We start from the raw sequence: 56,216 nt of genomic DNA on the forward strand, positions 1-56,216 counted from the left end.
GCGAGGTCGGCATCCGGCACACCGATTCCGGCGGCTCGGGCCATCGCGGGCATCACCTGGTGGTGCACCAGGATGCCGAGCGGGACCCCGATCAGCCCGGCCGCCAGCCCGCTGGCACAGACCGAGGTGAGCACCATGCAGACGGTCTGCCGGGGTGACATCCCGAGTGCCTTGAGCACCCCGAGGTCGTGCACCCGTTCCCTGGTGTCCAGCAGCACGGTGTTCAGCACTCCGAGCCCCGCCACCACGGAGAGCAGCAGTGTGAGCGTGCCCGCCAGGGTGTTCATCGCCAGCACCACGATGTTGAGGTGCTCCCCGCCGGGGTCGGCGCCCAGGCCCAGGGGCTTCACGACCTGGTCCAGCCCGTCGGCGTAGGCCTGTGCGTCGGTGCCCGGGGTGAGGTCGATGTGGAAGGTGAGCGCCTCGGCGTGGATCGCGCCGCCGAGCGGCACCAGTGTGGACCGGTCCGTGAACACCAGGTCGTTGGTGGCCAGGACCTCACCGGTGATCTTCGCCGGGGTGCTGCGTCCGTGGTCGGTGAGGGTGACGGTGTCACCGACCTTCGCCTGGTTGGCCCGCAGGTAGGCGGCGGCCACCACGACCTCGCCGGGGCCCTGGAACCAACGGCCGGAGATCAGTTGGAAGTCGCTCCAGGAAGCGTCTCCGCTGAGCGCGACCACCTCGGAGCGCCCGGTGTTGCCGGCCAGGGCGGCCGGGCTCGGGGCGCTGCTGTACCAGGCTCGGGTGCCCGGGCGGGAGTCGATGGCCTTGGCCACGGCCGCCTCGTCCACGTGGTCGGCCAGCGGCGCGGAGCCCTCGATCGGGGCCTGGACCACCACCTTGCCCGCGCGGCCGGCCATCAGGCCGTCCTGGAGGGAGCCCAGCGAGAGCGTCAGGCCCACGCAGAGGGTGACCCCGACCGTGCCGAGCACCACGGCGGCACCCGTGGTCGCCGAACGGCCCGGCCGGTTGAGCGGGGAGGCCAGTCCGAGGCTGAGGGCCCGTGGCACCGGAAGTCGGCCGATCAGGTCCTGCGCCCGGGACAGCGGGCCGGCCGCCCCGGCCCCGTCGGCCGCGCCGCGGACGGCCGCCCGCTTGGCGCCCGGCGCCGTCCGGCCGACCGCGAGCGCCTCCACCGTCCACAGCCGCCCGGCCCGCAGCGCCGGCACCAGCGCGGTGCCCGCCACGGCCCCCAGGGCCACCACCGCGACCACGACGTCCGCCCAGACCGGGATGCCGAGCAGTCCGCCGCGCAGGGCCTTGTGGGCCAGCCCGAGGACCGGGACGGACAGCAGGTTGCCGAGGAGCACCCCGAGCGCCGTGCCGACTCCGGCGGGGATCAGCGCTTGGCCGACGTAGGCGCGCACCACCTGGGCCGGGGTGAAGCCCAGGGACTTGAGGATGCCGATCCGCCGGGTGGCGGCGCTGACGGCGCCGCTGACCACGACGCCGATGATCAGCACCGACATGGCCAGCCCGAGCGCCCCGAAGGCCGTGACGAACGGGACGAACGTCGAGGCCGTCCGGTTCGCCTCCTCCTGAACGGGCCGGTAGGAGGTGGCCTTGGCGAGCGCCCCGGCCGGGACGGCGCCGGCGAGCGCGGCGCGGTCGACCTCCACCTCGGCGTCGCTGTCGGCGTGGGCGAAGCGGTAGAGGTACTGGGCGGCGGGCGTGGTGCCGGGCGCCGTCAGCCCGGGCACCTGCTCGGGGACGACCCAGCCGTCCGCACTCCAGGAGACCGAGGCCGCCAGGCCGACGACCTTGAGCGTCGGGTGCCCCGGAAGGCCTGGGAACTCCATGGTGTCGCCGACCGCCAGCGGGGAGTGTCCGTCCAGGAACACGACCTCCCCGGGGCCTGCGACCCAGCGGCCCTCGGTGATCCGCAGATCGTCCAGCGCGCCCTTCTCGCCGCGGCCGACCAGCGTCGTCGGCGGCAGGGGGCTCCCGGCCGGCGGGATCCTGGTGCCTGGACCGGAACGCGGCTGGACGGTGACCGCCTGGTAGGGGCCGGCCGAGGCCGTCACACCCGGCAGGCGGGCCGCCGCGGCGAGCTGGGCCGGGCTCGCCTTGGCCTGGTCGTACAGCACGTTGAGGTGGGCGCCGTGCTGGTCGGCGAAGGAGCGCTGATACGGGCCCCGGGCGGCGACCAGCAGCCCGAGCGCGAGGATGCACGCCGTCACCGACATCATCGTGGTGAGCACCATGACCAGGGTCTGCACCCGCCGACGGCCGACCCCGGCGCGCACCACCTTGCCGAGCGCGCTCATCGGCCACCGCCCGGTACTGGCAGGGCGGCCGTGTCCCTGACCAGCCGGCCGTCGAGCAGTTCGATCGTCCGGTCGGCGCAGTCCTCGGCGAGCGCGGTGTCATGGCTGACCAGCAGGATCGTCTGGCCGTCCGCGTTGAGAGCGCGCAGCAGGTCGCGGACGTCGGCGGCCGAGGCCGTGTCCAGCGCCCCGGTGGGCTCGTCGGCCAGCAGCAGCGGCGGGCGGTTCATCAGCGCCCGGGCCACCGCGACCCGTTGGCGCTCGCCGCCGGAGAGCCGGCCGGGGAAGGCCTTGGCGTGCCGGGCCACCCCCAGCCGCTCCAGCAGCTCCCCGGCCCGGGCCCGGGCCTGCTCCCGCCGCATCCCGGCCAGCTGGGCCGGGAGCATCACGTTGTCCTCCGCGTTCAGGTCGTCCAGCAGGTTGAAGAACTGGAACACCATGCCGATCCGCGCCCGCCGGTACTCGGCCAGCGCGGCCTCGCCGAGCCGGTGCACGGCCACGCCGTCCACCTCCACCTCGCCCCCGCTCGGGCGGTCGAGGCCGGCGATCAGGTTCAGCAGGGTGGACTTGCCGCTACCCGATCGGCCGAGCACGGCCAGCGCCTCGCCGGCCCTGACCTCCAGGTCGAGCCCGGCCAGGGCGGGGCGGGCGGCGTCGGATCGGTCGTACGTCTTGCTGACGCCGCGGATCCGGATGATCGGCGCGTTCACGGGCCCTCCACGGTTCGAGATCCGGCACCGGGAATCCCGGGCCGGCTGACGGAACATCACGCTACGAATCGGCGGCGGGGTGCCGACAGCCGTCTGGACGGCCTCCTCGGGGTGTATCCAGATACACCCCGAACTGGGTGTTCAGGCCTAGAGCGCCGGAGGCTCCGGCCGGGCAGACTGACCCAGCGAAAGATCGGAACCGGGGCCCACGGGGGGCTCCGGAGCCGTGGCCTCGAGGCCTCCGGACGGGGGTCTCGGAAGGAAGAGGGGGCGCGTCATGAACGCGGGAGTGCTGAACGGGGCGGCCCTGCGGGTCGGCCGGGCCTGCGCGGACGGGGTGCGTGCCTGGTACGCGGTGACGCTGGCCGTGACGGGCCTCCTCGCGCTGCTGGCGGGGCCGGTCCTGCTGGCCACCGCACTGTTCGGTCCGGACGAGCCCCGGGACTTCCACCCGGGCGGGCCGCTGATCCTGGCGGTGCCGATGGCACCGGTCGCCCTCTGGGCGCTGTGCTGGGCCACCGGGGGCGGCGGCCGGGCGCTCGGCGCCGCGCTGTTCGCCCCGGGGGCGATAGCGCTGATGGCGGCGCACCTCTACGGCGGTGCCGCCCCCGGCGGCCGGGCCGGCTCGCTCTGGATGGCGCCCTCGCTGGTGGTGCTCGGGCTGTTCGGCGCCCGCTGGATCGCGACGGAGAGCAGGCGGACGGTCGGGAAGTGGAGCGGGCGGCCGATCCCGGTGCCGTACCGCGGTCCGGCCGGGGCCGGGCCCTGGCAGCGGCTGCGGGCCGGCGGCTGGCTCACCGACCCGGCGACGTGGCGGGACTTCGCCTGGGTGCTGCTCACCGGCACCACCGTGCTGCTCGTCGCCGTGATCGTCCTGCTGGCGCCGATCGCCCTGGAGGTCTTCGGCCGGAACGAACGGTTCTTCGCCCTGGGCGTCGTCTACTCGATGGGCCTGACCATCTCCCCGCTGGCCGCCCTGTGGGCCGCCCCACCGGTCCTGAGGATCCACGAGAAGGCCGCCCGGGCCCTGCTCGGGCCGTCCCGGCGGGTCGAGCTCGCCCGCCAGGTCAGCCATCTCGCACGGACCAGGGCGGACACCATCGACGCCGGAGCTGCCGAGCTGCGCCGGATCGAGCGGGACCTGCACGACGGGGCGCAGGCCCGGCTCGTGGCGCTGGGCATGCTGCTGACGGTGGCCGAGCAGCTGAAGCACGACCCGGACGCCCTCGGGCCGCTGCTGGCCGAGGCCCGGCTGTCCTCGGTGAAGGCGCTGGGCGAGCTGCGGGACCTGGTCCGCGGCATCCATCCCCCGGTGCTCGCCGACCGCGGCCTGGCCGACGCGGTGCAGGCGACGGCGCTGGACCTGCCGCTGCCGGTCAGCTTCACCGGGAGCCTGTCCGGCCGGGCGCCGGCCCCGGTGGAGTCGGCCGCCTACTTCGCGGTGACGGAGCTGCTGGCCAACGTGGTCAAGCACGCCGGGGCCTCGCACGTGTGGATCGAGATAGGGCACAGTGACGGGCTGCTGCGGATATCGGTCACCGACGACGGGCGCGGCGGCGCCGAGCCGTCCCGGGGAACCGGCCTCAGCGGAACCGAACGCCGCCTGGCCGCCTTCGACGGGGTGCTCGCGATCAGCAGCCCGTCCGGCGGACCGACCATCGTGAACCTGGAGATCCCGTGCGCGTTGTCATCGCCGAAGACCTCTTCCTCCTCCGGGACGGCCTGACCCGGCTGCTGGAGGCCAACGGCATGAAGGTCACCGCGGCGGTGGAGGACGGCGAGCAACTGCTCGCCGCGGTGGCCGCGGACCAGCCCGACATCGCCGTGGTGGACGTCCGGCTGCCACCGGGCTTCACGGACGAGGGGCTGCGGGCCGCGCTGGCGGCCCGCCGGGCTCACCCGGGCCTGCCCGTGCTGGTGCTGTCGCAGTTCGTGGAGCAGCTGTACGCCCGCGAGTTGCTGGCCGGCAGCACCGGCGGGATCGGCTACCTGCTCAAGGACCGGGTGATGGACGGCACCCAGTTCATCGACGCCGTACGACGGGTCGCCCAGGGCGGCACCGCGATGGATCCGGAGGTGATCACCAGGCTGCTCACCCACAACTCCTCGGCCGGCCCGGTCTCCACCCTCTCCCCGCGCGAGCGGCAGGTGCTGGCGCTGATGGCGGAGGGGCGGTCCAACGCGGCGATCGCCCAGCAGCTGGTGATCACCGAGCGAGCCGTCGCCAAGCACACCGCGTCGATCTTCGTCCGGCTCGACCTCCAGCCCTCCGACGACGACAACCGCCGGGTCCTCGCCGTCCTGGCCTACCTCAACAACTCCTGAAGGGAGCCGCCAAGGGATCGTCCATCCGAAGGGGTCCGCTACCCGAAGGAGCCTGCCACCTGAAGGGGTCCGCCAATCGAAGGGAGTCACAATCGGCCGCACTCCGGCTCCGTCGCCCCCCCCGCCCCACAACTTGATAGATCACCGACAAGTGGCGAGTGGCCCTCCGCTGCAGGGGGCTCGCCCACCGCAGAACGGGTCAATTACGCTGGTGAGGTGCTCATCCTTGTTCGCCGCCGCCACGTGGACCTGCTCCGCGTGACGACCATGTCCTGTCGACGCTCCGGCTGAACCTCGCGCCACCCACCCTCACCGGCGGCCCCTGCCCGGCCGCCGCCACCTCCCGGCCCCCGGAGCACCCGCCGCACCAGGCGCAGCTCCGGCCGTCCCCGGTCGACCACCGGGACCAGCCGGGACGAGACCCAGCGGATGTCACACATGACGCAGCAGTACACGCCCATATCCGAGACCGCTACCGGCTCCACTCCGGCGGACGCCCCTGCAGACGCCCCGGCGAACTCTCCGGCGGACGCCCTCCCGGTGATCGACCTCTCGCTCGCCGACGGCAGCCCGGACGACCGCCGCCGCCTGCACGACGAGCTCCGCACTGCGGCCACCGGCGTCGGCTTCTTCCAGCTCGTCGGTCACGGCGTCACCCCGGAGGAGACGACCGCGCTCACCCGGGCCATGCGCGCCTTCTTCGCGCTCCCCGAGGCCGACCGGCTCGCCGTGAGCAACCTCAACTCCCCCCACTACCGGGGCTACACCCGCACCGGCGACGAGCGCACCGGCGGCAGCCAGGACTGGCGCGACCAGCTGGACATCGGCGCCGAGCTGCCCCCGCACGTCCCCAGCGACGGCGAGCCCCCGTACTGGTGGCTGGAGGGGCCCAACCAGTGGCCCGAGGCGCTCCCCGAGCTGCGCACTGCCGCACTCGGCTGGATCGAGCACCTCGGGGAGGTCGCCCGCCGTCTGCTGCACGAACTCCTCACCGCGATCGGCGCCCGCCCCGACTTCTACGACGGGGCCTTCGCGGGCCACCCCCACCTGCGTCTCAAGCTGGTCCGCTACCCCGGCACCGCCCCGGACGGCGCCGGCCAGGGCGTCGGATCCCACAAGGACTACGGCTTCATCACCCTGCTGCTACAGGACACCGTCGGCGGCCTCCAGGTCGAGCGCGCGGACGGCACCTTCCTCGACGTCCCGCCCCTCGACGGTGCCTTCGTCGTCAACCTCGGCGAGCTGCTGGAGGTGGCCACGGACGGTTACCTCAAGGCCACCAGCCACCGCGTGGTGAGCCCACCCGGAGCCCGCGAGCGCTTCTCCGTGCCGTTCTTCTACAACCCCCGCCTCGATGCCCACATCGAGCCGCTGGACTTCCCGCACGCCCACCACGCCCCCGGTGCCACCGAGGACCCGGACAACCCGCTCTTCGCCGACTTCGGCCTCAACGAGTGGAAGGGGTACACCCGGGCCCACCCCGAGGTCACCCGCCGCCACCACGCCGCCCTCGCCTGACCCCGCCCGGCGCCTCCACCCGACGCCCCGCCCGACGCCCTCCGCCCTCCGCCCTCCGCCGGAAGCCGGCCCCGGCGGAGGGCAGGGGCGTCGGCGTATCCGCACCCGTACGCCTCCCCCGGCCGCACGCCCACGCGCACGCGCACACCTACGCCCACGCCCACGCCCACACCTACGCCCACCATGCACCGCCGCCCGCCCACCGCCCACCGCCCCTCGCCCATCGGTGGACCGGCCGGGACGGCACTGTCACACTGCTGCTGTCACAGCAGGAGTGTGCCAGCGCGGGAGGCGGCAGATGGGGGAGCACGGCGGGGCGGGGGCCGGACCGCGGCTGACGGTGGACGAGCTGGCGGCCCGGGCCGGGGTGACGGTGCGGACGGTGCGGTTCTACGGAACGAAGGGCCTGCTGCCGCCACCGGAGTTGGGGCCGCGGCGGGTGGGACTGTACGGGGCGGCGCACCTGGACCGGCTGGAGCTGATCGAGGAGTTGCAGCGGCAGGGGCTGACGCTGGCCGCGATCGAGCGGTACCTGGCGCGGCTGCCGGAGGACAGCACGCCGCTGGACCTGGCGATCCACCGTGCGCTGGTGGCGTCCTGGACGCCGGAGACCCCGGAGGAGGCCACCAGGGCTCAGCTGGAGCGGCGGGCCGGGCGGGGGCTGACGGAGGAGCAGGTCGAACGGCTCGCCGCGATGGGGGCGCTGGAGCGGACGGCGGATCCGGAGGTGTTCCGGGTGGATCCCGGGCTGCTGCCGCTGGGCGTGCGGATCCTGGACGTGCCCATCCCGTTGGAGACGCTGCTGGCCGCCCGGGCGGTGGTGTTGGAGCACAGTCGGGCGACGGCACGGGAGTTGCACCGGCTGTTCCGCGAGACGGTGTGGAAGCCGTACCGGGAGAGCGAGCCCGCGCCGGAGGAGCTGGCCCGGATGCGGGCACTGACGGACCACATCCAGCCGATGGTGGCGCAGGCCCTGGTCACAGCCTTCCAGCGGTCCCTGCGGGACGAACTGGACGAGGAGTTGAGCCAGGAGCCGGGCCGCCCGGAGCGGTAGCGGAAGCCCGGTGAGGTCGCGGATCGCGGACCCCGGACCCCGGACCCCGGACCCCGGACCCCGGACCGCACATCACAGACCGCACACCGGTGGCCGCAGGCCGCAGGCGCCGCGCGTCGCACGGCGCCTGCGGCCTCACCAACCCCGACCGGGAGCGCGGCTCAGTCCGTGAAGGTCCGGCCCTCGGCCGCGACCCGCTCCAGCAGCGCCGGCGGCGCGAACCGCTCGCCGTACGCGGCGGCGAGTTCGCGGGCGCGGGCCGCGAAGCCGGCCGGTCCGCCCTCGTACCCGTTGATGTACTGGAACACGCCACCCGTCCAGGCCGGGAACCCGATGCCGAGGATCGAGCCGACGTTGGCATCGGCGACGGAGGTCAGCACGCCCTCCTCCAGGCAGCGCACCGAGTCCAGCGCCTCGCTGAACAGCATCCGCTCCTTGAGGTCCTCGAACGGAACCTCAGCGGCAGAACCGACCTCAGAACCAACGGCGGAACCGTCGGAAGAACCGTCGGAAGAACGGCCGAAGTGCTCCAGCAGCCCCGGCCAGAGCCGCCCGCGCTTGCCGTCCTCGCCGTACTCGTAGAAGCCCGCGCCGCCGCTGCGTCCCGGGCGGCCGAACTCGTCGACCATCCGGTCGACCACGGCGTCCGCCGGGTGCGGCGTCCAGGTGCCGCCGGCGGCCTCCACCGAACGCCGGTGCTCGTCGCGGATCTTGCGCGGCAGGGTGAGGGTGAGCTCATCCATCAGGGAGAGCACCTTGGCGGGGTAGCCGGCCTGGGCGGCGGCCTGCTCGATGCTGGCCGGGTGGACGCCCTCACCGACCATGGCGACGCCCTCGTTGAGGAACTGGCCGATCACCCGCGAGGTGAAGAAGCCGCGGGAGTCGTTGACCACGATCGGGGTCTTGTCGATCTGCCGGACCAGGTCGAAGGCACGGGCCAGCGCCTCGTCGCCGGTCTGCGGCCCGCGGATGATCTCGACCAGCCGCATCTTGTCGACCGGCGAGAAGAAGTGCAGGCCGATGAAGTCGCCCTGGCGCTCGACGCCTTCGGCGAGCAGGCCGATCGGCAAGGTGGAGGTGTTGGAGCAGAGCAGCGCGTCGGGGCCGACGACGCCCTCGATCTCCTGGAACACCTTGTGCTTGAGCTCGGTGTTCTCGAAGACGGCCTCGATGACCGCGTCGCAGCCGGCCAGGTCGGCGGCCTCGGCGGTGGGGGTGATCCGGGCCAGCAGTTCGTCGCGCTTGGCCTCGGTGGAGCGCCCGCGGCCGACGGCCTTGTTCAACAGTCCCTCGGAGTAGGCCTTTCCGCGCTCGGCGGCCTCCAGGCTCACGTCCTTGAGCACGACCTCGATGCCGGCCTTGGCGCAGGCGTAGGCGATGCCCGCGCCCATCATCCCGGCGCCGAGCACCGCGACCTTGCGGACCGGTCGCTTCTCGACGCCCTTCGGCCGCCCGGCGCCGGAGTTGACCGCCTGCATGTCGAAGAACAGCGCCTGGATCATGTTCGTGCTGGTCTGCCCGCAGGCCAGCTCGGTGAAGTAGCGGGCCTCGATGACCATCGCGGTGTCGACGTCCACCTGGGCGCTCTCCACGGCGGCGGCGAGGACGTTGCGCGGGGCCGGGTAGGGAGCGCCGTTGAGCTGCTTGCGCAGGTTGGCCGGGAAGGCGGGCAGGTTGGCGGCGAAGGCCGGGGTGGCCGGGGTGCCGCCGGGGATCTTGTAGCCCTTGACGTCCCAGGGCTGGACGGCGTTCGGGTTGGCCTCGATCCAGGCCTTCGCGCGGGCGGCCAACTCCTCGGGGGTGTCGACCAGTTCGTGCACCAGTCCGTGCGACAGCGCCTGCGCCGGACGGTACTGGCGGCCCTGGACGAGGAACTTCAGCAGGGCGTCGGCGATGCCGAACAGCCGGACCGTACGGACCACACCGCCGCCGCCCGGCAGCAGGCCGAGGGTGACCTCGGGCAGGCCGATCCGGCTGGCGGGGGTGTCGAGCGCGATCCGGTGGTGGCAGGCGAGCGCGATCTCCAGGCCGCCGCCGAGCGCGCTGCCGTTGACGGCGGCGACGACCGGCTTGCCGAGGGTCTCCAGCCTGCGCAGCGAACGCTTGATCCGCATGGACTTCTCGAAGACGGCCTCGGCGTCCTCGGGGCGGGCGGCGGAGAGCATCCGCAGGTCTCCCCCGGCGAAGAAGGTCTTCTTGCCGGAGGTGATCACCACGCCGCGCAGCGCGTCCGGGGAGGCCTCCTGGGAGGCCAGGGCCGCCAGCCGCTCGACGACGGCCTCGAAGTCGGCGACGAAGGCCTCGTTCATGGTGTTGACGGACTGGGTGGGGTCGTCGAGGACGAGGGTGACCACGCCGTCCTGGTCCTGCTCCCAGCGGATGGTGGTGGTGTCGCTCATGGGTTCACGGTCTCCAGATCTGCGGGGAGGGAGTCAGATGCGCTCGACGATGGTGGCGATGCCCATGCCGCCGCCCACGCAGAGGGTGATCAGGCCGTAGCGCAGGTCGCGCCGCTCCAGTTCGTCGATCACGGTGCCGAGCAGCATCGCCCCGGTGGCGCCGAGCGGGTGGCCGAGCGCGATCGCGCCGCCGTTGACGTTCACCTGGTCGTGGCGGAAGCCGAGTTCGCGGATGAAGCGGAGCGCGACGGCGGCGAAGGCCTCGTTGATCTCGACCAGGTCGATGTCGGCGGCGGTGAGACCGGCCTTGGCGAGGGCCTTGTGGGTGGCCGGGGCGGGGCCGGTGAGCATGATGGTCGGCTCGGAGCCGGAGACGGCGGCGGAGACGATCCGGGCGCGCGGGCGCAGCCCGTACCGCTCGCCGACCTCGCGGTTGCCGATCGCCACCAGCGCGGCTCCGTCCACGATGCCGGAGGAGTTGCCCGCGTGGTGGACGTGGTCGATGGCCTCGACCCAGTGGTACTTCTGGAGGGCGACGGCGTCGAAGCCGCCGGCCTCACCGATGGCGGCGAACGAGGGCTTGAGGCCGGCCAGGGTCTCGACCGTGGTGCCGGGGCGGATGAACTCGTCGCGCTCCAGCACGACCAGGCCGTTGCGGTCGCGCACCGGGACGACCGAGCGGTCGAACAGGCCGTCCGCCTGGGCCTTGGCGGCGCGGGCCTGGGACTCCGCGGCGAAGGCGTCCACGTCGGTGCGGGAGAAGCCCTCGATGGTGGCGATGAGGTCGGCGCCGATGCCCTGCGGGGCGAAGTTGGTCTCGTACGCGGTCATCGGGTCGGCGAACCAGGCGCCGCCGTCGGAGGCCATCTTCACCCGGGACATCGACTCCACGCCGCCGGCCAGGACGAGGTCCTCCCAGCCGGAACGGACCTTGGCGGCAGCCAGGTTGACGGCTTCCAGGCCGGAGGCGCAGAAGCGGTTCTCCTGAACGCCGGCGACGGTGTCGGGCAGGCCGGCCGCGATGGCGGCGATCCGGGCGATGTCGGAGCCCTGGTCGCCGACCGGGCTGACCACGCCGAGCACGATGTCGTCGATCGCGGCCGGGTCCAACCCGGGGTAGCGGTTGCGCAGTTCGTGGATCAGTCCGACGACGAGGTCGATCGGCTTGGTGCCGTGCAGCGAGCCGGAGGCCTTGCCCCGGCCGCGCGGGGTGCGGATCGCGTCGTAGACGTACGCTTCGGTGGTCACGGTGGGAACGCCTTTCAGCGGGTTCTTCGGAGCAGTGGGTCTGTGGTCTGCGGTGCGGTGAGCTTGAGGGGCAACGTGCTTTGCGGGTACGGGCTTGCGGGTAACGGGCTTGCGGGGCAACGGGCCGGCGGGGCAACCCGATCGACGGAGGGTCTCAGCCGAGGATGGAACGCCCGACGATCTCCTTCATGATCTCGGTGGTGCCGCCGTAGATGGTCTGGATGCGGCCGTCGGTGAACGCCCGGGCGACCGGGAACTCGCTCATGTAGCCGTAGCCGCCGTGCAGTTGGAGGCAGCGGTCGGCGGTGCGCTTCTGCAGCTCGGTGGCCCACCACTTGGCCATCGAGGCGTCCGCCGGAGTGAGCGCGTAGCGGTTGTGCTCGGTGATGCAGCGGTCCACGAAGGCACGGGTGACGGCGCACTCGGTGGCCAGTTCGGCGATCTCGAACCGGACGTGCTGGAGCTTGGCGAGCGGACGGCCGAAGGCCTCGCGCTGCTTGACGTAGTCGGTGGTGATCTCGACCAGGTACTCGGCGCCGGCGATCGCCGCAGCGGCGATGGTGAGCCGCTCCTGGGCGAGGTTCTGCATCAGGTGGACGAAGCCGCCGTTCAGCTCACCGATCAGGTTCTCCTTCGGCACCCGGACGTCCTCGAAGTACAACTCGGCGGTGTCCTGGGCCTTCTGGCCGATCTTGTCGAGGTTGCGGCCGCGCTCGAAGCCGGGCGTGCCGCGCTCGACGGCCAGCAGGCTCAGTCCGTGCGCGCCGCCCTCGGGGGTGGTGCGGGCGACCACGATCACCAGGTCGGCGAGGATGCCGTTGGAGATGAAGGTCTTGGCGCCGTTGAGCAGGTAGTGGTCGCCCCGGTCGACGGCCTGGGTGCGGATGCCCTGGAGGTCGGAGCCGGTGCCGGGCTCGGTCATCGCGATCGCGGTGATCAGCTCGCCCGAGCAGAAGCCGGGCAGCCAGCGGCGCTTCTGCTCCTCGGTGGCGAGCGAGGTGAGGTACGGGCCGATGATGTCGTTGTGCAGGCCGATGGCCAGACCCGAGGCACCGGCCCGGGCGAACTCCTCGGCCAGCACCGCGGCGTAGCGGAAGTCCGGGGCGCCGCCACCGCCGTACTCCTCGGGCACGGCGAGGCCGAGCAGGCCCTGGCGGCCGGCCGCGAGCCAGGCGGAGCGGTCGACGATGCCGGCCTTCTCCCAGCGGTCGTAGTGCGGCAGCACCTCCTTGGCCAGGAAGGCCCGCACGGTGGCCCGGAAGTCGTCGTGCTGCTCGGTGAAGATCTCGCGCTGCAACGCTACTCTCCTTGCTCTGCCGAAGCGTTGGGGGATGGGGTACTGACGTCGAGAGAGGGGACGCCCCAGTCCCGGGCCACCTCGGCGGTGTCCGCACCCGGCCGGGCCGGCGGGCGGCGCAGGGCACCCGGGGTGGCGGAGAAGCGCGGGGCGGGGGCCGGCTGGGTGACGCCGTCCACCTCGACGTACGTCCCGCGCGCCGACAGGTGGGCGTCCACGGAGGCCTGACGCATCGTCAGTACCGGTTCCACGCAGGCGTCGGAGCCCGCGAAGACGGCCTCCCACTCGGCCCTGGTCCGGGTGGCGAAGCGCGCGGCGATCAGGGCCCGCAGTTCGGGCCAGCGGGCGAGCTCGAACTGGCCGGGCGCGTCCGGTCCCAGCTCCAGCAGCCGGGCGAACTCCGCGTAGAAGCGCGGCTCCAGCGCGCCGACAGCCAGGTGGCCGCCGTCCGCCGCCCGGTAGACCGCGTAGAACGGCGCGCCGCCGTCCAGCAGGTTGACGCCCCGGCGGTCCTGCCAGTGGCCGGCCGCGAGCAGGCCCCACAGCATGCTGCCGAGGTGCGCCGCGCCGTCCACGATCGCCGCGTCGACCACCTGGCCGGTGCCGGTGGCCCGGGCGTGGTGCAGTCCGGCGAGCAGGCCGACGACCAGGTACAGCGAGCCGCCGGCGTAGTCGCCCAGCAGGTTGGCCGGGATGCCGGGGGGCTCCTCGGCCCCGCCCGGCGCCGCCACCATCCCGAGCACCCCGGCGACCGCCGCGTACCCGAGGTCGTGCCCGGCGGCCGCCGCCCGGGGGCCGTGCTGCCCCCAGCCGGTCATCCGGCCGTACACCAGCGCCGGGTTGCGCGCCAGGCACGCCTCGGGCCCGACCCCGAGCCGTTCCGCGACGCCCGGCCGGTAGCCCTCGATCAGCAGGTCCGCCCGCTCGACCAGGTCCAGCACCCGCGCAGGGCCCTCGGGGGACTTCAGGTCGATCAGCACCGAGCGCTTGTTGCGGTTGCTGAGGTCGTACGCCGGGTCCGTGCCGAGCGGCGAGGGCTCCGGCCGGTCCACCCGCACCACGTCCGCCCCGAGGTCCCCCAACAGCATGGCCGCGAACGGCCCCGGCCCGATCCCGGCGAGCTCCACCACCCGCACACCCGCCAACGGCCCCCCGGCCCCCGGCGTCCTGCTCGCGTCACCCACTGGCTGCTGAACCCTTCCGACGGGTTTGACAGTAAAGCTGTAACACTCGGGATGATAGGCAAGCGACCCGCCGGTAACAAGACCTCCGCCCTCGCGCCGGGCCGCCAATTCCCCCTTGGCACAGCCCCACTGAGCGCGACCACTCTCCGCGCGTCCGGCGCCACGGAGGGTGGGTCGGTGTACTGACAGCGGGTCCCTGTACGGTCTTCACTGCCGCAGGGGAGCGGCTGCTTCATCGAATGGGGAGGATTCGCACATGGGTAGCCCGTACTTCACCACGGGACCGGTCGCACCGGCCAAGGACCCGATGCCGAGCTCAGGGCCCGCATACACCGCGAAGTCGCCGTACGCCCCTCCGGCCCCGGTCGGCGACGGCAACCCCGCGCTCATCCCACCCGCCCTGGGCACCACCCGGCTGGACACCCCGCACGAGCTCAACGCCTCGGCCGGGATAGCCCGGCAGATCGCCACCGACCTCGACAACGCCAACGGCAAGGCGGGCCCCGGCGCGCACAGCCTCACCGAGTACGCGAGCACCGCGTCGACCAGGATCCGCGGCTTCTCCTTCGGCGGCGCCCTCACCAGCAGCACCGAGCGCTGGCTGCAGCAGTGCAAGACCCTGCACGACAAGCTCGGCAACGCCGCCGGAAACCTCGACAAGACCCAGCGGTTCTACGGCGCCAACGAGGCCGGAATCGCCGCCGACATGCGTTCGAACAACTGACAGGTACCGGGGGGAACGGACAGATGGTGTCCTTCAAGGAACTGCACGAGGCCGACTTCTCCGGGGTGAACGAAGCCGCCGAAGCCTGGGCCGGCGTGGCCAAGGCCCTCACCGCCCTGGACGGCCGAGTCGCCAAGGACCTCACCAGCACCGCACAGCGGGCCGGCTGGAAGGGCGACGCCGCCGACGCAGCGACCACGGCCATGCAGGGCATCGACGGCGACTTCAAGCAGGCCTCGGCCGTCGCCACCGCCCTCGCCGCGATCATGAAAGCCGCCGCCGAGGACTTCGCGGCCGCCCGCCGCGACCTCGACGCGGCGCTGCACGACGCGCAGGGCGACACCACCCTCAGCGTCACCGCCGACGGGACGGTCAACTGGACCGTCCCGAAGGAGGAGAGGAACGACCCCGAGGCCGAGCGCACGATCCGGGCCAACGCCCAGGCACTGTCGGACCGGCTCGGCAAGGCCGTCGCGAAGGCCACCGCCGCCGACCAGCGGGCCACCGTGGCCCTCCAGGGCGACATAGGAACCAGCACCACCGCCTTCAACGCCGCCCCGTACGGCGCCGGCCCGGTCGCCGACGCCAACCGGGCGAAGGACCTGATGTCCAAGGCCGGCAGCCTCTCCGACGACCAGCTCAAGCAGCTACAGGCGCTCATGGCCGCCAACGCGGACAAGAAGGACTTCTCCACCACCCTGCTCAACGGCCTCAACTACGGCGGCAAGACAGGTCCGGACGCCCTGCTGGAGTACAGCAAGGTCTACGACGGCCTCGCGCACGGCAACCACAACGCCAAGGGCTACCAGGAGGTCTACGGCAGCCTGTCCGTCGCACTGGCCACCGCCACCCGCGACGGCGGAATGGGCAAGGCCTGGGAGGACGGCCTGCTGGCCGCCGCCCGTCGCCCCGGGGCATCTGCGGCGGGTTACAACGACAACTATCCGGCGCTGACAGCACTGCTCAATGCGAGGGGCAGCTTCGACAAGGGCTTCCTGACCAAGGTCGGCACCGACCTGGTCGACTACGAGCGCGGCAGCAAACTCAAGGGCGAAGACCTGTGGGGCCCGGACTGGAGCAACATCTCCGGCCACCAGGGCGATCCGATGCGAGACCTCATGCAGACCATGAGCCGCCACCCCGAGGCGTCGAAGGAGTTCCTCGACCCCGCGGCCAACAAGAACCTTGCCTACCTGCTGAAGGACCGCCAGTGGCCCAACCAGGGCTACGAACACAACCAGCTGGACGCGCTCGCGCAGGACACCTCCCGCGGTGCGTTCGGCGATGCCCTGGAGGCCGCCACCACCGGCCGCGATCCGCACGGCAACCAGCCGCCGGTCCGCCCGCACGATGCGGCGATGGCGCGCATCATGTCCGACACGATCAGCCACTTCGGCGGCGACTCCGCCGGCCATGTGACCGAACTCCCCGTCGGACTGCGCCGGCCGTTCGGCAACATGATCGCCGACTACGCGGCCGACACGTACGAGATCATCGGCAAGGAGGTCAACGGGCACTCCGAGACCAGCGGGCTGGCCATCGACCGGGACCGCCTCATCCGGGTCATCCGAGGTGTGTCCGACGACCCGGAGGCGTTCAAGGCCATCCACTACGCCGAGAGCCAGGAGATCGCCCGGCGACTCGACGCCTACCCCGCCGAGGCGTTCAGGCCGGACGGCACTGGGCACCCCGGCCCCGGCATCGAAGGCTACGTACGGGAGGCCGGCCAGGTCCTGGGGGCGCTCAGCGGCGCACAGTCGGACGTCATGACCCGTCACCACGACGACGTCGTGTTCCAGAACAACTGGCAGGCGAAGATGAACTACCACCTCATCGGCACGCCCCTGACTCCCGTACCGGTCGTGGGCGACTTCGTCCAGCGCATGGTGGACGTCGGTACCTCGGAGTGGGCGAACGGGCTCAACAGCGAGCAGGACCAGCAGACGCAGGCGGACCTGTCCAAGATGTTCAACTCCGGCGAGAACCAGCTGAAGACGATGATCGTCGAGAAGGCCGGACTGGCCGGTCTCACCCAGGCGGAGATCAACTCGACCGCCGGTGTGCCCCAGAAGCTGCTGCACGACGTGTCCGAAAGCTACGGGACAGGCGTCAACCAGACGTACCGCAACGCACTCGGAGGGCGCTGAGATGAAGAAGACACAGCACACCGCCGATCAGTCCGGCGACGGGAGCGCCGTCGGCGGGCGTCTGGACACGGCACTCAGCCGACGGGGGTTCACCACCTGGCCGCTGCGGGTGCGGGCGGCGGTCGCCGTGGTGGCGGTGACGGCGGTCGTGGCCGGGGCCGGGGTGTTCCTGGTGGACAACCTGACCAACGCCTTCGGTCCCAACAGTGTGTGCGAGGGCGCCGTGAGCGCGGATCTGCTGAACGACGCGCTCGGGCCGGGCAAGGTCAGCGATCAGGCGTTCGGCAACGGGTACCTGCACAGCGGATCAGCCTTCTGCACGGCGAAGGTGAGTTCCGGGGTCTTCGGCAACGAGCGGTCCGTCACCGTTGAACTGCGCAAGAACGGCGATCTATCCGTCGTCGCGAATGACGCGGAGGCCCGGCTGTTCGCCGCTTCGGCCAACGGTGGAGCGTCCGGCGCGGGCTTCGACCACCGGGCCTGGGCGCTGCTTCCCGAGGCGTGCGACAGCGGGCAGCGGATCACCGTCAGGGCGGACCGCGACAACCGGCCCGGGGCAGAGAAGCTCGCCGCACTCGCCGTGTCGGCGGCCGGCCACGTCGCGTCACAACAGGGGTGCGGTACGTCGTCCATGCCCGCGCCGCACCAACTCTCCGCTGCCGGGAAGGACCACGACGTCGACCGCAACGCGGTCTGCGGCCTGCCCGGGCTCACCGCGCCCGTCAGCCTCGGCGGCGCGGCCCTCCGGGAGACCGTGACCACCGCGACCGACCCGCTGTGGACCTGTCTCATCCACTCGGACGCGAGTCCGAGGTCCCCGATCACCTTCACCATCGGCACCGAGCCCCGGCTCCTGGCCCCGGCAACCCCGAAGGACGAACCGGGGATCGGCCGGGCCCGCTGGGTGCGGCCCGGCGAGATGACGGCGACTTGCCAGGGCCGGCCGACCACCTTCCGGATGGAACTCAACGGCGCCTGGAGCTCCGGACCGGCCGGCGACTCCACCTGGCAGCAGTTCCTCACCGCCGGGGGCAAGGCGATCGGCTGCGAGCCGATCCTCTAGCCGGACGAACGACGAGCGAAGGGGGACACGCCATGGAACAGAACGACCCGGACGGCCAGGACAGCCGGCGGAGCGCGGCGGGGCGGCTGAACATCGCGCTCTACCGGCGGGGGTTCACCACGCGGGCGCTGCGGATGCGGTTGGCGACGGTGCTGGTGGCGTTCTGCCTCGTCCTCGTCGGGGCCTTGGGGTTCGCGGTCTACCGGCTGACGAACCTCGGTGGGCCGGACGCCGTGTGCGACGGAGTGGCCACGGCGGCCCAGGTGCACGACCTGCTGGGGTCCGGGCGGATCCGTGAGAGCAAGGGCAGCTACTCGGCGACGGAGGACCACACCGGGAACAGTTGCACGGCCGCGGTCAGCTCCGGTGTGTTCACGACCTCCGAGAAGCTCGTGCACTTCACCATCGCCCTCAACACCGATGACGGACCGGGAGTGTTGGCCGCGTCGGATGCCCGGCTGTTCTCCGGTGACTCGGCCGGTTCGGTGACTCCGGATGTCGCATGGGCCGTGCTCCCCGAGGGGTGCGAGAAGGGCGTGCGCGCCGAGGTGCGCGCCGACCAGCCGGGCCACGACGAGGCCCGAGCCCGCTTGGCCGTGGCCTTCGCCAACAGGGTCGCCAAGGCACGCGGCTGTGCCGACCGGGCCCTTGCGGCGCCGAAGGAACTGTCGGCGAAGGGCGCCGTGACGGACCCGGACTGGACCAACCTCTGCGGACTGCCCGGGTTCGCACCCGCCAGGAACCCCGAGGCCCAGTGGCACATGCCGCAGCAGGTCACCACCGCCACCGCCCCGATCTGGTCGTGTCGGATCGGCGGGGACTCGCAGTACGACAGCCGGGTGCAGGAGTTCGCGATCACGACCGAGCCGCGGACCACCGCCCTGGTCCGGAAGGACGGCGCGAGCACGTCCGATCTGGGGCGGGCCCAGTGGGTGGCCGGCGGAACGCTCGTCACCACGTGCCAGGGCAAGGACGTCTTCTTCACCGTCACCGGTGGGATCACCTCGGGCCTGGAGAAGCCCTTCCTCTTCCCCGACCAGAAGGACCTGGTCCGCCAGTTCCTCACCGCCGGCGGCAGGGCGATCGGCTGCGAGCCGATCCTCTAGCGGCGGAAATCGACGGGCGAGTGTCGAAGTAATGGTCTATCTTGCGGGAGACCTATTACGTGAGACACGGGGAAGCGCCATGACCACCACCAACCTGACCGACCACACCTCCCGGACGATCGTCACCGTCTCCGAGCGGCTGGTGCTGACGCGGCCGCAGGAGGGCGACGTGGAGGTGGTGTTCGCGATCCACGGGGATCCGGAGACCAACCGGTACAACCCGAACGGGCCGCAGCGGGAGATCGCCCAGGCGCAGGAGATGCTGGACGGGTTCGTCGCCGACTGGGTGCGGGACGGGGTGGGGTACTGCGCCGTCGCCACCCGGGAGGACCCGGGGACGGTCATCGGGTTCGCCGGGCTGTACCTGCACACCCTGGACGGGGAGCGGGTGTTCAACCTCTACTACCGGTTCCGGCCGTCCGCCTGGGGTCTGGGGTACGCGGCGGAGGCGGCCCGGGCGGCGATGGCCGAGGCGCTGCCGCGCTACCCGGGCGTCCCGGTGATCGCCCTGATCCACGCCGACAACCTGCCCTCGCGTCGGCTCGCCGGGCGGCTCGGGCTGGTCGCCGACCCGGACGGCCGGACCGACGAGGAGGACCGGTTGATCCACCGCATGGCCTGAGGTCGGTCCGCCGCACGGCCCGAGAATGGCCTGCCGCCCGGCTTGAGGTCGGCCCGCAGCACGGCCGGAGGTCGGCCCACAGCGCGGTCCCGGGCCGGAGATCCCCCGCCAGGGGGAGGGGGATCGCGCCCCCGGCGGACGCCCCGGGGTGCGCCCCGGCGGGACCGTGGGGGCATGAGGATCAACGAGCACGTGTTGCGGGCCGGGGCGGCGTGGACGGCGGTGGCGGCGACCGGGCCGTACCTGACGCTGAAGCTGCTCTGGCTGACCGGGCATCCGGTGGGATCGGACGACCCCGGCGGGATGGACCGGCTGTGGCTGGTGAACCTGCTGACCTTCGGCATGGACGCGATCGCCGTGGCACTGGCGCTGGCGTTCGTCCGCCCGTGGGGGCGGCGGGCACCGGCCGGGCTGGTGGCGTTCCCGATGTGGGTGGCGACCGGGCTGCTCGGCACCATCCTGGTCGCGCTGCCGCTGTACCTGCTGAGCCTGCTGGTGCTCGGGCCGGAGCGCGCCGACCCGGACGACAAGGGCGTCGGCGACTGGGTCTTCCTCGTCGTGTACGGCGGCTTCGCCGTCCAGGGCCTCGCCCTGCTCACCGCCTTCGCGCTGTACGCCCGCCGGCGCTGGGCCGGGCTGCTGCGGGAGCGGATCGGCGACCTGCCCGACTCCCCCACGCTGCCCGTGCAACGTTCCCTCGCCTGCGTCGCCGCGCTGCTCGCCGCGGGCGTCGCGGCGAGCCGGGCCTACTGGGCGCTCGGGGGTGGCGCCGGACTGCCGCAGGTCATGGTGGAGGAGCGGAACCGGGGCGTGGCGGTGATGGACGGGGTCTGCGCGGTGATGGCGGTGGCCGCGGTGGCGGCGCTGCTGGTCCTGGTCTTCCGGTTCCGTCCGGGGCGCCGGCTGCTCGGGCCGCTGCTGGTGGTCTGGACGGCGGCCGGCTCGCTGTTCGGTTGGGGTGCCTGGCAGGTGGTGGCCTTCGGGGCGACGACGACCCGGGTGACCGAGCTGCGGATGGCCGTGCCCGGGTTGATGCCCCTGGTACAGGCCGCCCAGGTGGTGGCCGCGGTGCTGGTCCTGGCGGTCGGGGCGATGGCGCTGACCGAACTGGGCGCCCGCCGACGCGCCGCTGCCGTAGAGTCGCGCGGGTGATCACGGGGGTGGGCGACCGGCTGCGGCGTGCGGCGCGCGTGGGCGACCGGCTGCGGCGTGCGGCGGGAGCCGCACTGGGGCGGCGGGCCCGGCTGCGCTGGGTGCACCTGGTGCTGGGCGGCGCGCTGCTGATGCCGTACTGGATGCTGTCGGTGGTGCTGTTCGGCGCACTCGACCCGAACCAGTCACCCGCCCGCCAACTGCTCCTGTACGTCCTGTCGTTGGCCACCTCGCTACCGATGGCCGCCGTCACCGCGCTGGTGCCGATGGTGCGGGGACTGGAGGGCGCGGCCGCGCGGGCGCTGTGCTCGGCGCCCCACCCGGAGGAGCTGGCCGCCGGACCGGCCCGCTCCTGGGCCGCCCGCCGGCGCACCGCGCTCTGGTACGTGCTGCACCTGCTGTTCGGCGGGGTGGTCGCCGGGATGACGCTGGCCGGCACCCCCTTCGCGGTGGTGCTGGTCTGCGGCTTCTCGGGGACGGAGGAGTTCGTCCGGATGTGGCAGCGGCACTTCCCCGCCTGGCTGGCCAGCGGCCCCGCCCTCGGCCTCGGCCTGCTGCTGCTGATCATCGGCACCAACGCCGTCTGCGGCGCGCTGCTCGCCCGCTGGGCGCCCGCCCTGCTCGGCCCGACCCCGGAGGAGCGGGTGGCCGCCGCCGAGCGCCGGGCCACGGTGCTCGCCCAGCGCAACCGGCTGGCCCGCGAGTTGCACGACTCGGTCGGGCACGCGCTCAGTGCCGTCGGCATCCAGGCCTCGGCCGCCGCCCGGGTGTTGCGCAGCAACCCGGACTTCGCCGCCGAGGCGCTCGCGGCGATCGAGGAGACCGCCCGGGCGGCCGTCGCCGAACTCGACACCGTGCTCGGGCTGTTGCGCGAGGAGGACCCGCGGGCCGCCGAACCGGCCGGGCCCACCCTCGCCGGGCTGGACGACCTGCTGCGCCAACTCGGCCGCGCCGGCGTGACGGTGGACGCCGAGCTGGCGCCCGGGCTGCCCGGCCTGCCCAAGGCGGTCTCCCGCGAGGCGTACCGGATCGTGCAGGAGGGCCTGACCAACGTGCTGCGCCACGCCGGACCCGCCCCGGCCGGACTGCGGGTCGCACTGACGGGCGGCCGGCTGGAGATCGAACTGACCAACCCGCTCGGCCCCGCCCGACCGAGCCGTCCCGGCGGCGGACGCGGGCTGCGCGGGATCGCGGAGCGGGCGGCGGCACTGCACGGCGGCAGCGCGGCGGGGCCGGGCGAGGACGGAACGACGTGGCGGCTGGCCGTCTGGCTGCCGACGGGAGGGACGACGTGAACGAGGGCATGGACAGCGGCGCGGAGCGGGGTGTCGACAGCATCCGGGTGGTGATCGCGGATGACGAGCGGCTGGTCCGCCTGGGCCTGCGGGTGGTGATCGAGAGCGAGCCGGACCTCACCGTGGTCGGCGAGGCCGCGGACGGCGCCGAGGTCGTCCCGCTGGTGCGCGAACTGCGCCCGGACGTGGTGCTGATGGACGTCCGGATGCCCGGTATCGACGGCATCCGGGCCACCGAGCAGCTGGTCAGCGGGATGGCCCCGCCGCCGCGCATCCTGGTGGTCACCACCTTCGAGCACGACGACCACGTGTACGACGCGCTGCGCGCGGGCGCCGCCGGGTTCCTGCTGAAGCGGGCCCGGGCGGAGGAGATGGTGCAGGCCGTGCGACTGGTCGCGCGCGGCGACTCGCTGCTGTTCCCGGCGGCCGTCCGCGACCTCGCGCTGCACCACGGCGCGGACCGGCGCCGGGAGGCCGGGGCTGCGGACCGGGGCCCGATCGGGCGGCTGACCGAGCGGGAGGGCCAGGTGCTGCGACTGATGGCCACCGGGCTCAACAACGGCGAGATCGCACGGCAGCTGGTGGTGAGCCAGGAGACGGTGAAGACGCACGTCGGCAGCGTGCTGGCCAAGCTGGGCGCGCGGGACCGCACCCAGGCCGTCATCGCGGCGTACGAGTCGGGCTTCGTACTGCCCGGCTGACAGGCCGAACTGGCGCTTCATCAGTTTTTGGAAGGGGAGACCGGGGCCGGGGCGGGTCGAACACGGATTCCATCCGCTCGGCCCCAGCGAGTAGAGTGCAGCCTTCCCCCTTGACGCCCGATACCTCCCGTATCGCCTGAAACGAACTGGTGGCCGCATGACAGTCCGGACCCGGCCCGCGCTGTGGTGGCGCATGGGCATCGTGCTCTCGGCGGGCCTCGGCCTGAGCCTCGGAACCGCGCCGCTGGTGTACTTCACCGTGCAGAGCAACGTGATCGTGTTCGGCTACTTCGTCGGCGCGGCGTACTGGATGCTCAAGCGCGACACCGTGGATGCGCCCGCGCCCCGGCTGCGCGGCGCCGCCACGCTGTACATCCTGATCACCGGGCTGGTCTCGCACATCCTGCTCGAACACGGCGCCAACCCGCTGCCCGGGCTGGTCAGCGGACCGGACAGGCTGGCGCACTGGTCGTCGTTCTTCCTGCACTACGTGACGCCGGTGCTGGTGATCGTCGACTGGCTGGTGCTCAGGCCGCGCAACGCCGCGGCCTGGAAGGACATACCGCTCTGGCTGGCCTTCCCGCTCGGCTACGCGGCGATCGTCCTCACCCGCAACGCACTGTTCGACGACTACCCGCTGCCGTACCCCTACTTCTTCTTCGACCCGACCACCAAGGGCTACGGCTACGTCTGGGGCCAGATCGCCCTGCTGACCGTCGAGTTCGTGGTGCTCGCCGCGCTCGTCGTCGGGCTGGACCGGCTCGGGACGCGGATCGCGGGCAGGCTGCGGCCGGCGCCGCAGGCCGCGGGATCGGGCACGGCCTCGGGCGCGGGATCGGGCGCGGCCTCGGACTGACGATGACGCGACGGCCGGCCGGCCTCAGATCCGCCAGGCGCGGATCCGGTCGGCCGCCGCGTACACGTCCGCCCGGCCCTCCGCTATGTCGCGGGCCAGCTCCACCAACGCCCCGTAGGGCGAGTCGATCCCCTCCCCGGCCGCGTGCATGTACGCGGCCGTCGTCATGCAGGCGTACAGGTTGTTGCGCACCGGCAGCGGGCGCAGCAGCACGATGGTGTGCATCAGGGTGGCCGCGCACCAGGCCGGGTCCGCGTGGTGGCCGAGCTGGGCGGTGTTCACCCGGTGCCGGGCGACGGCGGCCTGGAGCGCCGAGTAGTCCCGCACGCTGAGGTCCTCCGGGGAGGCCAGTTCCTGGACGTCGAGGAGCCAGCGCAGGTCGACGTGGAGCAGCGCCGCTCCCCCGCCCCTCACCGTGTCACGCCCGCACCGGCCGCGCCAGCACCAGCACCCGGCGCGCTCGCGCCCGCCGTAGCCACAGTGGCCGCCGCTCGCACCGCCGCCGCACGGCCGCTCAGGCCGCGGGCGCGTCCTCGGGGAACGCGGCGTCGAACTCGGCCCGGTGCGCCTTCCAGAACGCCACCGCGTGGTCCACGAAGACTCTCCGCTGCTGCTCCCGCACGCTCAGGTCGTGGACGTACGCCTTCACCGTCTTGCCGTCCGCGGCGGCGGCCTCGCGGATCGCGGCGAGCTCGTGCTCCGTGTACTCGATGTTGAGCGCAGGCATGTCACCGATGGTACTGGAGCCAGGGGCAGTTGGGGCCGTGGACGGCGGATTTTCACCCGCAGTCAAAACGGTGGTTGTCGAGAGCACCAGGGACCATTCCAGCCGGTGCGGATGGACCCGGAGGAGGAAGCGGGTGCGCCACCCGGGATGACGACCGGGCGACGGGGGCGGCCGTAGCGTCGGCGGGGAGCGGTGGCGGAGGGGTTCCGCGGGGGAGACCGGGGTTCGGCGGAGGCCGGAGATGACACGCAGGAACATCAGCAGGACGGCGGCCGCGGCGGTGGCGCTCGCGGCGGCCGTGGGACTGGCGGCGCCGGGGGCGGCCGCGACCCAGGGAGGGACGGCCCAGGGAGGGGCGGCCCGGGAAGGGCGGGCGAACCCGCTGGAGGGGGTCTGGCGAATGGAGGGCTACGGTCTGCTGTTCGCGGTCTCCGGGAGCCGGCTCACCACGTACGACGTGACGGCACACAGCTGCGTACCCGGGTGGATCACCGGGACTCAGACGGCCGCGCCCGGGCCGGACGGCACCATCCGCTACGAGATGGGCGACAACGCCCTGACACTCACCCCCAAGGGCCACAACCGGGCCGTCGAACGCGAGGAGGGCGGGGTCGGCAGCAAGTCGCTCTCCCGTCTGGACGCCCTGCCGCCGCTGTGCGCCTCGCCGGCTCCGAACGACCCGCTGGCGGTCTTCGACCGGTTCTGGGAGAACTTCGAGGAGAACTACCCCTTCTTCGCCGCCAAGGGCATCGACTGGCACGCCGTCCGGGACGAGAAGCGGCGCACGATCACCCCGACGACGACCGTCGACCAGCTGCAGGACCTCTTCGTGGACATGCTCCGCCCGCTCGGCGACGCCCACACCGGACTGGCCCGGGTGGTCGACGGGCACCCCGGGTCGGTCTTCGGCGGACAGCGGCCCGGGACGACGGAGGAGAGCGAGGAACTGACCGCCCGGGCCCGACAGGCCTCGGCCGCCCAGCTCGCCGGCCCGGAGCAACTCTTCGCCGACGGTCGGCTCGGCGTGGGCCGGCTCCCCGACGGCATCGGTTACTTCCGGGTGAGCAGCTTCGGCAGGTACGCCGAGGGCGGCCATCGGAACCAGCTCGCCGAACTGGACCGGGCGCTGGACGCCCTGCTGGCCGGGCCGGACCGCCTCACCGGCCTGGTCGTCGACGTACGGCTGAACGGCGGCGGCTCGGACGCGCTCGGGCTGCACATCGCCGCCCGACTCACCGATCGCCCCTACGTCGCCTACCGGAAGGTGGCGCGCAACGACCCGGCCGACCCGACGAGGTTCACCCGGCCCGAGCCGATCACCGTACGGCCCTCGGCGGGCAGGCACTTCACCGGGCCTGTGGCGGTCCTCACCTCCTCGATCTCCACCAGCGCCGCGGAGACCTTCACCCAGGCCATGATGGGCCGCTCCCCGAAGGTGCTCCGCGTCGGCGAGAACACCCAGGGCGTCTTCTCCGACGTGATGATCAAGACGCTCTCGCCGGATCTGTTGGTCGGCCTGCCGAACGAGAAGTACCTCACCCGGGACGGCGGCACCTTCGACGGACCGGGCATCCCGCCGAACGTCCGCACCCCGGTGTTCACCCCCGACGAGCTGGCCGGGCTCAGGGACTCGGCCCTGAGCACGGCCCGCCGGATGCTCACCGAGGACGCCCGGGACACCCGGGACTCCCAGGGCACCCTGGATTCCCAGGACTCCCAGGACTCCCAGGGCGAGGAGGACCGGCAGCAGTAGCCGCCGCCTCGGCCACACTCTCTACATCGGCGCCACCGCCCGCAGTTCGCCGTCCAGCTCCAGCCACCGGGTGAGCCCCAGGCCGCGCAGGAACGGCAGGTCGTGGCTGGCCACGACCAGCGCGCCCTGGTACGCGGCCAGAGCCTGGGTGAGCTGGCGGACGCTGGCGAGGTCCAGGTTGTTGGTCGGCTCGTCGAGCAGCAGCAGCTGCGGCGGCGGGTCGGCCAGCAGCAGGGCGGCCAGCGTCGCGCGGAAGCGCTCGCCGCCGGAGAGGGTGGCGGCGGGCTGGTCGGCCCTGGCACCGCGGAACAGGAAGCGGGCGAGCCGGGCGCGGACCGCGTTGTCCCCGGCGGCGGGGGCGAACCGCTTGACGTTCTCCACCACGGAGCTCTCGTCGTCCAGCAGGTCGAGCCGCTGCGGGAGGTGCCGCAGCGGCACCGGGGTGATGACCTCCCCTGCCAGCGGGGCGAGTTCGCCCGCGATGGTGCGCAGCAGGGTGGTCTTGCCGGCGCCGTTGCGGCCGACCAGGGCGATCCGTTCGGGCCCGCGCAGGTCGAGGGCGGCGGTGGTGCCGTAGGGCAGCCGGACCTTGTCCAGGGTGAGCACGGTGCGCCCGGCCGGGACGGCGGTGCGGGGCAGGTCGATCCTGATCTCGGCGTCGTCCCGCACCGCCTCCTCGGCCACGCTGAGCCGGGCCCTGGCCTCCTCCAGGCGCTCGGTGTGCATGCCCTGGAGACGGCCGGCCGTCTCCTGGCCCTTGCGCTTGAGCATCCCGGCGAAGATGTGCGGGTCGTTGCGGGTGACCGAGCGCTTCTTCCCGTAGGCGGCGCTGCGGTCCAGCCGGACCCGGGCCTCGGCCAAGTCCCGTTTCTGGCGCTGGACGTCGGCCTCGGCGTTGCGCAGCTGCCGCTCGGCCGTCTCCTGCTGGGCCGCGAGGGTGCGTTCGTAGTCCTCGAAGTTTCCTCCGTACCAGGTGACTTCGCCGTCCCTGAGGTCGGCGATCTGGTCGACGTGCCGGAGCAGCTCGCGGTCGTGGCTGACGATCAGCATCACGCCGTTCCAGCCGGCCACCGTCTCGTAGAGCCGCTCGCGGGCGGCCCGGTCGAGGTTGTTGGTGGGCTCGTCGAGCAGCAGGATGTCGGGGCGGGCCATCAGCAGGGCGGCCAGCCGCAGCAACACCGCCTCGCCGCCGGAGAGTTCGCCGGTGGTGCGGTCGAGGCCGAGGCGGTGCAGGCCGAGCCGGTCGAGGGTGGCGCGGGCGCGCTCCTCGACGTCCCAGTCGTCACCGATCGCGTCGAAGTGGCGCTGGTCGGTGTCGCCGGACTCGATGGCGTGCAGGGCCTCGCGGGTGGCGCGGACGCCGAGCGCCTCGTCCACCCTCAGGGTGGTGTCGAGCGTCAGCCCCTGGGGCAGGTAGCCGAGTTCGCCGCCCACCCGGACGGTGCCGCCGGAGGGGGTGAGGTCGCCGGCGATCAGCCGCAGCAGGGTGGACTTGCCCGCGCCGTTGAGCCCGATCAGGCCGGTGCGACCGGGGCCGACGGCGAGGTGGAAGCCGTCCAGGACGGGCTTGCCGTCGGGCCACTCGAACGAGAGCTCGGTGCAGAGGACGGCGGTGGTGGTGGGTTGGTGTGCCATACAGGCCTCCCGGGGTGGTTGCCGAAGGGGTGGTGAGCAACACGGGGAGACACCGCGGGTGCGGAACCGGGGACGGCCGGAGGAAACGAAGGGGTGGCGTCATGCAGGGGAGCGCCACGGGCCGTGACTGAGGTCGCACACTCGCGCACCGCGCAACGGCAGCAGGGCCTGCGCGGCGGGGGCGGTGTCCCGGGACCTCAGTAGAGCAACGGCCTTCTCCTTGTCTGGCTGGTGACCCGGACCACGCTAGGCAGCCCGCACGAGGCGTGCAACCGATTTATCCGGCGGAGGCCCCGGCGGCGCCACGGCGAAGGCCCCACTGAGGCCCCGACGGCGCCCCGACGGACGACCCGCAAAGGCCCCGACGGCGCCCCGACGGACGACCCACGGAGGCCCCACGGAGGCCCGGTGCCGATCCCGTGCCGATCCGGTGACGGCCGCGTCCCGGTCCGGGGCGGGTGCCGAGAGGCCGCCGGACGCATGGCAGACTCCTCACCTGCCATGCCTGCGGCCGAGTGGGGCCGCGCCCGGGGAACGGGCCGCATGGCGGTAGTCAACAGGGGGATTTGAACGCATGTCACCGATATCCCGGCCGAGCCGTGCCGTCCTGGGCGCCTCCGTCGCCGCGCTGACCATGGTGGTCGCCACCGCCTGCGGGCCGGACAACGTCGACCCGCCCGCGACCGCGGCTCCCACCGCCGGGGCCAGCGCCGCCGGCACCCCGGGGGCGGCTCCGATCAAGCTTCCGACGCTCGAGGAGCTCAAGACCTGGAAGCTGGAGGACTGGGACAAGTGGGCCCAGGCCAACGTGATCACCCCGGCGGTCAAGGGTTACTGGACGCTGCAGAAGCTGCTGGAGGCCAAGCCGAAGCCGCTGCCGCAGCCCGCGCCGGACGCGACCCAGCCGCCCGCACAGCCCACCGGCGCCGCCCCGGCCACCGGCGCGCCCACCGCCGCCGCGCCCACCACGCAGCCCACCGCGGCCCAGCCCGGCGGCGCCGACCAGCTGCCCGCCGTCGTCCCGGCCAAGCCCGTGGCGCACCCGTTCCCGAAGAACATGCACGTCAACGGCAAGATCTTCTTCAAGGACGGCAACGAGGACTACGTCTGCTCCGGCACCGTCGTCTCCGACCCGGCCAACCCGGGCAAGAGCAACCTGGTGTGGACCGCCAGCCACTGCCTGCACGGCGGCAAGGGCAACAAGTACTACACCGACATCACCTTCGCCCCGGCCTTCAACAGCAACGGCGTGCTGAGCAACGGCAACAAGCAGGCCAAGCTGGAGGACGCCGAGCCGTACGGCGAGTGGACCGCCACCTCCGGCATGGTCTCGCCGCAGTGGGCCGCCGAGGCCGACCCGGAGAAGGGCGGCCCCTGGAGCCAGTACGACTTCGGGATCATCAAGGTCGCCAACCCCAACCCGGGCGGCAAGTCGCTGGAGGAGACCGTCGGCGGTTCCGTCCCGCTCTGGTTCAACGCCCCGCGTGACCAGGTCGGTTCCGTCAGCAACTACGGCTTCCCGGAGGGCAAGCCCTTCGACGGCGTGGAGCTGGAGCACTGCGACGGCGGCAAGCCGTCCAAGAAGACCGGCGACCCGAGCCGCCCGGCGATGCTGCTGATCGGCTGCAACATGACCGGCGGCAGCAGCGGCGGCGGCTGGTACGCGACCAAGGACGGCAAGCCCGCCCTGGTCAGCGACACCTCCATCGGCAACGGCGCGAACACCTACGAGGCCGGTCCGTACCTGGAGGACGTGGCCCAGCACATGTTCGAGTACTTCTCGAAGAAGGCCAAGTGATCGGCACCGGGTGACCGGCCCGGAGTGATCGGCCCGGAGTGATCGGCATCGAGCGATCGGCATCGAGTGGTCAGGACCGAGTGATCAGGGCCGACTGATCCGGGGGCGGGGCCGCGGCGGGACAGCCGCGGCCTCCGCCTTTTCGGCCGCGCGCCCCGCTCCTCCTACAATCGGCCCCATCATGAGCGCGACACTCGTAGTCAAGGACCTCAGCGCCGGCCACGGCGAACGCACCCTCTTCTCCGGCCTGGACCTGGTCATCGCCCCCGGCGACGTGATCGGCCTGGTCGGCGTGAACGGCGCCGGCAAGTCGACCCTGCTGCGCCTGCTGGCCGGCCTGGACACCCCCGAGGGCGGGTCGCTGCGGCTGAGCCCGGCGGGCGCCAACGTCGGCCACCTGCCGCAGGAGCCGGAGCGCCGCGAGGGCGAGTCGGTGCGCGACTTCCTGGCCCGCCGCACCGGCGTGGCGGCCGCGCAGGCCGCGCTGGACGAGGCCACCGAGGGCTTGGTCGAGGGCCGGGCGGGCGCCGACGACGCGTACGCCGCCGGCCTGGAGCGCTGGCTGGACCTCGGCGGCGCCGACCTGGAGGAGCGCGCCGAGGAGGTCGCCGACTCGCTCGGGCTGAAGGTCTCGCTGGACCTGCCGATGACCGCCCTGTCCGGCGGCCAGGCCGCCCGGGCCGGCCTCGCCTCGCTGCTGCTCTCCCGCTACGACGTCTTCCTGCTCGACGAGCCCACCAACGACCTCGACCTGGACGGCCTGGAGCGGCTGGAGTCCTTCGTCAAGGGCCTGCGCGCGGGCACCGTGCTGATCAGCCACGACCGCGAGTTCCTGGCCCGCACCGTGACCAAGGTGCTGGAGCTGGACCTGCACCAGCAGCAGGTCAACCTGTACGGCGGCGGTTACGAGGCGTACCTGGAGGAGCGCGCGGTGGCCCGCCGGCACGCCCGCGAGGAGTACGAGGAGTACGCCGACACCAAGGCCGGGCTGGAGGCCCGGGCGCGGATGCAGCGCGGCTGGATGGAGAACGGCGTGCGCAACGCCCGCCGCAAGTCCTCCGACAACGACAAGATCGGCCGCGCGATGCGCACCGAGTCCACCGAGAAGCAGGCCGCCAAGGCCCGGCAGACCCAGCGGATGATCGAACGGCTGGACGTGGTCGAGGAGCCGCGCAAGGAGTGGGAGCTGCGGATGGAGATCGCCACCGCGCCGCGCTCCGGCTCGGTGGTCGCCACCCTGCGCGGGGCGAGCGCCCGACGCGGCGACTTCGCCTTCGGTCCGGTGGACCTGCAGATCGACTGGGCCGACCGGGTCGCCATCACCGGCGCCAACGGCGCGGGCAAGTCCACGCTGCTGGCCGCCCTGCTGGGCCGGCTCGAACTCGACGCCGGCAGCGCCTCGCTGGGCTCCGGCGTGGTGGTCGGCGAGGTGGACCAGGCGCGCGGGCTGTTCCTCGGCGGGGAGCCGCTGCTGGAGGCCTTCGCGGCCGCCGTGCCGGAGCTCTCGCCGGAGGACGTGCGCACCCTGCTGGCCAAGTTCGGCCTCAAGGCGGTGCACGTGCTGCGCCCGGCCGACACCCTCTCCCCCGGCGAGCGCACCCGGGCCGCGCTGGCGCTGCTGCAGGCACGCGGGGTGAACCTGCTGGTGCTGGACGAGCCCACCAACCACCTGGACCTGCCCGCGATCGAGCAGTTGGAGTCGGCGCTCGGCTCGTACACCGGCACCCTGCTGCTGGTCACCCACGACCGGCGGATGCTGGACACGGTGTCGGTGAACCGGCGGATCGAGGTCCGGGACGGGCGGGTGCACGAGCACTGAGCCGGGCAGCGGCGGCCGGGGCGGTGCCGGCCTCCGAGGCGGTGCTTGACCGGCGATTGGTCTCTACCTCTCGGTCTGCACCTCTTCCCGGAGGGGCCGTCATGTGCTGTGCTGTCCGCCATGGTTGACAGCACAGACAGCGCCGTGGCGGGAACGTCCCACCCGACCGTCCCGCTCATCCCCATGACGGTGCCCGCCCACGAGGCCGAGGCCCGCAGCAGGTCCTTCCACGAGGTGATGGCCCAGCGCCGGACCGTCCGCGACTACTCCACCCGCCCGATCCCGGACGGGGTGGTCGAGTGGGCGGTCCGGACCGCGAGCACGGCGCCCAGCGGCGCACACGTCCAGCCCTGGCGGTTCGTGGTGATCACCGACCCGGAGCGCAAGCGGCGGCTGCGCGAGGCGGCCGAGGCCGAGGAGCGCGAGTTCTACCGCCACCGGGCGTCGGAGGAGTGGCTGGCCGCGCTCGCCCCGATCGGCACCGACTGGCACAAGCCGTTCCTGGAGGACGCGCCGGCCGTGATCGTGGTGTTCGAGGTGCACAAGGGCCCCGACTCGCCGCGCCCGTACTACACCAAGGAGTCGGTGGGGATCGCGGTCGGTCTGCTGCTGGCCACGCTGCACCAGGCCGGACTGGCCACGCTGACCCACACCCCGAGCCCGATGAAGTTCCTCAACGAGGTGTGCGACCGCCCGGCGGAGGAGCGCGCGGCGTACGTGATCCCGGTCGGTTACCCGGCCGACGGGGCGCGCGTGCCGGACCTGCGGCGCAAGGAGCTGGACGAGGTGATGGTCCGGCTCTGACGCGCCGGGGTGCGACCGGGCGCGGCCGGTCCGGTCGGCGCCGGCTCGCGGCCGGACGCGCCCGCCGCCGGAGGTAATCCGGGTGCTGACAGGTCCTGGCCAAGGCGATAATCGCCGTCATGAGCCAAGCACAGTCACGGTCCTGTGGCCTCGCTCCACCGGTCGTGGAGGCGACCGCCGGGCGGCCGCCGGAACAGCTGCGGCTGCCCGGCGGCCTCTGGCTGCGGCGGCGCCGCAGCACCCACGCGGCGGCGCTGAACCGGGCCGTCCGCGCCAACCTGGAGCACCTGCGGCCGTGGATGGAGTGGGCGGCCGAGGCCCCCTCCCGGGCGCAGACCGCCGAACTGACCAGGGCCGGCGCGGCCGCCTGGGAGGCCGGCACCGACTTCATGTACCTGGCCGGCCTGGACGCCGAACCCGGCGGTGTGATCGGCGCCCTCGGCCTGCACGGGCGGATCGGCCCCGGCGGGCTGGAGATCGGCTACTGGGTCGCCGCCGGGCACGTCGGCCGCGGCATCGCCACCGCCGCGGCCGGGGCGCTGACCGAGGCCGCGCTGGCGCTGCCCGGGATCACCCGGGTGGAGATCCGCTGCGACCAGGCGAACGGCGCCAGCGCGGCCGTCCCGCGCAAGCTCGGCTACCGGCTGGACCGGATCGCCGAGGCCGCCGTCCGGGCTCCGGGCGAGACCGGACGGCAGCTGGTGTGGGTGATGGAGCGCTGACCGGCCGCCGTCGTGGCGTCGGCGGCACCGCCAGTAGCAGCCCGTCAGTGGCACCCGGGCGTCGGCGGCACCGTCAGTAGCGCCCGCCGGTCGCGGCCGGCAGCGCGTCCAGTTCGGCCAGGTCCGCCGCCGAGAGCTCGACCGAGGCCGCGCCCACGTTGTCCTCCAGGTAGCGCGGCGTCCTGGTGCCCGGGATCGGGAAGACGTACCGGCCCTGCGCCAGCACCCAGGCCAGCGCGACCTGCGCGGGGGTGGCGCCGATCCGTTCGGCGACCGTCCGGACCCTCCCGACCAGCTCCAGGTTGGCCTTCAGCGCGTCCTGCTGGAAGCGCGGCAGCCGGCGCCGGAAGTCGCCCTCGGGCAGCTCGTCGAAGGACGTGATGCCGCCGGTTAGGAAGCCGCGGCCGAGCGGGGAGAACGGCAGGAAGGCGATGCCCTGTGACTCGGTGTACGGCAGCACGTCGGCCAGCACGTCCCGGGTCCACAGCGACAGCTCGGACTGCACCGAGGCCACCGGGTGCACGGACTGCGCCCGCTTGATCTCCTCGACCGTCGCCTCGGAGAGCCCGATGCTGCGCGCCTTGCCCGCCGCGACGACCTCGGCGAACGCGCCCCAGGTCTCCTCGATCGGGACGTCCGGGTCGACCCGGTGCAGCTGGTAGAGGTCGACGTGGTCGGTGCCCAGCCGGCGCAGGCTCTCGTCGATCGAGCGGCGCACGTGCTCGGGGCGGCCGTTGCGCTCGTGCGGGCCCGAGCCGCCCGGCACGATGCCCACCTTGGTGGCCAGGAAGGCGCGCTCCCGGTACGGGCCGGCCAGCGCGGCGCCGACCACCTCCTCGTTGGTGTACGGGCCGTACATGTCGGCGGTGTCGATCAGGCCGACGCCAAGGTCCAGCGCCTGGCGGATCACCCGGACCGAGTTCTCGTCGTCCCGGCTCTGCATGTCATAGGCCCAGGTCATGCCCATGCAGCCGAGACCGATGACGCCGATCTCGGGGCCGCTGGTGCCGAACGAGGCGTTGCGCATGACGGTGCTCCCATCGTGGGTTCCGCGGCGTCCGTGGCGGTCGCTGCGGGTGTTCGCGTGGTGGTGCTTGATCAACGCCCTCAGCATTCACCTTGGAGTGCACTCGAGGTCAAGCCCGTTCGGAGCCGGTCGAGTTCGATCCCGTTCCGATCCACTCCCGGAAGCCGCCCGCCAGGACCAGCTCCGCGAACCGTCCGCACCCGCCCGGTCCCGGGTGCGCGCCGTCCCCGGCCTCCGCCTCGGCCGTCCAGACCGGATCGGCCGCCAGGGCCTCGGTGACGTCGACGAAGGGGACCTCGGACGCGGCGCAGATCCCGGCCATCGCCGGAACGAGCCGCCGCAGCCGTTCCAGGTGGTCCGCTCCCCCGCAGACCACCGGCGGCGGACCGACCACCAGGGCGAGATCCGGGGGCGTCGAAGCTGGTTCGTACGGTCATCGGCCCACCGTAGGGGTGTGCGCAGGGCGCGCGCCTCCGGTTTCACCACCGGGCACGGAGCCCCCGGCCGTCAACTCTCGTTGTTCGCCCCCACACCTTCCACCCGGCCATCACCGGCGGCCACCCGGCAAACCGGCGCGCGAGAGCCCGCCCACGAACCCCCCGCACCACCGGGCGCCACCGGTCCGGACTTGGCAGGGCCGGACGCGACGGTCGACGCTCTGACCACGGCCGACCAACGCGGTCGGCCACCAGGGAAGTCGGGGAACCCAGGTCGCTCTCGCGCACCCGCATCACCGTCGTCGCTCTGCTCGCGGCCACCGCCACCGTGCTCACCGCCCCGGCGCAGGCCGACGGCGGGCACCGCGCGGCCGGCCGCTTCGACGGCGGCGGCTTCGAGTACCCCAAGGCCCCGGCGAAGGCCTTCGTCACCGTGGCCGCCAACCAGGCCATCGGCCCGTGGCGGGTCACCGCGGGCAACGTCGACCTGATCGGCGCCGGCTTCTGGCAGGCCGTCGAGGGCGACCAGTCCATCGACCTCGACGGAAGCACCAACGGCGCCATCGCCCAGACCTTCGCCACCGTGCCCGGCACCACCTACACGGTGACGTACGCGCTGGCCGGCAACCCGGCGGGCGGCACCCCGGTGCGGACCGGGGTGGCCCGGATCGACGGCCAGGACTTCCAGGCGTTCAGCTTCGACACCACCGGCCGGACGGCCTCCGCGATGGGCTATGTGGGGCGGCAGTTCACCTTCGTCGCGCAGAACCCCACCACCACCCTGGGCTTCACCAGCACGGTGGCCGGCGCGTACGGGCCGGTGATCGACAACGTCCAGGTCAAGGAGTGCAAGGCCTGCTGCGACTGACCGGCCGGCCGCTGACCGACCACCGTCTTAACCGTTCCTAAAACCTGCCCTCGGTGAGGCGTCCGGGCCCGGGAAGTGCTTGACGTGCACAGCTGGTCTAGTCCAGTTTGATGCTCAGCACCGCGCTCCCCACGCACCGGACCACCCCCAGGCCGCCGCCCGCCCCGCGTCTCCCCCCTCGCGGCGCGGGCGGCCACCACGTCCCGAGAGGCACCCCCATGCCCAGCGCGCCCCAGCACGCCCCCACGCACCGCCGCCCCGCCCGCCGGACCACCCTGCTGAGCCTCGCCGCCGCCACCGCGCTCGCCGCCGGAGGCCTGGCCGCCCTCGCCGGGAACGCCGGCGCCGCCGACGGGAACCTGCTCGCCAACGGCGGCCTGGAGAGCGGCGCGCTCGGCCCCTGGAGCTGCTCCGCCGGCACCGGCAGCGTGGTCAACTCCGGCGCGCACAGCGGGACGTACGCCCTCAAGGGGGCGGTGAGCGCCGGCGACACCGCGCAGTGCGGCCAGACCGTCAGCGTCCAGCCCAACACCAAGTACACCCTCAGCGCCTGGGTGCAGGGCCAGTACGTCTACCTCGGCGCCACCGGCAGCGGCGTCACCGACCCGGCCACCTGGACCGCGGGCGGAGCCAACTGGCAGCAGCTGTCCACCAGTTTCACCACCGGACCGGCCACCACCAGCGTCACCGTCTACCTGCACGGCTGGTACGGGCAGGGCGGCTACCTCGCCGACGACGTCGTCCTGACCGGCCCCGGCGGCGGAAACCCGTCCACCCCGCCGCCGAGTTCGACCCCGCCGAGCCCGACCGGCACCCCGACCGGCACGCCCACCGGCGGCCCGACCACCCCGGCGCCGAACGTCGCACTCCCGGTCGCCCCGTACATCGACATGGGCGCCTGGCCCACCCCTTCGATGCCCGACATGGCCAAGGCCGGCGGCCTCAAGGGCTACACGATGGGCTTCGTCACCGGCGTCGGCTGCAAGGCCAGCTGGTTCAACGCCTACGACCCGCGCACCGCCTGGGCCAAGGACCAGGTGGACGCGCTGCGCGCGGCCGGCGGCGACGTCAAGGTCTCCTTCGGCGGCGCGGCCGGCACCGAACTCGCCGCCGCCTGCACCACGGTGGACTCGCTGTTCGCCGAGTACGACGCCGTGGTGAACGCCTACGGCCTGCGCTACGTCGACTTCGACATCGAGGGCGCGGCCATCGCCGACACCGCCGCCAACGAGCGCCGCTCCGCCGCGCTCGCCAAGCTGCAGCAGGCCCGCCCGGGCCTCAGGATCTCCTTCACCCTGCCCGTCCTGCCCGAGGGCCTGACCGCCGAGGGTGTCGCCATCGTCAAGTCCGCCCGGGACGCCGGGGTGGCCGTCGACCTGGTCAACATCATGGCGATGGACTACTACCGCAGCGGGACCGACTACGGCAACGCCGCCGTGCAGGCCGCGCAGTCGCTGTTCGGCCAGCTCAAGGCGCTCCACCCGGCGAAGACCGACGCCCAGCTGTGGGCGATGGTCGGCGTCACCCCGATGATCGGCGAGAACGACGACCACCAGATCTACAACCAGGCCGACGCCCAGCAGTTGGTGGCCTTCGCCCGGCAGAACCACATCGGGATGCTCTCCTTCTGGGACGCCACCCGGGACGCCAACGCCTGCACCGGGGGCTCGCTGTCCACGTGCACCAACATCCCGCAGCAGCCGTACGAGTTCGCGAAGATCCTCGGCCAGTACGCGGGCTGAGCCCACGGGCCACCGCCGGCCGCACATCACCACCCCGCGCCACGGCCTCACGTCACCACCTGAGGTCACCACCTGAGATCACCACCTGCCGTCACCCACCGGCGGAAATTGGCATCTCATCGTCCCGGACCGTCCGTTACAGTCCCTCCCACCTGTACGGCACGAGGGGGCGGACATGACGGTCCGGGACGACCGCGACCAACTGATCACCATCCATCCGGCGGGCGACGCCGCCCGCACCGGCGACGTCACCGCCGAGGAACTCGCCGCCTTCGGCCGCACCCTCGGCCGGCTGCGGGCACTCCCCGCCCACGACCGCACCCGGTTGCACGCCGAGCGACAGCTCAGCTCCTTCGTGATGGAGAGCCGCAAGCGCCGCCGCCGGGAGGCCCGGGAGGCCCGGCGGCAGGCCGACGCCGACCTGCTCGCCACCACCGCGACCGGCAGCCGGACCCGCCGCGAGGACGCGCCGCTGACGCCCGCGAACGGGCCGGTCGGCGAGCTGCTGGTGCCGCGCAAGTGCTACGTCTGCAAGCAGTCCTACCGCTGGGTCGACGGCTTCTACCACATGCTCTGCCCCGACTGCGCGACCGACAACACCGCCCGCCGGGCCCTGGGCACCGACCTGCGCGGGCGCCGGGCGCTGCTCACCGGCGGGCGGGTGAAGATCGGCTTCCAGCTCGCCCTGATGATGCTGAGGGACGGCGCCGAGCTGATCGTCACCAGTCGCTTCCCGCAGGACACCGTCCGCCGCTTCCGCGCCGCCGAGGGCAGCGGGCAGTGGTGGGACCGGCTCAGCGTCGTCGGTATCGACCTCCGCGACCCGCGCCAGGTCATCGGCCTGACCGAGCGGTTGCGCGCCGAGGGGCGCCCGCTCGACATCCTGGTCAACAACGCCGCGCAGACCCTGCGCCGCCCGCCGGAGTCGTACGCGCTGCTGGCCGCGGGCGAACAGGACGCCCTGCCCGCCGCCGACCGCCGGGCGATCGACCACGCGCCCGGCTTCCGGCCGGTCACCGGTCTCGCCCAACTGCCCTCGGGCGCCGGGTCGTTGCTGGACATCGCCGACGAGGCCGGGCTGCTGCCCGACCTCGCGCCCGCCAACTCCTGGTCCGCCAAGCTCGGTTCGCTCGATCCGGCGGAGGTACTGGAGACCCAGCTGGTCAACGCGCTGGCCCCGGCCCTGCTCTGCGACCGGCTGCTCCCCCTGCTGCTGGCCTCGCCGCACCCCGCCCGCTACATCGTCAACGTCACGGCGGTGGAGGGCCGGTTCGCCGTCCGCAACAAGACCGCCCGGCACCCGCACACCAACATGGCGAAGGCCGCGCTCAACATGCTCACCCGCACCAGCGCCGCCGAACTCGCCACCCGGGGCGTACACATGTGCGCCGTCGACACCGGCTGGATCACCGACGAGAACCCGGCGCCGAAGAAGGCCCGCCTCGCCGCCCAGGGGTTCCGCACCCCGCTGGACATCGTGGACGGCGCGGCCCGGGTCTACGACCCGATCGTCCGCGGCGAGGCCGGGGACCCGGTGTCGGGGGTGTTCCTCAAGGACTACCGGGTGGCGCCGTGGTGACGCGCCCGCGGCGACGGGCGGCCGGGACGGCTCAGGTGTCGTAGCAGCCGCACCAGGGGGCGTCGAAGCCGAGGCCGTCCGGATAGAGCTCGAAGTGGACCCGCTCGTCCTCGCCGGCGTCCTCGTCCACCTCGCCCTCCTCGTAGTCCTCGCGGACCAGGCCGAACAGCTCGCCGTCGACGTGCACGGCGAACGGGGCGATCGCGATGTCCCCGTACGCCCTGCCCGGCAGGGCGTCGAGCCACTCCGCCAGCAGCCGCTCGGCCTCCGGCGCCGCACCGGTGGAGCGTATCTGCGAGTCGAGGTGCCGACCGGCGGCGTCGAAGCGGTGCAGGACGGCGCAGTACCGGCCGACACCGAGACAGAGGGCCGAGGCGAGGAACTGGCCGCCCTGCCAGCGGCCGATGGTGCCGGTGCGGTGGTCGGGCTCGTGCTTGATCGGGATGACCTCGGGAACGTTCACGGTCGAACTCTACGGGTGACCTGTGACAACGGCCCGGCGCGGGAAGCGTGCCCGGCGGCCGGTGGAACGCGGCTCGCCAGCCCTGCGCCCGTCCGCGCACCAGGGGCAGGTACACCTCGTCCACGATCTCCACCAGGACGTCGTCCGGCGCGGTCGGCACCCCGCGCACCACGAACTCGTTGCGCAGCAGCACCACCGCCACCGTCGCCGACTGCGCCGAGCGCGCGGAACGGCTGCGGCGGGGCGGGGCCGAGGTGGTGTTCGTGGCGGGCGCCGAGCTCAGCCTGATGAACCCGGGCTTCCTGCCCGGCGCCGACACCGGCGAGCGGATCGCCCTGCTCGCCCGGCCCGAGCAGGTCCGCGAGCACCTCGGTGCGGTCAGCGGCCGGGTCAACGCGTTCCTCGACCGGGCGGTGACCGCGGTACGCGAGCGCTTCGGCGAGCGGGTCACGTACGCCTCGGTGCCGCTGGAGCGGGTGGACTGGGAGCCCTTCGACCTGGTCTCACTGGACCTGTACCGCTCCGCCGAGACCGCCGACCGCTTCGCCGACGGCGTCCGCGACCTCACGGCCCAGGGCAAGCCGGTCGCCGTCACCGAGTTCGGCTCCGCCACCTACCGCGGCGCCGGCGACCGCGGCGCACTCGGCCTGGACGTCGTCGAGTACGACGACAACGGACCGGTCCGCCTCGACGGCACCTACCAGCGCGACGAGGCCGCACAGGCCGCCCACCTGCGCGAACTGCTGGAAGCCTTCGACGCCTGCGGCATCGACGCCGCCTTCGTCTTCACCCTCGCCCTCTACGACCACGTCCACCGCCCGAACGGCGACCCCCGCGACGACCTCGACCTCGCCAGCTACGGCATCACCAAGACCTACGAGGACCGCCCGGGCACCACCTACCCCGGCGTCCCCTGGGACCCGAAGAAAGCTTTCTTCACCCTCGCCGAGTACTACGCCACCCACTGACCAAGCCCCCTGTTGCGTGAGAAGTCGGCCTGGCCGACTTCTCACGCAACGGGCCGCGAGACGACGGGCCACTGGGCAGGTGGCCCAGGACGGCATCACAGCCCCGACGCAGAGACTCGAAGCCGAGCAGTGCGACACCCCTACGCAGGAAGTCGGGCGGGCCGACTTCCTACGCTGCGGTGGCGAGGGGCGGGCTCGCGTGGCGGCGGCGGTAGTAGGCGCAGGCGAGGGCGAGGGTGATGGGGCCCCAGAGCATCGCCGTCGAGGTGCAGATCCGGCCGAGGGCCATCCACCAGGCGTTGCTGTAGCCGACTTCCTTGAACACGCCCAGCCAGGCGAGGGGCATGCCGTCGAAGAGGGCCACCAGGGTCAGGCCGCCGAGCACGGCCGGGGCGAGTGCCGCGAGTGGTGGCACCCGGCGGCCGCGCAGCACGGGTACCCAGCGCGGGAAGACCTCGCCCCAGCCGCTGACCAGCCCCAGGGTCAGGATCGTCAGCGCCTCGGTGACCACGCTCAGGCCGATCACGTACGGCGCGCACCACCAGACGTAGGCCGGGGCGGTCGGATCGACCGTCCCCATCCGGAAGTCGAACGCGAACGGCAGCCGCCACAGGCAGTGCGGCAGTACGACGAACGGGAGGGCCTTGGCGAGCCGCAGGGCCCACCGGGGCACGGGGCGTTCGGTGTCACCCACCGGGATGTTCTTCAGCATGTGTCCACCGTCCCGGACACCACCCCCGCCCCGCGTCCGCCCCAAGGCCCGTCCCCCTCCCCCGCGCGAGCCAGCCCGCCGTCAGCACAGCGGTGGAGCCGGGGCGTCAGCCGATGGAGTCCAGACTGAAGGCGGCCTTCACCAGCCCGATGACGTACGCGGTCTCGGCGCCCTTCAGCGCGGTCGGGTCGGTCGAGTACACGACCGTGCGGGCGAGGTCCCGGGTGACGAAGACGCCGCTGGTGGAGCCGGGCCGGGAGCCCGTCTTGCCCCAGACCACGATGCCGTCGGACGCGAGGCGTTCGAGCCCCATGCTCATGCACGCGGTGCCATCCCCGCAGTGGCTGCTGTGCGGGGCGACGGGCACATCCGGGACGGTGAACAGCTTCTCCTGCTGGGCCGGCGGGAGGAGGCGCCCCCGGAACAGGGCGGTCATGAAGCGCTCCAGGTCGGGCGCGCTGGAGATCATGCCGCCCTCCGCCCAGGGCCACGGGCTCTGCTCGGTCACCTCCGCCCGGTGCGAGCCGCCGTCGGCGTCGGGGACGGTCAGGTACGGGTGGGTCGCGGGGCGCCGCAGCTGCGGGTCGTCGGCGTCCGGGAGGTCGGTGTCGCGCAGGCCGAGCGGGCGGATGATCCGGTCGCGCAGCTCGTCGGCGTAGCGGTGGCCGGTGACCTTCTCGACGACCAGTCCGGCGACGAAGGTGTTCATGCCGTTGTACTGCTGGGCGGCGCCGGGGTCGAAGCCAAGCGCCTGGCCCTTCATCGTGGCGACGACCTCCTCGGGGGTGAAGGAGTCGAGCCGGTGCTCGGCGAACCAGCCGGTGGTCCCGTCACCCCAGGCCGTGCCGGAGCCGCCGGGCAGTCCACTGGTGTGGTTGAGCAACTGCCCGACCGTGACCGCCTCGTAGGGGAAGTCCGGGAGGTACTGCCGGACGCTGCCGTCGAGGTCGATCCGCCCCTCGGCGGCGAGTTGGAGGACGACGGTGGCCGTGAAGATCTTCGAGATCGACCCGATCCGGAACCTGCCCCGCGGGTCCACGGACATCCCGGCCTCCGCCGAGGTGCCCTCGAACCTCCCCGCGGAACCGGTGACCCGCACGAACGCGGCGGAGACGTCGGCGGCGGGCCGCTGAGCGAGGGCGGCACGGATCGCCGCCCGGTCCAGCGGCGGTACGGAAGCGGAAGGGGAGGCGGCGGAGCCCGAGGAGGGGACGGCAGTAGGCCCGGCGGCGAAGGCGGGCGCTCCCACCCCGACCGTCAGCGCCGTCGCCAGGGCTCCGGCAGCGGCCAGGACGGCCCAACGGCTCTGGTTCTTCCGCGAGTTCACGTTCCCGTTCACGTGCGTGCCCATCTGCGTGCTCACCTGCGTCTTCATGTGCGGCCGGCTCCAGACTGATCGTCGCCGGGCCGGCGGTTCCCGGCCCCGGCGACGAGTCTTCCGAGACCGTCCACCCGGGGCATCAGGGACGGGACGTCGCTGCTCCCTGATCTCCCGTCAGGGTCGACCCGGAGGCGTGGTGCGGGCCGGGCAGAACAGACACGATCAGGATCACCACCGATCAGACCCCGCAAGGGCACTGCAGGAAAGCAGAGTTGATCAACCCCGAACGATCGACGACCCGCCGTCCCAACAGTCGGCGGCGGGGCACGACCCCCCGAGTACGGTACGTGCGCAACGCATCCGGCCGAGCGATCGGAGACCTCGCATGCCCCCTGCCGCTCCGCCTCGACCCGATCAGCTGATCCCCTCACCGTGGAATCCCCGCTCCGGCCGAAGTGTCGGGGAGGGGATTCCACGGTGAGCGAGTCGGGTAGCTGTCCACGGTGCCCGTCCGCGCTGCGTCGGGGCCGCCCGTGTCGCCGTCGCTCCCGGGAGGTCGGGAATGTGCTCGCCGGAGGCTCCGCCCTCGCCCCCGATCCGCCAGGCCGTGATCCTCGCCGGCGGACGCGGCGGCCGGCTCGCCCCGTACACGGACCTGTGCCCCAAGCCGATGGTCGAGGTGAACGGCGCACCGCTGCTGCGCCACCAGATCGACCGGTTCGCCGCCGCGGGTGTGGAGACGGTGGTCGTCTCGGCGGGCTACCGCTCGCAGGTGATCACCGACTACGTGCGCACGGCGGACCTGCCGGTCCGCACCACCGTGGTCGTGGAGGACCTCCCGCTGGGTCGGGGCGGCGGGCTGAAGCTCGCCGCCCGCACGCTTCCGGCGCCGCGGGAGCCGTGGTTCGCCGTCTACGGCGACATCTGGGCCGAGTTCCCGCTCACCGCGCTGGCCGCTCACCACGTGCGCAGCGGGGCGCTGGCCACGGTCGCCCTGGTCCCGCCCCGACTGCCCCACGGCACGGTGGTCTGCGACGCCGCAGGGAGGGTCGCCGAACTAGCCGCGCCGCCCCCGCCGACCTGCACGGTCAACGGCGGCGTGTACGCCTTCGCGCCCGGCGTGGTCCCCCTGCTCCCGGACGAAGGGGACCACGCGGACACGACGCTGCCGCACCTCGTACGGCTGGGGCAGCTGGCCGGCTACCGCACCGACGGCTTCTGGTGCGCCGTGAACACCCCGGGCGACCTGCGGGAGTTGCGAGCCCGCGTGGCGGACCAAGCCCAAGCCCAAGCCCAGCCCCAGACGAAGCAGACGGCCCGGCCGTCGCAACCGGCCCCGCACCGCCCGGGCCCAGAGATCACGCCCGGCCCGTCACGCCACCGGGTCCGACGGCCAGGAGCGTGCGGGCCGCAGCGGCCACCGACTCCGGGGCCGTGCGCTCCGCCTTCGCCGGGTCGATGACGCCCCGGAGAGGACCGCACGGCGGCCGCTCTCGTCGAAGATGACGTCGTTCGCGGACACGTCCACTCCCAAGGGCGGTCAGTCGCCCACCGGAGGCAGCACGTTCTGCTGGTAGGAGGCCGGGTCGCCGACGTTGCCCGGCACCTTGTACAGGCACACGACGTACGTCTCCAGGCGGTCCTTGGTCTCGCCCGTCCCCTCCCCCGCGGCGCGGGCGCAGCCGATGCGGGTCGTGGCCTTCCAGACCACCTGGGTGAACAGGCCCGTGCCCGGGTTCTGGTCGTAGCCGGGCTTGTCGAACTTGTAGTCGCCGCCCTGCTTGTACCAGGCGTCCACCGCGGTACGCGCCGGGGTCGCCTCGACGCCCACTTCGAGGGGGCCGTCCCAGCCCCACCAGTCGTTCTCCCCCGCGCCCTTGACCCTCCCCTCGTGCACCAGGTCGAGCCGGTGCCCGGTGCTCAGCCGGGTGGCGCGCTGCTCGGCGGCCTCGACGAGTTCGGGATCGAGCGTGAGGGGCGGGGAGTTGTGCTTGGCGCGGTACTGGTTGTGCGCCTGGAGGGCCCCGTCCTGGAAGGCCTGGTCCGTCACGAGGGGAAGCGCGGGGCGGGGGTAGCCCTCGGCGGCCTGGCCGGGCTGCGCCGGGACGGGCTGAGCCGGCACGAGCACGCCGACGGCCGCCGCCGCGCTGCACGCGCCGCTCAGGACGGCGTTGCGGATTCGGCGTCGTTCCACGGCGGTCTCCTTCGCACTTCGCGTTCGCACTTCGAGCGATCGTCAGCGGCTTAACGCCGCCACGGGAGACGAGGGCACGGAAGGTCAGGCGGAAGGATCAGTCCCGGCGGCCGCGACACTGCGGGCTTCAGCCGGCGCTCCGGGCCTGCTCGATCTCGTCGAGGTGGGACTCGCCCCAGGCCAGGAGGGGCTGCAGTGCCTGCCTGAGGGATCGTCCCAGGTCGGTGAGTTCGTACTCGACGTGCGGCGGGATGACCGGAAAGACGGTGCGGGTCAGCAGCCCGTTGCCCTCCAGCGAACGGAGGTGCTGGGTCAGGACCTTGGGGGTGATCCCGACGACTGCCCGCTGCAGTGCGCTGTAGCGGGCGGTCCCCTCGGACAGCACGCAGAGGATCGACAGCATCCACTTGTCGGCGACCAGGTCGAAGACCCGGCGGGTCGTGCAACCCTGCTCCAGCTGCCCCTGGGTGCCGTCGGCGGCGGCCTTGGCGACGTTCCGCGATGAGGTGACACTATCCACTTGGGAAGTATGGCACTTCGTTGTGCATACTTCCCGGCCCGAGCCGTACTCCAGAGACTGGATGCGTGACGACATCGCAATCTCTGGACACCTCCGCCCGCCGGGCGGCATCTCAAGACTCCGGTGGCTCCGGTGGCTCCGGTGGCTCCGGGGCGGTACTGGCCGTTCTGTGCACCGCCCAGGCCCTCGACATCATGAACCTCTCGTCGGTCAACATGGCGTTGCCGGAGATGGCGCGGGACTGGAACGCCTCCCCCGGGCAGCTCTCCTGGGTGGTCTCGGCCTACTCCCTGACGTTCGCCGGCTTCCTGATGGTGGCCGGGCGAGCCGCCGACCTGTACGGGCGGCGCCGGGCGCTCCTGTGCGGAATGGCGGTGTTCGCCGCCGCGTCCGCGGTGGTGTGGGCCTCCCACTCGCTGCTGCTCGCCGTGGCGGCCCGCGCGGTCCAGGGCGCCGGTGCGGCGGTGACCGTCTCGGCCGCGCTCGGGCTGCTCGGCGCCCTGTGGCGTACGGAACCGGGGCGGTCGCGGGCGCTCGGAGCGTTCGGCGCCATGGGCGGTGTGGGCCTCGCGTTCGGGCTGGTCGTGGGTGGCGCGCTGGCGGGGTCGATCGGGTGGCGGTCGATGTTCGCCGTGAACGTCCTGGTGGTGGTCGCGCTGATGGCGGGTGTGCTCGCGCTGATCCCCGCCGACGCGCCCGAGGATCGTGCCCACGGACGCCTGGACCTCCCCGGTGCGGCGCTGGTGACCGTCGGTCTGCTGGGGCTCTCCTTCGCCTCGACCCGGCTCGGCGGGAACGTGGCCGACGGTCCCGGCTGGGCGGCCGCGGCGCTCGCGGTGGCCCTGCTGACCGGCTTCGCGCTCTGGCAGCGCCGGGCCGACCAGCCGCTCGTCCCGCCGGCGGTGTGGCAGCGGCCGAACCTCGCCGCGGCCCTGGCGGTCGCCGTCCTCATGTACGCGGGTTGGGTCGGGGTGAACTACTTCGCCGCACTCCTACTGCAGAACGTCCTCGGGTTCAGCCCGCTCACCACGGGCGTGGCCTTCCTGCCGCTGGCCGTCGGCGGCACCCTCCTGCCTCTCGCCGCGGGGCGCCTGCTCCCGCGGCTGGGCGCGCGGCGGCTCATGCTGTTCGGCCTGACCTTCTACACGATCGGCCTCGCCCTGTTCTCGTTGGTCGGCCCCGGGGCGAACTACTGGGCAGTCATCCTGCCGCTCCTGCTCGTCCTCATCATCGGCCTCTCGCAGACCTTCGTGTCGGCGAACGTCACCGCGCTGTCCGGCGCGGGGACCGGCGAACAGGCCCTGGCCGGCGCCCTGTTCAACACCGCGCTCCAGGTCGGGGGCGGACTCGGCCTCGCGGTCCTGTCCACCGTCGCCGCCACGGCCGGTGACGACGTACCGGGCGGCTACCGGGCGGCCTTCCTCACGGCGGCGGGCCTCTCGCTCGCGGCGCTGCTCATCGTCGTCGTCGCCATCCGCAGCCCTCGTAGCACCCGCAGCCCGAACGGCTGAGCGACCGGCTGAGCGACCGGCTGAGCGACCGGCGACGAATCAACTCGGTGGCCGCCACGGACGGTTCGGCCCTACGCTCCCGGGAACAGGTGTTCCTCGAAGAGGTGGGGACGGGATGGGCATGACGCGCAGTTCCACCGTCCGGGCCGTCAACGCGTTGACCGCGCGCTGGGCTGCCACGCTGCCGGAAGGCGGCACGGCCTTCACCACCGCCGGGGTGTGGCCGCTGCTCGCCCTGCTGGCACACGGCGCCACCGGCCCTGCCCGCAGTGAACTCGCCGACGCCCTCGGCATCCCGGCGGAGCAGGCCGCGGAGGGGGCGCGGGGCATGCTGGCCGCCATCGATGCGATGCCAGGCGTGCGGAGTGCGCTCGGTCTGTGGACCCACGAGGAACTGCCACTCGAACCGGGCTGGCTGACCGAACTCCCCGAGCGCGTCCACCAATACCTCACCGGCGACCCGGTCTCGGACCAGGCTCGACTCGACGCCTGGGCGACAGCCTGCACCGACGGGCAGATCGCGTCGATGCCGGTCGGCGTCGACACGGAGACCCGGGCGGTGCTGGCCGGTGCCCTGACCGTCCGCACCGACTGGATCCGCCCGTTCGAATGTACTGGCCTGGAGGCGGGGACGGGCCCCTGGCGGGGCAGGGACCTGGCCGGCCTGTTCCGGACCACCGCACTGCTCGACCGGGCGGGGGTCGCGCAGACCCCGATCGGTCCGGTCACCGTACTGCAGGTCCTCGGGGTCCAAGGAGTCGACGTCCACCTGTTCCTGGGAACCGAGGACGCCTCGCCGGCACAGGTACTGCCCGCGGCGGTACGAACCCTCGCCGACCGCAGGTCGGTGCTCCCAGGCGATCGACTCCCCTACGGCACTCCGGGCCCCGGGCTGACCGTCGAGCACGTTCCCAGCCTCGACGGCACACCGGAGCTGCTGGTGGAGACTGTGCCCTTCACCGTCACCGCCCGACACGATCTGCTCGGGGACCCTGACCTGTTCGGCCTCCGGACGGCGACGGACCGAACCCGAGGGCACTTCCCCGCCATCAGCAGCGCCCCGCTGGCGGTGGGGGCGGCCGCCCAGACGGTCACCGCCACGTTCGGGGAACGCGGCTTCCGTTCCGCGAGCGTCACCGCGCTGAGCGTGGCGGCTGCGGGGCAGCCACCGCGGCACCGCTACCGCGCCCGCAGGATCAGCGCCCGATTCGACCGTCCCTTCGGCTTCCTCGCCGTCCACCGCACCTCACGGCTCGTCCTGAACGCCGGCTGGGTCACCGAACCGGACGCCTTCGAGGAATCGGCCTGGGAATGGTGAGTCCGTGAAGCAACGGACCGTACCGGACCGCACCGGGCCGAGCGCGGCCGCACAGGCAGCACGCCAAGGGAGTGGGAAGTCGGCCGGGCCGACTTCCCACTCCCTTCGGCTCCCCCGGCCGGCGCCGGGGGCCACGGAGGCGGTCAGCCCGCCATGCAGGCGTACCACTGGGTGCGGGCGAAGGCCGCGCCGCCGACCCAGTAGTTGACGTTGTACGCCGCCGTGCACTGCTCCGTCTTCGACAGCGTCCTGGGGTAGGCGTTCGCCTGGGTGCCGGTGGCGAGGACGAGCACGGGGGCCAGCACGGCCGCGGCGGCCGCGGTGGCGGCAAGTCGGCGGATCTTCATCGGTGTGGGTTCCTCCTTCGAAACGGCGGCCGGGCGCTCCCCCGCGAAGCCCGGCCGGAGTGTTCGGCTCCGTGCGCCACATCCTGGCAGCGGCGGTCGACACGGGGATATCCCACAAATCTCGGATGTCGAAGGAGTGGGAAGTCGGCCTGGTCGACTTCCCACTCCTGTTGGTTCATCGGGGAGTTGCTGGGGGGGCTATGCCGGGGTTCAGGGGGCGGCGGGGGCGGTGGCGGCGAGGTCGAGTTCGGCCCAGACGGTCTTGGAGTCGGGGTGGCGGGGGATGGTGCCCCAGCGATCACAGAGCGCGTCGATGAGGGTGAGGCCGCGACCGCCCTGGGCTCGTTCACGCTGCCGACGCCGCCCAACCGGCCGCAGATCGGCTTCGTGGAGGCGCAGCACGTGAATCGCCTGATCACGGATCCGGTGGAAGTCCGTAATATGGCCGCACGGTACAGCAGTATCCGAGCCCAGGCCCAGGCCCTGGGGCTGAGGGAGTCCCTGGCCCTGATCGAAGCGATTCTGGGGGGAGCGGCAGGCATGGCCGAGCTGGCGTGGTTCAAGAGCAGCTACAGCACCAACGAGGGCCCCGACTGCGTCGAGGTCGCCGAGACCCCCGGTGTCGTCCACGTGCGTGACTCCAAGGACAAGAGCGGCCCCCAGCTGGCCTTCGAGCCGGCCGCATGGGAGGCGTTCGTGAAGTTCGCCGCCACCACCACCGAGGTCTGACCCGACCGGACCTCCCCTCAACGGCCCACCGCCTTCCCGGCGGCGCGCCGTTGGCGTATCGACAGATCCAATCTGTACGGGTCCGGCCCGGCGTGTATCAGCCGCTGATGCTCGCCTTGCCGTTCTCGATGTGGCCCATGAAGCGGCGCCGGTAGGTGGAGCCCTTCTCCGTGGTGGTGAGGGTGGCGTCGTACCGGCCGTGAGTGTCCTTGGCCTCCAAGCATGGACCGGGTGGGCGAGGTGCGCGGGCTTGGTCACCGCCTCACCCTGGTTCCGCGAGTACCGCTCAACCAGCCACGAACGACCAGACGAGCCCGGCCAAGACCAGTGCCACGCACATCGCCAGGATCAGCGCAGGCGGTGCCGCGATGGCGAGGAACACCCAGGCGGCCCGCTTGGCGAGGGGCGTGCCGTGCTCCCGCAGCACGGCGAAGAAGAGCAGCGCCACCAGGAGCAGCGGCACCGACCAGAACACCACGAATGTGCCGTCCGGCATCTCCATCCCCCCTCCGGCCACACCGACGCCAGGTGACCGTGGCGCGATCCTAGCGGGGCACGGATCCGTTCTGGCGGTCGGCCTCAACCAACTTGGCGGCCCTGGCGGCACGCTGGGCGAAGACCTTCTCCCGCCGGTCGGCGGTCTGCTTGAGCATCCGCTTGCGGTCGCGGGCGGAGAGGCGGTCGATGTAGAGCCCGCCGTTGAGGTGGTCGGTCTCGTGCTGGAGGCAGCGGGCAAAGTAGCCGGTGCCCTCGATCACAACCGGCTCCCCGTGCTGGTTGACCCCGCGCACCACGGTCCGGGCGGGGCGCGCGAGCTTGGTGTTCGCTCCGGGGACGGAGAGGCAGCCTTCGGTCTCCTCGATGAGCGCGCGCCCGGGCTCCTGCTCCTCGACCACCGGGTTGAGGATGTGGCCGGTGTGCCGGACGCCGTCGTCGTCGGGGCAGTCGTAGACGAAGAGGCGCAGGTCCACGTCCACCTGGTTGGCGGCGAGGCCGCAGCCGTCGGCGACGTGCATGGTGGCGAACATGTCGTCGATCAGCCGGGCCAGGCGCTCGCTGCCGAAGTCCTCCTCGGTGGCCGCCCGGCAGGGGCGGTGCAGGATCTCCTCCCCCACCTCGGTGATCCGCAGGACGGACGGGCGTTCGCTCGGCTGGGACACGGTCGCTCCTTCGAGGGGCTGGGCTTGCTGTCGACTTTGCAAAGTAGCAGACTTTGCAAAGTGACCGAAGACCTCGTCAGAACCGGCCCCCTCCCCGAGCACGCCGTCCGCACCGCGCTGCTGGAACTGCTCGCCGAGCACGGCACCGTCACCTCCACCGAGGCCGCCGCCCGGCTCGGCCTCAGCTCGGGCCTCTGCTCCTTCCACCTGCGGCAGCTGGCCCGGTACGGGCTGATCGAGGAGGCCCCGGCCACCGACGGGCGGGCCCGGCCGTGGCGGCTGCCGACCACCCAACAGCCCGACGGAGAAGGAGAGTTCGGAGAACTGGCGCGCGGCCTGGAGGACGAGAGCCACCAGCGCTGGCTCGCCCGGCGTGGCGAGGCCCCGGCCGAGTGGCAGCAGGACGAGGCCTTCAGCGCCGTCGTCTACCTGACGCCCGCCGAGCTGGCCGCCGTCGGCGCTGAGGTCCGCCGGGTGCTGGCCCGCTACCGGGACCGCGAGACGGACCCGGCGGCCCGGCCCGCCGAGGCCCGGCCGGTCGCCGCCGTCGCCCGGCTCTTCCCGCTCCTCGACCAGTAGCCCAGTGCGCGGTTCAGGCCGCGCGCGACCACGACCGTGACCGCACCGCCCGGAGCAGCGGCCCGGCCACCAGCCCCAGCGCCGCACCCAGCACGACCCCCTGCACCCCGTCCCAGACGTCCTGCACGTCACAGGCCCGCCCGATCGCCGGCAGCGCGTAGTGCAGCGCCGACACCGCGAACGGCAGCGCCGCCGCACCCAGCAGCGCCACCACCGCCCGCCGCCGGGTGCCCGCCAGCGCGGCCGCGAAGCCGACCGGGGCATAGGTCGCCAGCTTGAGCTCGATGTGCCGCACGTGCAGCAGCTCGTACGGGGAACGCGGGCGGCCGCCCTCCACGGCACAGTGCCGGACGCCGCCCTCCGAGAGCCGGAAGGCGTCCGGCAGCAGCATCGCCACGACCACCCCGCCGAGCCCGAGCAGCAGCACGAAGCCGACCGCCCAGTGGGCCCGCAGCAGCCGCCCCACCGGCCGGTTCAGCAGGGCCGCGGGCACCAGCGAGAGCAGCAGCCCGGGCCAGAACATCGGCATCCCGCCGAGCACCGCACTGATCACGCCTCAAACGGACGCCCCTCGCGCCCGCCCGGTTCTCCCCGGGACGAGGGGAAATGCCGGTCCGTCACCGTGCGCTCACCCCGCGACCGCGCGCCCGCCGCGACGACAGCCCCGGTGTGAGGTCGCGTGTCGCACCTGCTCCGGCCCTTGGAGCCGGGGCGAGGAACCGGAGGTGGAGTGCCAGGGCTCAGGGCGGCCGGAGGCGAGGCCCGAGGCGGCCGGGGGGCGGCCGGAGGCGGGGCCCGAGGCCGCCGGGGCGGAAGCAGCCGGGCCAAGAACGCAACGCCCCCGGGGCCCGAGGCCGCCGGGGCGGAAGCAGCCGGGCCGAGAACGCAACGCCCCGGGGCCGGGAAGCCAGGGGCGGTCGGCTCCGCCGGTGCGGCCCCGACCGCCCCCCTCCCCGGGTCAGTGCGGGATCGAGGAGATCAGCTCCTGCGCCCCCTGCCGCTTGAGCGCCAGGGCCACCGACGTCCCGAGGTCCTCGGGGCTGAGCGCGCCCGCCCACTCGTGGGCGTCCAGCACCTGCTTGCCGTCCGGGGTGAAGACCCGGCCGCGCAGGGACAGGCGGCCGTCGCGTTCGGCGTTGGCGTAGCCGGCGATCGGGCTGTTGCAGTGGCCCTGGAGGGCGTGCAGGAACATCCGCTCGGCCGCCGCCTCGCGCCAGGTGTCGTGGTGGCCGAGGCCGGTGACGGCCTCGATGGTGGCCTCGTCGCCCTCGCGGCACTGCAGGACGAGGATGCCGGCGCCGATCGGCGGGCACATCGCCTCGATGCCGAGCACCTCGGTGATCCGGGCCTGCTCGCCGATCCGCTCCAGGCCGGAGACGGCGAGCAGCAGGGCGTCGACGTCCCCGGCCGCCAGCTTGGCGAGCCGGCTGTTGGCGTTGCCGCGGATCGGGACGCACTCCAGGTGCGGGTGGGAGGAGGCGAGTTGGGCGACCCGGCGGACGGAGGAGGTGCCGATCCGGGTGCCGGGCGGGAGGGCGGCGAGCGGCAGGCCGCCGGGGTGGACGAGGGCGTCGCGGATGTCGTCGCGGCGCAGGTAGGCGGCGAAGACGGTGCCGGCCGGCAGCGGGCGGTCGGCGGGTACGTCCTTGAGGCAGTGGACGGCGACGTCGGCCTCTCCGGCGAGCAGTGCGGCGTCGACCTCCTTGGTGAAGGCGCCCTTGCCGCCGAGTTGGGCGAGATCACCCGTCCAGCGGTCGCCCGAGGTGGTGACGGGCACCACCTCGGTGCGCAGGCCCGGGTGCAGGGCGGCGAGTTCGGTGCGGACCCGCTCGACCTGGGCCAGTGCCATGGGTGAGGAGCGGGAGACGATGCGGATCAGCTCAGCGGTGGCCATGGCGCGATGATAGGGGCCGTCCCACCGTGGATTGAGCATCCGTCAGCGCCATGACGGGCGCGGCGGACGATACCGCAAGCTCGGACAACGCGGACGGCCGGTCGGGGTGTCCGACCGGCCGTCCGCACACGGGTCCGCACCCCCGCGGCTTCACTCGTTGTGCAGCACCTCGGCGATCGGCAGGCGGGCCGCCGATCGGGCCGGGACGAGGGCGCCGAGGACGGCGATCGCGACGCCCGCGAGCGCGAGGCCGGCGAGCAGTGGGGCGTTCCAGACGTCGATCATCTCCTCCGGGAAGACGATCGTCACCACGTTCTCGGTGATCAGCCGGTGGGCCACCACCCCGACCGGGATGCCGATGATCCCGCTGACCACGCCCTGCCAGGCCACAGAGGTGACCGTCATCGCGACCACCTGCCGGGGCGTCATCCCGATCGACTTCAGCATGCCGAGGTCGCGGCGGCGCTCGCGGACGGTGAGCAGCAGGGTGTTGAAGACGCCGAGCGAGGCGACCACCGACAGCAGCACCGTGAAGATCGTGGTGAAGGCGATGACCGCGGCGATCGGCCCGGCCAGGTCGGGCGCGAACACCGAGGCCGAGAGGCTGGGGTCGGCGTCCGTCACGGCCTTGCGGTAGGCCTCGGCGTCGGCGCCCTTGGCGAGCTTCACGTCGTACTCGACCACGTGCGGGTCGTCGGTGAGCGCGGCCCTGGTGGCGTCGTTGGAGGCGAAGGCCCGGGGGTTGCCCTCGGACTCCTCGCCGACGAGGGTGACGGGCAGTTGCCGCCCGTCCAGGGACAGGGTGAGTTTGTCGCCGACCTTGAGGCCGTGTTGCCGGAGGAAGGACGGCCCGGCCTCAATCTCGTTCGGGCCTGTCGCCGGGCGGCCGTCCACGACGTTCAGCCGCTTGGAGTCGACGATGTCGTCGCCGCCGTAGAAGTTGGCGAACGCGGGCTGGTTGTGGCCGACCAGCCCGACCTGGACCAGTCCGCGCGTGCCGACCCGTTCGGCGCCGGGGGCGGCGCGCAGCATCGCCTCGGTCCGGGCGGGGGTGAGCTTCGGCGCGACCTTGTTGTCCGCGAAGTGGGCGGTCCGGACGTTGACGTGGGTGTGGCCGTCGGTGTGGTCCACCAACTGGGTCAGGGTGCTGCTCAGACCGGTCGTCATCGTCACGGTGACCACGCCGAGCACGATCGCCGACATGGTCAGCGCGGTGCGGGCGGGGCGGGCGAAGGGCTGGCCGAGGCCGAGGCTGACCGCGCGCGGCAGCCGGGTGCCGCTCAGCCGGCGCTGGACCTTCAGCCCGCGGCCGTTGCGCGGCGTGCTGCCGGCCGAGATGGCCCGGGCGGCGGGGAGCCGGTGGGCGCGCGAGGCCGGGACCAGGGCGGCGAGGACGACCAGCAGCGGGACGCTGACCAGGGTGGCGGCGGGCAGCCAGCCGGCGGGCTCGATCACGGCGGTGCCGGTGACGATGCCGGAGAACGCGGCCCGGAGGATCGGGTGCGCCGCCACCCAGCCGGCCGCCGTGCCGAGGACGGTCCCGGCGACCGCGGGCACCGAGACCATCGTCAGGTAGACGGTGACCACCTGGCGCGGGGTGAAGCCGATCGACTTCAGGACGCCGATGTGCCGGTAGCCGGAGACCACCGCGCCGCTCACCACGTTGCCGACGATCAGCGCGGAGACCACCAGGCCGAGCACGCCGAAGACCGTCATCAGCGGCAGGTAGGAGTCGGCGCCCGCCGAGAAGGCGTCCTTGAGCACCAGGTACGACTGGGTGCTGACGACCGCGTCCCCGGGCAGGCCCTCGGTGGCGGTGGCCAGGGCGGAGGCGAGCCGCTGGTCGTCGGCGGCGTCGGTGAAGCGGTAGAGCATCTGGCGGGCGGTGGGGTGCAGAGCGGTCGCCTGTTCGGGGGTGACCCAGCCGCCGGCGCTCTGGCTCATGCTGGTGGCGAAGCCGACGATGGTGAGCTGTCGGCCGCCGCCGATGGGGATCGGGGTGTTCAGGAGCCTGTCCGACGCGCCGCCGAACGGCGAGTCCAGGACCACCTCGCCGGGTGCGGCGGCCCAGCGGCCGGAGAGCAGTTCCACCCGGTCCACCGGCCCGGCCGGGTCGGTGCGGCCGACCAGGGTCAGCGGCCCGGGCGGGCTGCCGACCCAGTCGCTGGGGATCTGCACCGTGGCCTGGTCGAACGGCCCGGCTGCCGCCTCGACGCCCGGCCGGTGGGCGGTGGCGGCCAGCTGCTCCGCCGGGGCCGCGGCCGGGTCGAAGGCCGCGACGACGTGAGCGCCCCGCTGCTCGCCGAAGGCCGCGTCGAAGGGGGCCCGGGCGGCGCTGATCACCGCGAGGGCGAGCAGCACGGTCGTGGTGGCGCAGAAGACGACCAGGCCGATCACGACGGTCTGCACCCGGCGGCGCTTCACGGCCGCCCGCGAGGCGCGCCAGACGGCGCCGGTCATGCGGACGCCTCCAGCATCCGCTCGTTCGCCACGCGCCCGTCCGCCACCTCGACCAGCCGGCTGGCGCAGCGGGTGGCCAGCTTGGGGTCGTGGGTGACGATCAGCAGGGTCTGCCCGATCTGGTTGAGGTCGATCAGCAGGTCCATCACCTGCTCGCCGGAGCGGCTGTCCAGTGCGCCGGTGGGCTCGTCCGCGAGCAGCAGGGCCGGGCGGTTCATCAGGGCCCTTGCCACCGCGACGCGCTGGCGTTCGCCGCCGCTGAGCGTGGCCGGGTAGACGTCCTTGCGGTGCGCGACGCCGAGTTCGTCCAGCAACTCCAGTGCGCGGCGGCGGGCCTGGCGGGCGCTGGTGCCGGTCAGCTGGGCGGCCAGGGCGACGTTGTCGAGGGCGGGGAGGTCGTCGATCAGGTTGAAGAACTGGAAGATCATGCCGATGTGGCGGCGGCGGAAGAGGGCCAGCCCGTGCTCGTTCAGCTGCCCGAGGTCCTGCCCGTGCACCCGGACGGTGCCGGCGGTGGGCCGGTCCAGCCCGGCCACCATGTTCAGCAGGGTGGACTTGCCGCACCCCGAGGGGCCCATCACGGCGACCGCCTCGCCGGCGCGGATCCGCAGGTCGAGGCCGTCGAGCGCCTTGGCGTCGCCGAACTCCTTGTGGACCCCGGACAGCTCGACGACGACCTGCGCGTCGTCCGGCCGGGAGGTCCCGTCGTGGTCGTTGCTCATGGTGGACGACCGTAGGGGCGGCGCTCCCGTCCGTACGTCCCACCCCGGGTGTAACCGTGGGCGGCCGTAGTACCGGGGATGTACGGGAGCGGCACCCCCGGATGATGTGGATCACCGTGTGACCTGGGAGGCTGGCGCCGTGTGGGGAACGGGGTGGGAGTGGGCGGCCGTCGCGACGGCCGGTGCTGCGGGCACGGCGGCCGGCTGGCTGGCGGTGGCGCTCGCCCGGGCGCGGCGGCTGCACCGGGCGGCCATCGGCGAGCGAGGCTGGCTGCTGGAACGGGAGCGGGATCGCGCCGCCCGTACCGCCGTGGACGCCGAACGGGCCCGGATCGCCGCCGAGTTGCACGACATCGTGAGCCACAACGTGAGCCTGATGGTGGTGCAGGCCGGGGCCGCGCGCGAGGTGCTGGCCACCATGCCGCAGGAGGCGGCGGCCGCGATGGCGGCGGTCGAGGCCGCCGGGCGGGACACCATGACGGAGCTGCGGCACCTGCTGGGCCTGCTCGCCCCCGCCGCGGACGGCGGCGAGGAGCCGGCCGGGGACGGCTTCGCCCCGCAGCCCAGCCTGAGCCGGCTGAGCCCGCTGATCGACCGCTTCGCCTTCGCCGGGCTGCCGGTCGAGGTGCGGATCTCCGGTGAGCCGAGGCCGCTGCCCGGCGGCATCGACGTGACGGCGTACCGGATCATCCAGGAGGCGCTGACCAACGCGCTCAAGCACGGGGACGGGGTGACGGCG

At 73.2% G+C, this 56,216-nt stretch carries 53 protein-coding genes (2 of these 53 only partly in view); 28 read left to right on the forward strand and 25 right to left on the reverse strand.

Annotation, left to right across the window (positions count from 1 at the left end; genetic code table 11):
- Together ACWDBB_RS14615 and ACWDBB_RS14620 are read right to left on the reverse strand one after the other, a co-directional pair.
- On the reverse strand, positions 1-2,267 hold the 5' portion of the coding sequence (locus ACWDBB_RS14615) for an FtsX-like permease family protein (RefSeq protein ID WP_449789907.1). 127 nt of this gene lie to the left of the window's left edge; the window shows 2,267 of its 2,394 coding nt (coding positions 1-2,267); the start codon lies at positions 2,265-2,267; its stop codon lies off the left edge, out of view.
- The gene (locus ACWDBB_RS14620) at positions 2,264-2,977 is read right to left on the reverse strand and encodes an ABC transporter ATP-binding protein (protein WP_449789908.1); all 714 of its coding nucleotides are present in this window, start codon (positions 2,975-2,977) and stop codon (positions 2,264-2,266) included. The genes ACWDBB_RS14615 and ACWDBB_RS14620 overlap by 4 nt, the downstream gene beginning before the upstream one ends.
- A gap of 277 nt (positions 2,978-3,254) precedes the next feature.
- Between ACWDBB_RS14620 and ACWDBB_RS14625 the strand changes: the two genes are divergently transcribed.
- From ACWDBB_RS14625 to ACWDBB_RS14640, 4 genes are all read left to right on the forward strand, one after another.
- Positions 3,255-4,703 (forward strand): histidine kinase, encoded by a 1,449-nt coding sequence (locus ACWDBB_RS14625; RefSeq protein ID WP_449789909.1) that lies wholly within the window; start codon positions 3,255-3,257, stop codon positions 4,701-4,703.
- Positions 4,655-5,302 carry a response regulator gene (locus tag ACWDBB_RS14630; protein ID WP_449789910.1) on the forward strand — a complete coding sequence of 216 codons (648 nt, stop codon included), beginning with the start codon at positions 4,655-4,657 and terminating at the stop codon, positions 5,300-5,302. Before ACWDBB_RS14625 ends, ACWDBB_RS14630 begins: the two co-directional genes overlap by 49 nt.
- A 429-nt stretch (positions 5,303-5,731) precedes the next feature.
- Positions 5,732-6,820, forward strand: coding sequence for an isopenicillin N synthase family dioxygenase (locus tag ACWDBB_RS14635; RefSeq protein ID WP_449789911.1), 1,089 nt, complete (start codon positions 5,732-5,734; stop codon positions 6,818-6,820).
- Positions 6,821-7,118: 298 nt separating this feature from the next.
- Positions 7,119-7,874, forward strand: a complete 756-nt coding sequence (locus ACWDBB_RS14640) for a MerR family transcriptional regulator (RefSeq protein WP_449789912.1) — start codon at positions 7,119-7,121, stop codon at positions 7,872-7,874.
- Between the two features lie 161 nt (positions 7,875-8,035).
- Here the strand turns inward: ACWDBB_RS14640 and ACWDBB_RS14645 are convergent, their stop codons facing one another.
- From ACWDBB_RS14645 to ACWDBB_RS14660, 4 genes are all read right to left on the reverse strand, one after another.
- Complete coding sequence (locus tag ACWDBB_RS14645) at positions 8,036-10,273, reverse strand: 3-hydroxyacyl-CoA dehydrogenase NAD-binding domain-containing protein (RefSeq protein ID WP_449789913.1); 2,238 nt, start codon at positions 10,271-10,273, stop codon at positions 8,036-8,038.
- Between the two features lie 33 nt (positions 10,274-10,306).
- Positions 10,307-11,521: an acetyl-CoA C-acetyltransferase gene (locus ACWDBB_RS14650; RefSeq protein WP_224279338.1), complete on the reverse strand. Its 1,215-nt coding sequence runs from the start codon at positions 11,519-11,521 to the stop codon at positions 10,307-10,309.
- A gap of 154 nt (positions 11,522-11,675) precedes the next feature.
- Positions 11,676-12,818, reverse strand: a complete 1,143-nt coding sequence (locus tag ACWDBB_RS14655) for an acyl-CoA dehydrogenase family protein (RefSeq protein ID WP_449789914.1) — start codon at positions 12,816-12,818, stop codon at positions 11,676-11,678.
- A 2-nt stretch (positions 12,819-12,820) separates the two neighbouring features.
- Positions 12,821-14,002 (reverse strand): CaiB/BaiF CoA transferase family protein, encoded by a 1,182-nt coding sequence (locus tag ACWDBB_RS14660; protein ID WP_449789915.1) that lies wholly within the window; start codon positions 14,000-14,002, stop codon positions 12,821-12,823.
- A gap of 256 nt (positions 14,003-14,258) precedes the next feature.
- Between ACWDBB_RS14660 and ACWDBB_RS14665 the strand changes: the two genes are divergently transcribed.
- The 9 genes from ACWDBB_RS14665 (at position 14,259) to ACWDBB_RS14705 (ending at position 23,668) form a co-directional block, all read left to right on the forward strand.
- Positions 14,259-14,726, forward strand: a complete 468-nt coding sequence (locus ACWDBB_RS14665) for a hypothetical protein (protein ID WP_449789916.1) — start codon at positions 14,259-14,261, stop codon at positions 14,724-14,726.
- Between the two features lie 23 nt (positions 14,727-14,749).
- Positions 14,750-16,873, forward strand: coding sequence for a hypothetical protein (locus tag ACWDBB_RS14670; RefSeq protein ID WP_449789917.1), 2,124 nt, complete (start codon positions 14,750-14,752; stop codon positions 16,871-16,873).
- A 1-nt stretch (position 16,874) separates the two neighbouring features.
- A complete protein-coding gene (locus tag ACWDBB_RS14675) occupies positions 16,875-17,936 on the forward strand; it encodes a hypothetical protein (RefSeq protein WP_449789918.1) in 1,062 nt (353 codons plus the stop codon).
- Positions 17,937-17,968: 32 nt separating this feature from the next.
- Entirely contained in the window at positions 17,969-19,042 is a 1,074-nt protein-coding gene (locus ACWDBB_RS14680; protein WP_449789919.1) for a hypothetical protein, read from the forward strand.
- Between the two features lie 79 nt (positions 19,043-19,121).
- Complete coding sequence (locus ACWDBB_RS14685; protein ID WP_449789920.1) at positions 19,122-19,664, forward strand: GNAT family N-acetyltransferase; 543 nt, start codon at positions 19,122-19,124, stop codon at positions 19,662-19,664.
- Between the two features lie 174 nt (positions 19,665-19,838).
- Complete coding sequence (locus ACWDBB_RS14690) at positions 19,839-20,816, forward strand: hypothetical protein (protein WP_449789921.1); 978 nt, start codon at positions 19,839-19,841, stop codon at positions 20,814-20,816.
- Positions 20,813-22,111 (forward strand): sensor histidine kinase, encoded by a 1,299-nt coding sequence (locus ACWDBB_RS14695; protein ID WP_449789922.1) that lies wholly within the window; start codon positions 20,813-20,815, stop codon positions 22,109-22,111. The genes ACWDBB_RS14690 and ACWDBB_RS14695 overlap by 4 nt, the downstream gene beginning before the upstream one ends.
- An 8-nt stretch (positions 22,112-22,119) precedes the next feature.
- Complete coding sequence (locus ACWDBB_RS14700; protein ID WP_449789990.1) at positions 22,120-22,812, forward strand: response regulator; 693 nt, start codon at positions 22,120-22,122, stop codon at positions 22,810-22,812.
- 157 nt (positions 22,813-22,969) lie between these two features.
- Positions 22,970-23,668, forward strand: a complete 699-nt coding sequence (locus ACWDBB_RS14705) for a Pr6Pr family membrane protein (protein ID WP_449789923.1) — start codon at positions 22,970-22,972, stop codon at positions 23,666-23,668.
- A 24-nt stretch (positions 23,669-23,692) separates the two neighbouring features.
- On the opposite strand, the gene ACWDBB_RS14710 is transcribed toward ACWDBB_RS14705, so the two are convergent.
- Positions 23,693-24,082 (reverse strand): toxin Doc, encoded by a 390-nt coding sequence (locus ACWDBB_RS14710; RefSeq protein ID WP_402413744.1) that lies wholly within the window; start codon positions 24,080-24,082, stop codon positions 23,693-23,695.
- 100 nt (positions 24,083-24,182) lie between these two features.
- Positions 24,183-24,395, reverse strand: coding sequence for a hypothetical protein (locus ACWDBB_RS14715; protein WP_224280451.1), 213 nt, complete (start codon positions 24,393-24,395; stop codon positions 24,183-24,185).
- Between the two features lie 241 nt (positions 24,396-24,636).
- Between ACWDBB_RS14715 and ACWDBB_RS14720 the strand changes: the two genes are divergently transcribed.
- Positions 24,637-26,148, forward strand: a complete 1,512-nt coding sequence (locus tag ACWDBB_RS14720; protein ID WP_449789924.1) for a S41 family peptidase — start codon at positions 24,637-24,639, stop codon at positions 26,146-26,148.
- Positions 26,149-26,169: 21 nt separating this feature from the next.
- Here the strand turns inward: ACWDBB_RS14720 and ACWDBB_RS14725 are convergent, their stop codons facing one another.
- Positions 26,170-27,783, reverse strand: coding sequence for an ABC-F family ATP-binding cassette domain-containing protein (locus tag ACWDBB_RS14725; RefSeq protein ID WP_449789925.1), 1,614 nt, complete (start codon positions 27,781-27,783; stop codon positions 26,170-26,172).
- Between the two features lie 574 nt (positions 27,784-28,357).
- Here ACWDBB_RS14725 and ACWDBB_RS14730 point away from each other — a divergent pair.
- The 4 genes from ACWDBB_RS14730 (at position 28,358) to ACWDBB_RS14745 (ending at position 32,926) form a co-directional block, all read left to right on the forward strand.
- Positions 28,358-29,581, forward strand: coding sequence for a trypsin-like serine peptidase (locus ACWDBB_RS14730; RefSeq protein ID WP_449789926.1), 1,224 nt, complete (start codon positions 28,358-28,360; stop codon positions 29,579-29,581).
- Positions 29,582-29,762: 181 nt separating this feature from the next.
- Positions 29,763-31,400, forward strand: a complete 1,638-nt coding sequence (locus ACWDBB_RS14735) for an ABC-F family ATP-binding cassette domain-containing protein (RefSeq protein ID WP_449789927.1) — start codon at positions 29,763-29,765, stop codon at positions 31,398-31,400.
- A 120-nt stretch (positions 31,401-31,520) separates the two neighbouring features.
- Entirely contained in the window at positions 31,521-32,204 is a 684-nt protein-coding gene (locus ACWDBB_RS14740; RefSeq protein ID WP_449789928.1) for a nitroreductase family protein, read from the forward strand.
- 119 nt (positions 32,205-32,323) lie between these two features.
- Positions 32,324-32,926: a GNAT family N-acetyltransferase gene (locus tag ACWDBB_RS14745; protein WP_392868908.1), complete on the forward strand. Its 603-nt coding sequence runs from the start codon at positions 32,324-32,326 to the stop codon at positions 32,924-32,926.
- A gap of 73 nt (positions 32,927-32,999) precedes the next feature.
- On the opposite strand, the gene ACWDBB_RS14750 is transcribed toward ACWDBB_RS14745, so the two are convergent.
- Complete coding sequence (locus ACWDBB_RS14750; RefSeq protein ID WP_449789929.1) at positions 33,000-33,953, reverse strand: aldo/keto reductase; 954 nt, start codon at positions 33,951-33,953, stop codon at positions 33,000-33,002.
- A 109-nt stretch (positions 33,954-34,062) separates the two neighbouring features.
- Entirely contained in the window at positions 34,063-34,347 is a 285-nt protein-coding gene (locus tag ACWDBB_RS14755) for a hypothetical protein (protein WP_449789930.1), read from the reverse strand.
- A gap of 371 nt (positions 34,348-34,718) precedes the next feature.
- Between ACWDBB_RS14755 and ACWDBB_RS14760 the strand changes: the two genes are divergently transcribed.
- The 3 genes from ACWDBB_RS14760 to ACWDBB_RS14770 all read left to right on the forward strand — a co-directional run bounded on the left by ACWDBB_RS14760 (position 34,719) and on the right by ACWDBB_RS14770 (position 38,579).
- Complete coding sequence (locus ACWDBB_RS14760) at positions 34,719-35,258, forward strand: choice-of-anchor C family protein (protein WP_449789931.1); 540 nt, start codon at positions 34,719-34,721, stop codon at positions 35,256-35,258.
- 218 nt (positions 35,259-35,476) lie between these two features.
- Complete coding sequence (locus ACWDBB_RS14765; RefSeq protein WP_449789932.1) at positions 35,477-37,000, forward strand: carbohydrate binding domain-containing protein; 1,524 nt, start codon at positions 35,477-35,479, stop codon at positions 36,998-37,000.
- Positions 37,001-37,175: 175 nt separating this feature from the next.
- Positions 37,176-38,579, forward strand: a complete 1,404-nt coding sequence (locus ACWDBB_RS14770; protein WP_449789933.1) for an SDR family oxidoreductase — start codon at positions 37,176-37,178, stop codon at positions 38,577-38,579.
- A 31-nt stretch (positions 38,580-38,610) separates the two neighbouring features.
- On the opposite strand, the gene ACWDBB_RS14775 is transcribed toward ACWDBB_RS14770, so the two are convergent.
- Positions 38,611-39,042 (reverse strand): hypothetical protein, encoded by a 432-nt coding sequence (locus ACWDBB_RS14775; RefSeq protein WP_449789934.1) that lies wholly within the window; start codon positions 39,040-39,042, stop codon positions 38,611-38,613.
- Positions 39,043-39,221: 179 nt separating this feature from the next.
- On the opposite strand from ACWDBB_RS14775, the gene ACWDBB_RS14780 reads away from it, so the two are divergent.
- Entirely contained in the window at positions 39,222-40,010 is a 789-nt protein-coding gene (locus ACWDBB_RS14780) for a hypothetical protein (RefSeq protein ID WP_449789935.1), read from the forward strand.
- Positions 40,011-40,179: 169 nt separating this feature from the next.
- On the opposite strand, the gene ACWDBB_RS14785 is transcribed toward ACWDBB_RS14780, so the two are convergent.
- Positions 40,180-40,722 carry a hypothetical protein gene (locus ACWDBB_RS14785; RefSeq protein WP_449789936.1) on the reverse strand — a complete coding sequence of 181 codons (543 nt, stop codon included), beginning with the start codon at positions 40,720-40,722 and terminating at the stop codon, positions 40,180-40,182.
- A gap of 106 nt (positions 40,723-40,828) precedes the next feature.
- The gene (locus tag ACWDBB_RS14790) at positions 40,829-42,085 is read right to left on the reverse strand and encodes a serine hydrolase domain-containing protein (protein WP_449789937.1); all 1,257 of its coding nucleotides are present in this window, start codon (positions 42,083-42,085) and stop codon (positions 40,829-40,831) included.
- A 520-nt stretch (positions 42,086-42,605) separates the two neighbouring features.
- On the opposite strand from ACWDBB_RS14790, the gene ACWDBB_RS14795 reads away from it, so the two are divergent.
- On the forward strand, positions 42,606-43,505 hold the full coding sequence (locus ACWDBB_RS14795; RefSeq protein WP_449789938.1) for a nucleotidyltransferase family protein: 900 nt from the start codon (positions 42,606-42,608) through the stop codon (positions 43,503-43,505).
- A 78-nt stretch (positions 43,506-43,583) separates the two neighbouring features.
- Here ACWDBB_RS14795 and ACWDBB_RS14800 read toward each other — a convergent pair whose 3' ends face one another.
- Together ACWDBB_RS14800 and ACWDBB_RS14805 are read right to left on the reverse strand one after the other, a co-directional pair.
- Positions 43,584-44,237, reverse strand: a complete 654-nt coding sequence (locus tag ACWDBB_RS14800; RefSeq protein ID WP_449789939.1) for a CAP family protein — start codon at positions 44,235-44,237, stop codon at positions 43,584-43,586.
- A 127-nt stretch (positions 44,238-44,364) separates the two neighbouring features.
- On the reverse strand, positions 44,365-44,757 hold the full coding sequence (locus ACWDBB_RS14805) for a winged helix-turn-helix transcriptional regulator (RefSeq protein WP_449789940.1): 393 nt from the start codon (positions 44,755-44,757) through the stop codon (positions 44,365-44,367).
- Between the two features lie 65 nt (positions 44,758-44,822).
- Between ACWDBB_RS14805 and ACWDBB_RS14810 the strand changes: the two genes are divergently transcribed.
- On the forward strand, positions 44,823-46,268 hold the full coding sequence (locus ACWDBB_RS14810; RefSeq protein WP_449789941.1) for an MFS transporter: 1,446 nt from the start codon (positions 44,823-44,825) through the stop codon (positions 46,266-46,268).
- Between the two features lie 121 nt (positions 46,269-46,389).
- Positions 46,390-47,586, forward strand: coding sequence for a serpin family protein (locus ACWDBB_RS14815; protein WP_449789942.1), 1,197 nt, complete (start codon positions 46,390-46,392; stop codon positions 47,584-47,586).
- 143 nt (positions 47,587-47,729) lie between these two features.
- Here ACWDBB_RS14815 and ACWDBB_RS14820 read toward each other — a convergent pair whose 3' ends face one another.
- Both ACWDBB_RS14820 and ACWDBB_RS14825 read right to left on the reverse strand, forming a co-directional pair.
- Complete coding sequence (locus tag ACWDBB_RS14820) at positions 47,730-47,933, reverse strand: hypothetical protein (RefSeq protein ID WP_449789943.1); 204 nt, start codon at positions 47,931-47,933, stop codon at positions 47,730-47,732.
- Positions 47,934-48,143: 210 nt separating this feature from the next.
- Entirely contained in the window at positions 48,144-48,335 is a 192-nt protein-coding gene (locus ACWDBB_RS14825; protein ID WP_449789944.1) for a hypothetical protein, read from the reverse strand.
- Positions 48,336-48,473: 138 nt separating this feature from the next.
- On the opposite strand from ACWDBB_RS14825, the gene ACWDBB_RS14830 reads away from it, so the two are divergent.
- Entirely contained in the window at positions 48,474-48,662 is a 189-nt protein-coding gene (locus ACWDBB_RS14830) for a DUF397 domain-containing protein (protein ID WP_449789945.1), read from the forward strand.
- A 97-nt stretch (positions 48,663-48,759) separates the two neighbouring features.
- On the opposite strand, the gene ACWDBB_RS14835 is transcribed toward ACWDBB_RS14830, so the two are convergent.
- From ACWDBB_RS14835 to def, 3 genes are all read right to left on the reverse strand, one after another.
- The gene (locus ACWDBB_RS14835) at positions 48,760-48,882 is read right to left on the reverse strand and encodes a hypothetical protein (protein WP_449789946.1); all 123 of its coding nucleotides are present in this window, start codon (positions 48,880-48,882) and stop codon (positions 48,760-48,762) included.
- A 66-nt stretch (positions 48,883-48,948) separates the two neighbouring features.
- Positions 48,949-49,158 carry a hypothetical protein gene (locus ACWDBB_RS14840; RefSeq protein WP_449789947.1) on the reverse strand — a complete coding sequence of 70 codons (210 nt, stop codon included), beginning with the start codon at positions 49,156-49,158 and terminating at the stop codon, positions 48,949-48,951.
- Positions 49,159-49,207: 49 nt separating this feature from the next.
- Positions 49,208-49,822 (reverse strand): peptide deformylase, encoded by a 615-nt coding sequence (gene def / locus ACWDBB_RS14845; protein WP_449789948.1) that lies wholly within the window; start codon positions 49,820-49,822, stop codon positions 49,208-49,210.
- Positions 49,823-49,882: 60 nt separating this feature from the next.
- Here def and ACWDBB_RS14850 point away from each other — a divergent pair, with 60 nt between their 5' ends.
- Positions 49,883-50,401, forward strand: coding sequence for a winged helix-turn-helix domain-containing protein (locus tag ACWDBB_RS14850; RefSeq protein ID WP_449789949.1), 519 nt, complete (start codon positions 49,883-49,885; stop codon positions 50,399-50,401).
- A gap of 13 nt (positions 50,402-50,414) precedes the next feature.
- Here ACWDBB_RS14850 and ACWDBB_RS14855 read toward each other — a convergent pair whose 3' ends face one another.
- From ACWDBB_RS14855 to ACWDBB_RS14870, 4 genes are all read right to left on the reverse strand, one after another.
- Complete coding sequence (locus ACWDBB_RS14855) at positions 50,415-50,954, reverse strand: hypothetical protein (RefSeq protein ID WP_449789950.1); 540 nt, start codon at positions 50,952-50,954, stop codon at positions 50,415-50,417.
- Between the two features lie 405 nt (positions 50,955-51,359).
- Entirely contained in the window at positions 51,360-52,295 is a 936-nt protein-coding gene (hemC, locus tag ACWDBB_RS14860; RefSeq protein ID WP_449789951.1) for a hydroxymethylbilane synthase, read from the reverse strand.
- Between the two features lie 150 nt (positions 52,296-52,445).
- The gene (locus ACWDBB_RS14865) at positions 52,446-54,755 is read right to left on the reverse strand and encodes an ABC transporter permease (RefSeq protein WP_449789952.1); all 2,310 of its coding nucleotides are present in this window, start codon (positions 54,753-54,755) and stop codon (positions 52,446-52,448) included.
- On the reverse strand, positions 54,752-55,477 hold the full coding sequence (locus ACWDBB_RS14870) for an ABC transporter ATP-binding protein (protein WP_449789953.1): 726 nt from the start codon (positions 55,475-55,477) through the stop codon (positions 54,752-54,754). Before ACWDBB_RS14870 ends, ACWDBB_RS14865 begins: the two co-directional genes overlap by 4 nt.
- Positions 55,478-55,616: 139 nt before the next feature.
- On the opposite strand from ACWDBB_RS14870, the gene ACWDBB_RS14875 reads away from it, so the two are divergent.
- Positions 55,617-56,216: the 5' portion of a sensor histidine kinase gene (locus tag ACWDBB_RS14875; RefSeq protein WP_449789954.1), read on the forward strand. 231 nt of this gene lie beyond the right edge of the window; only the first 600 of its 831 coding nucleotides appear in the window; its start codon is at positions 55,617-55,619; the stop codon falls past the right edge of the window.

The organism is Kitasatospora sp. NPDC001095 (genome assembly GCF_053598615.1).

What these genes read in the sequence shown, in the direction of transcription:
- ACWDBB_RS14625 (WP_449789909.1), top strand. Translation starts at nt 3,255, where the DNA reads ATGAACGCGGGAGTGCTGAACGGGGCGGCCCTGCGGGTCGGCCGGGCC.
- ACWDBB_RS14785 (WP_449789936.1), bottom strand. Translation starts at nt 40,722, where the DNA reads ATGCTGAAGAACATCCCGGTGGGTGACACCGAACGCCCCGTGCCCCGG.
- ACWDBB_RS14765 (WP_449789932.1), top strand. Translation starts at nt 35,477, where the DNA reads ATGCCCAGCGCGCCCCAGCACGCCCCCACGCACCGCCGCCCCGCCCGC.
- ACWDBB_RS14715 (WP_224280451.1), bottom strand. Translation starts at nt 24,395, where the DNA reads ATGCCTGCGCTCAACATCGAGTACACGGAGCACGAGCTCGCCGCGATC.
- ACWDBB_RS14665 (WP_449789916.1), top strand. Translation starts at nt 14,259, where the DNA reads ATGGGTAGCCCGTACTTCACCACGGGACCGGTCGCACCGGCCAAGGAC.
- ACWDBB_RS14730 (WP_449789926.1), top strand. Translation starts at nt 28,358, where the DNA reads ATGTCACCGATATCCCGGCCGAGCCGTGCCGTCCTGGGCGCCTCCGTC.
- ACWDBB_RS14740 (WP_449789928.1), top strand. Translation starts at nt 31,521, where the DNA reads ATGGTTGACAGCACAGACAGCGCCGTGGCGGGAACGTCCCACCCGACC.
- ACWDBB_RS14735 (WP_449789927.1), top strand. Translation starts at nt 29,763, where the DNA reads ATGAGCGCGACACTCGTAGTCAAGGACCTCAGCGCCGGCCACGGCGAA.
- ACWDBB_RS14700 (WP_449789990.1), top strand. Translation starts at nt 22,120, where the DNA reads ATGGACAGCGGCGCGGAGCGGGGTGTCGACAGCATCCGGGTGGTGATC.
- hemC (WP_449789951.1), bottom strand. Translation starts at nt 52,295, where the DNA reads ATGGCCACCGCTGAGCTGATCCGCATCGTCTCCCGCTCCTCACCCATG.
- ACWDBB_RS14870 (WP_449789953.1), bottom strand. Translation starts at nt 55,477, where the DNA reads ATGAGCAACGACCACGACGGGACCTCCCGGCCGGACGACGCGCAGGTC.
- ACWDBB_RS14830 (WP_449789945.1), top strand. Translation starts at nt 48,474, where the DNA reads ATGGCCGAGCTGGCGTGGTTCAAGAGCAGCTACAGCACCAACGAGGGC.
- ACWDBB_RS14865 (WP_449789952.1), bottom strand. Translation starts at nt 54,755, where the DNA reads ATGACCGGCGCCGTCTGGCGCGCCTCGCGGGCGGCCGTGAAGCGCCGC.
- ACWDBB_RS14745 (WP_392868908.1), top strand. Translation starts at nt 32,324, where the DNA reads ATGAGCCAAGCACAGTCACGGTCCTGTGGCCTCGCTCCACCGGTCGTG.
- ACWDBB_RS14645 (WP_449789913.1), bottom strand. Translation starts at nt 10,273, where the DNA reads ATGAGCGACACCACCACCATCCGCTGGGAGCAGGACCAGGACGGCGTG.
- ACWDBB_RS14795 (WP_449789938.1), top strand. Translation starts at nt 42,606, where the DNA reads ATGTGCTCGCCGGAGGCTCCGCCCTCGCCCCCGATCCGCCAGGCCGTG.
- ACWDBB_RS14720 (WP_449789924.1), top strand. Translation starts at nt 24,637, where the DNA reads ATGACACGCAGGAACATCAGCAGGACGGCGGCCGCGGCGGTGGCGCTC.
- ACWDBB_RS14670 (WP_449789917.1), top strand. Translation starts at nt 14,750, where the DNA reads ATGGTGTCCTTCAAGGAACTGCACGAGGCCGACTTCTCCGGGGTGAAC.
- ACWDBB_RS14770 (WP_449789933.1), top strand. Translation starts at nt 37,176, where the DNA reads ATGACGGTCCGGGACGACCGCGACCAACTGATCACCATCCATCCGGCG.
- ACWDBB_RS14705 (WP_449789923.1), top strand. Translation starts at nt 22,970, where the DNA reads ATGACAGTCCGGACCCGGCCCGCGCTGTGGTGGCGCATGGGCATCGTG.
- ACWDBB_RS14750 (WP_449789929.1), bottom strand. Translation starts at nt 33,953, where the DNA reads ATGCGCAACGCCTCGTTCGGCACCAGCGGCCCCGAGATCGGCGTCATC.
- ACWDBB_RS14820 (WP_449789943.1), bottom strand. Translation starts at nt 47,933, where the DNA reads ATGAAGATCCGCCGACTTGCCGCCACCGCGGCCGCCGCGGCCGTGCTG.
- ACWDBB_RS14840 (WP_449789947.1), bottom strand. Translation starts at nt 49,158, where the DNA reads ATGCCGGACGGCACATTCGTGGTGTTCTGGTCGGTGCCGCTGCTCCTG.
- ACWDBB_RS14685 (WP_449789920.1), top strand. Translation starts at nt 19,122, where the DNA reads ATGACCACCACCAACCTGACCGACCACACCTCCCGGACGATCGTCACC.
- ACWDBB_RS14815 (WP_449789942.1), top strand. Translation starts at nt 46,390, where the DNA reads ATGACGCGCAGTTCCACCGTCCGGGCCGTCAACGCGTTGACCGCGCGC.
- ACWDBB_RS14635 (WP_449789911.1), top strand. Translation starts at nt 5,732, where the DNA reads ATGTCACACATGACGCAGCAGTACACGCCCATATCCGAGACCGCTACC.
- ACWDBB_RS14690 (WP_449789921.1), top strand. Translation starts at nt 19,839, where the DNA reads ATGAGGATCAACGAGCACGTGTTGCGGGCCGGGGCGGCGTGGACGGCG.
- ACWDBB_RS14640 (WP_449789912.1), top strand. Translation starts at nt 7,119, where the DNA reads ATGGGGGAGCACGGCGGGGCGGGGGCCGGACCGCGGCTGACGGTGGAC.
- ACWDBB_RS14725 (WP_449789925.1), bottom strand. Translation starts at nt 27,783, where the DNA reads ATGGCACACCAACCCACCACCACCGCCGTCCTCTGCACCGAGCTCTCG.
- ACWDBB_RS14680 (WP_449789919.1), top strand. Translation starts at nt 17,969, where the DNA reads ATGGAACAGAACGACCCGGACGGCCAGGACAGCCGGCGGAGCGCGGCG.
- ACWDBB_RS14675 (WP_449789918.1), top strand. Translation starts at nt 16,875, where the DNA reads ATGAAGAAGACACAGCACACCGCCGATCAGTCCGGCGACGGGAGCGCC.